Genomic DNA, 57,671 nt, shown 5'->3' on the forward strand with positions numbered 1-57,671 from the left:
ATCTTTTCGGTGTAATCTGACTCAGTGTTACGCCGATAATTAACATCCATCAGCTTAAGATTCTTGCGACCATGGACAACCTTGTCTGATGGAGTTGAAAATTGACTTCCTTTTTCTGGTGCTTTATGGGTTTTTAGCATACTATTCTCCTTAGGTAAAAATTACGTAATCTACGTAATCTATAAGTTAGATGGTCTCCAGTACCCTGCAGTATTGTTCATAGTAAACGTGGCAATTGGTAATGGGTAATGTATCAATAGTAATTACAATTACCAATTACCAATTACCAATTACCAATTACCAATTACCAAGCTTGACAATATCGATAATTAAAAATTCACAATTTAGGAAAGAGGAACTGGGCGATACTGACTGTAGTAATCTGGCATTTGGAGTCCTTGAATTTTTAAACTTTGTATTCGGTGTAAAAATGCAGCCCCATTCATGATGTGGTGAGCCACATCAACCACACTGCGATTGTTTGGAGCAGCGAGGTAAGACCCTTGTACCCAGTTATTAAAGCTGCCCATGGCAGGTCCGCACCAAATCTGATAATCGATTTCTCTGCCTTTCTCCCCTGACTTCGACCAACGAGATGACAATCCTAGGTACCAGCGAAAAATCAGAGCCATTTTTACCTTAGGATTATTGGCAGCTTGTTTTATTTTATCAGGATTTCGTTGGGATATATAAGCTATGGTATCCTCCCAGATAGCTTCTATTTTTCTCTTGAAAATTTGTTTTTCCAGTTTTTCTCTTTCCTCGATAGGAATAGCTTCAATCGAGTCATAGCTTCTATATAACTCAAAGAGTTTCTGGGCCCGTAGGGGGAAGAGGCTACCTTTTTTTAGGACTTGAAGTTTTACCCCCATTTCAAACATATCTGCTGCTGGAGCCATGGTGACATCAGTCATATCAGCTTTAGCCAACACTTCCTTGGTATGTTGAGAGGTTCCAGCTTCAAGGCAAGACTGATTAATAGAGCCAGTCATAACATAAGCCGCACCCATCATAAAAGCAGCTAAGGCTGATTGTGGCGTACCAATCCCACCAGCAGCTCCAACTCGAATCGGGTTTTCATAACCATATTTTTCCTGAATTTCATCCCTCAATTCCAAGATAGAAGGTAACAGACAAACCAAAGACCGATTATCTGTATGACCACCTGAATCAGCTTCTACGGTGATATCGTCTGCCATGGGAACTTTTTCTGCCAAAGTTGCCTGTAGATCACTGATTAATCCCTGCTCAACAAGTTTTTTAAGGATTTGTGTTGGAGCAGGCTGGAGAAATTTCGCAGCAACTTCTCTTCTGGATATTTTAGCAATAACTTTATTTTTGATTTCGATTTGATTAGCGGTATTGAGTCCTAATCCAGCAGCTCGATAATAAACAATATTGGGAGTTAAATCTAGAAATGCAGACGCTTCTACAGTTTGAACACCATAATTGAGAAATAGATCAACAGCATGGCGTTCAATCGCAGGTTCACTGGGACTATGAATTAAATTAAAGGCGTAGGGACCTTGGGGTAAGGCTTGTTGAATACGTTTAATAGCTGCTTCCAGGCGGGAAGGACTTAATCCGCCAGCACCAAATGAACTCAAAATTCTCTCTTTGCCGAGAGCAATGACCATCTCCTCAGATGCAATTCCACCAGCCATCGCTCCAGTAACATAGGCAGATTTTACCCCATGAAAGGATAAAAAACTGGGATCGCCTAACTGTTGAATTTGTATTGGTGGAACTGCCATCAGCAGTTCTACTTGAGAGCTCTTGCCATTTTCGGAAGGATACCAGTAGCCTTCTTGGGTTACGCCAATCTGTCCTTGGGATCTAACGATATAACAGGACTTTTCTAAATCTAGCAGTTTAGCCTTAATTCCTCGATCATCAAATGCTATCCCATCCAAATCCCCTTTCCAACCTTGATTTTGACCATAGAAACAATTAAAAAATCCAATTTTATTATCTTTTTGATTATTATTTTTGCTTAGAGGTTTATCTAAAGCAGTCATTGGTTTAGAACTAGTTTGAGTCATTATAATACAGCTGATTTGGTTAAATTAATAATTATAGTTTAGTAGATTGGCATGAAAATTACCTGTCCAAATTTTGGTAATATCAAGTCCGATAGCTTATTTTAATTGGGTTTTACTGCTACCAGACTTGATATCAAATCAGGCTAGTTAATTGATACAGAACCTTTATCCTATTAATGTTTTTCTCAGGTTATGAGAGATTATTGTAGGTGTCGATAGCAAATTGGGCACGCTCATCAGGAGATTCTATTTCAGCAAACTGCTCAATAAAGTTGTTCGCCTCATCAAAGCTCCACAGCGGATCACCACCTTCTCCGTTCTGGGCTATATAGTGTACGGCAGCCTTAAAGACAGCACGAGCAGCATTTTTGGTATACGGCACACCTGGATCACCACCACCAAACTCTAAATCCAGATGCCAGAGCAAGACATTGCACTCTGCAGGAAATGGTTTGTGCTCCCGCAGCTGCATAGTTTCCATGCAGCGTTCATGGGAATAGGAATCAGCAAGGGAATGGAGAAAAATCGCTAAAGCCGTGATAGAGCTTGCCGGTACAGTTTTGAATCTCCGACGATTCAAAGAGTATTTAGGCGTTACCAGTAGATCGTCAGAATTGCCGTAAAGAGCCCACTGGTCCATGGTATTTAACTCTGGGATTCCCCTTGGACAGGAGTCGGAACTGTCCGTGAAGTAGTTGCAAGTGTTGCATTCGCTGGCGTCAGTGGGATAGGACACACCGAATGAATCAGTGCAACCGCGTCGGGGAAAGTGCCAGTATAGACTATACGGGCCAAAGCGTCCCGTATTGGTGAGACGCACGTTGGTGCCGTTGTAACCTGTGAAATTAATTGAGTCCACAGCTTGATTGGTAACTGCAATCTGTTCTGCCAATTCTGGCGAGAAACCCGCTGCCCGCACTAGGGTGCGGGTAAATTCGTAATGAAAGGTACTGTGTTCTTTGAGTCCGTTGCGGTAGAACTCGTTGAAGGCATTTGTAGGTAACACCCAGCAGAGAATTAACACGATGGTAGATACCCAAGTCAAGAAAAATAGTGTTTTACGCTTCATGTTTGGTTGATACACAATTATGATTCAGAATCAAGCAACTGCTTTGAAAACGTTACTTGGTGCTGAATAATGTCGCCAATTTGCTTCAAGGATTCTTGTTGATTCCTTAAAAAAGCAGCATGGTTTTTGGTGATGCGAGATGTATTATAACTCAGTTTTTGATACTGATTTTTTTGTAATCCAATTAGGGTTATTTCCGGAACAAAATTGTGATTTTTTTGGGATAATTCTAGACTGCAACTATTATTATCCAGCGGCATTTTATTAGGGTGGCCACAGTCTAATTTTTCGGTGCTTGTAAGGCTGTAATTTAAAGCACACTTAGCACTATTTTCATGGTTTAGGACAGTACTTTGAATATTTGATGAAGTTACGGGTTCAGATGGTTCAAAATTGGGCAAAGTTTGTGGCTGTTCCCAAGTCTTATGAATTAAGACATTTGACGATAGAGTTTCAGCAATTTCCTGGTTAGTATTGCTCAAAATTCTGGACTTAATCCGGCTCCCACCCAAGGTTATGGTTTTAACCATTGAGCGCCGCTGACCAGCATTTTCTGGTTCCTGAGTATACAGCGGCGACAAATCTAGAGAGACTTGATGACTAACTAGCTTGGCCAAAGCTTTGACAATAGAGGTATGGTCGTTTGAACCTCTTTTATTGAGGGAAACTGTGACATGTTCCTTATCCTTGAGGTTTTCACGAATCCATCTAGAACAAGTACTCCCAGCGCCTACCTCCACAAAGATCTTGGCTCCATTGTCATAAACTTGGTTAATTAGCCGAGGAAAATCGAGGGGCTGACAAAGACCCTTGGCGATAGCGTGACCAATGGCATGGCTCTCAAGGGTAATGGGTTTGTAATCGGCTGCGGAATAAAAAACAGTCTCTGGTTGGCTGCCGATAGGTAAACTGGTCAGTCTAGCAAGTTCATGGTATTCAGAAGCCATGGCGTCACAATGAAGTACATCATCGGCAGGAGCACGGAAGGCATCGCATTTAAGAGTGTCAATCATCCTCCGACAAGCTTGAGGATCACCAGCAATTACCACTTCTTTTGGGGTATTGATATGAGTAAGGTAGACGCGATTCTCATGTTTGAGATATTCCACAACTTGGTATACCGGAGTCATCAGAACATAGGTACTCCAAATTTGTTTGTCCTGATCATCCTTGCCTTGGGGTAATCCCCAATACTCGCGAACTGCGTTTTTAGGACCAGACAGTCTTTTGCTAAATATAGGAGAGGAGCTTAAGCCATCGATAGCTTGATCATAGTTACTCCAGACGGACTGACCAATCATCATACTAAGTTCTCCTAGGCTGTAGCCAAAGGTAGATTGAGCTTGAACTTGGAAATAATCCCTCATGATTATGGTCAAGATTCCACCAAAGGCCATTCCAGATTTGAGCATGGTATGGGAATCGTCTAACAGTTGCTGTTCAAGGACTTCGAGTTGCCTTCTGGATAAGGAATTTAAGCTCCTCGGATAAAGAAGTCTTTCCCTGAGGATCGAACCTATATTGGCGACATGTTTATCTGCCTCCTCGTAGAGTTTGGGAAATAGCTGAAAAAGATTCTGACCTAGTCCAATATAGGAATTGAAAGCACCAGGATAAACAAACGCAACGGTACCCCGTTTAGCCAGTGGTTTAGCTGTAAAATAGCTTCCCATAGGCGTTTGCCAGTCTTTACCTTTCTCAAAAGCCTTGGGAATCCCCTTCATTGCACGCTGGATCTCTCGTTTTAATTCATCGTTGTTGTGTCCGAGAATTGCCAGGGTATAAGTTGCCTGAGAACGTTTTTGAAACCTGGTAAAGGTTTGGCGAGCAGCAGTAGATAGAGAAACACAATTTTCGATAGTTTCTTCTAAATTATGCAGCTGCTCAAGTAACTGTGATTGACCATCAGCAGCAATGGGAAAGAGATAAAATGGTGTTTGCTCCAAATAGTTCCTGTTGCGATCGTTCTGAGTCTGTTCCTCTGACAAAATTATATGGGCATGACTCCCCTCCAGTCCCATACCGTTAATTGCTGCTACTCGTTTGGTGCTCTCTGGTGCTAAAAACCAAGGTCTTGATGCAGTTGCCACATAAAATGGACTACCTTGCCAAACCTCCGGCATTTTAGGACCAGTCCATTGAGGTGTTGCTGGAATATATCGGTGATAGAGACAGAGTGCAGTTTTGATTAAGCTAGCAATTCCTGAAGCAACATAGGTATGACCAATATTTGCCTTGACACTACCTATGGCACAGTTTAAATCAGGCTTGGCAGTTTTATAGGCTTGGGTTAATCCACGAATCTCTGCCTCATCCTCCTGAGCTACTCCACTACCAAACACTTCTAAATAGCCAATATCCCCAGGTGTGATGTCTGCTTGAGTATGAGCCTGTTGACAGGCTTGTATTACAGCTTCAGCCAGAGGCGGTTGCGGGAAAGGATTGACCTGGTCTGATTTCCCACGGGCTTGTACCAAACTGATGGCATCAATCACTGCATAAATACGGTCTTGGTCTTGCTGGGCTGTATCAAGACGCTTTAAAACTACAGCGCCAGCCCCTTCACCAACCATCCAGCCATTAGTATTTTGGTCGTAACTCAGGGTATTGACTCCTGTGTTGACCTTTGCCAATTGGTTTCGCAACAAAACATTTTCCACGCCGCCAGCTAGGTCAACAGCACCCACAACAACCGCATCTACCTCCCCAGCAGCGAGTAATAGTTGTGCCGTTTCTAGAGCTTTGAAGGTGGAATTTTCCCCAACACCGAGGGTCAAGGAAGGCCCGTTGAAATCCCACAGAGCAGAAATACGACTGGCTGTGATCGCACCGATGTAACCGAGATAGTCACTGGTTTTTGCCTGGTTGTGAATGCTATCTTTAACAATGCTTTCTAGGCTATCGATAGCTTCGGAGAGTAAGGATTCATTCGTGTCAACAAAACTGTCTTTGAGTTGCCAAGACAGATGCCATCGCTGCTGAAGCTGGTGAGCAGCAAGTTGGGTTTCTGCAGCGATAATCACTGCCACATTTCCCCCCTCACTTAGTCCTGCGTCTTTCACCGCACCCTCGGCTACCTTAAGCATTAGCGGTTGTTCAGGGTTGAGTGTGTCTGCTTCATTGGGCGGTATCTTAAACCGTAATGTATCAATGTCAAAATCTTGGATGTAAGCGCCTAAGGGTGCTTTACCGTCTGTAAAGCCATAGTCCTTGAGCAATTGTTGTTCCTCGTCAATTCCCTTCCAGCGCTGCTTAGGAAGAGGGATAAAATGCTGGGCTCCATCATAAATACTGCGCTCAAACCGATCCAAGCCATCACAGGAGCCAAAAAAGCTGTCCATGCCCACAATCGCGATCTTAGTAGCTGGCACCGGTTTAGAGGCTTCCGGTTCAAAATCAGGGATTTGTTCGGCCTGAGTGGATTGCTCAAGAATCAAATGAGCATTATTTCCGCCAAAACCGAAGGTATTAATGGCTGCCCGTTTAAGCGGTTTATTGTTTGGCCAGGGAGTTGCAGCTCGAACCACTTGCTCCGCTGCAATCACATTATTAGGAGAGCTGAGGGGAGTCGCTATATTAATTGTCGGGGGTATTACACCCTTAGACATACTCAAAATGACTTTAATGATGCTAGCCATACCAGAAGCACTTAGCAGGTGACCCAGATTAGATTTGACAGAACCCACCAGCATAGATCCTTGATGCTGACCAAAGAAGGTATCTACAGAGCCAAGTTCAGTGGTATCACCAAGGAGAGTACCAGTAGCATGGCATTCTAAATAATCGATGCTCTTTGGACTAATGTTTGCCTCAGCATAGGCTCGTTTATAGGCTAAAATTTGGCCTCGGGGGTTCGGACTCAGCAGGTGCTTTCCCCGACCATCATTAGATAATCCGTTACCACAGATTGTGGCATAAATTTGATCACCATCTCGAATCGCCTCACTGTAGCGCTTGAGCACCACCATACCCATCCCATCCCCTGGGGTTAGACCTTTGGAAGATTGATCTAAGGGTCGGCTGAGATCATGTTCAGGGTAAGCCTGAATACCAGAAAATAGCATCCGAGCGAAAATTGGATCAGCATGACTCACGGCTCCCGCTAACATCAAATCAGCTTTGTGGGATAGTAGGTAATGACTTGCCAATTTCACAGCATACAGTGATGAAGAACAGGCAGAGTCTAGGGTATAGTTAATATCGGATAGAGAAAAAGCTTGGGCGACTAAGGCTGAAAGCGCGCCATAGTTCATCCCATTATAAAGAGATAATTTGTCAGATTTCGGTAATTTTGCCAACTGGAAGTTTTGATTCTGCAAAAGCTCCCTAAGTGCAGCTTCGATGGTGTCCTGATAAATCGATCCAAATAGTTGATTCGAGAGTTGAGTAATGCTTGAAACATTACCGAAAATTACACCACACTTTGAGAGCACCCTATCATTGTTCAAATAATTGCTGTGTTGCAATGCTTGTTTGGCAACATAGAGGCACCGTTGGAAGAGAGGATCTAACCCTTCAAGAAGTTCTGAAGGCAAGTTGTATCCAGTGACATCAAACTGAAAATCTCGGATATATCCTCCCCTTAAAGAGTAGCTTTTATCCGGTTGATTTTTTAATGGATTAAAAAAAAATGCCGGTTCAACTCCTATGTCATCCTCATTTAATTCGGAAGTAGAATCTTTTTTGCTAATCAGATTATGCCAGAATTCTTCTGGAGTTTTGGCATCAGGGAAGAGGCAAGACAATCCAATTATTGCTATTTTATCCATAAATTTTTGATCACAAAAGACAGCTTTTACAGCTTTTAATAATCAGCTTTAAAAAAATGTAGTTCCGGTATAATATTAATTGCTTTGATAAAAAAAACTTTTACCATAAAGGAAAAATAGTTCCTTTCCAGCCAAGCCAACGGGAATAAATTTGTCCTTCACGATTATGGGCTATCATATCAACAATGACATTTTTATTTACTTTAGATTTGAGCTCCGTAGATACATAAAACGTTTCTCCCGGTGGGATCATGGCAAATTGTTCAAATTTTTCCGATTGGGAAGGTAACAATTCCTCTTGATAAAACGCATAAATTAAAATTCCATTAGCGTGTGTCTGAAGATCAGCGATGTAGGGATTGAAAGTTTGAATTGTAAACTGCCCTTGTTGTCGGTCACTAATAGATGACCAACGACAGGCTGCTGTAATTTTTTTAGCAGTCAGATTCAAGACCCGTTTCACCCCCCAAAAGGAAGGGCCATGAAATAAGGTGCATTTTCCAGCTTGATATAATGGTGATTTAATCTGTTCAGGAATTTCAACATCTTCCTCAACGTTAACGCTCTCATAAGTGGGAGCACTCTTGATTTCTCTGACCAGCTTAATCTGAGCCCGATAATGCTCATGATAAGGAATTTTACTTTCTTCTTTTTTACTCCATATTTTTCCTTCAAATTCTATTGAACCGTCATTGGTCTTAGCAATTTCTTTGAGATCCAGAACATATTCACTTGCCAGATTATTATTGAAAATAATCCCTTTCAAGACCTTGAAATTTGTGTAACTGAAGAATTTGTAACCGGGATACAGTTGTTCACAGGCATTAATAATCCATGCTACGGCACAAGTAGCTGGCAATACTGGATAACCGCCAATGATGTGATCTTGTAAAAAGGGATTAGCGTCCAGTGTCAATTTGCGGCGAATACGATAGGTTCGTAACTCAGGGTTTAACTCCCCTAACACTGGTTCCAGTGGAGTGCCAATCACCACTTGCGCCGTTTCCTGATTGGCACTATCCAGTTCCTTAACTAGCATGTTTGTCCCCACTGGGATTGGAATAATTTCAATGTTGCGCTTAGCAAACGCCTTCTTTAGTTCCGAAGTCACCATACCACTGTCCCAAGGTCCCCAATTGATGGCAACCACATGGCAGGAGGGATGGTTTTGCTTGACCAGATGAGCTGATTTGTTGAGAATTTCATTTGCGATCGCATAGTCCGACTGACCGATATTTCCGTAAAAACCAGCTACAGACGAAAATAGAACTAAATAATCCAGTTGACCTGGGCTGACGCAACTCAGCAGATTTTCCAAACCCTTTACTTTGGTAGCATAAACGGTCTCAAAATCTTGTTCCGATTTCTTTTCAATTAATTTATCCGCTAAAACCCCTGCTCCGTGGATAATACCGGTAATTGGACCCATGCGCTCAACCACAGTCGCCAGCTTTTGCTGTAAGGCTAGAGCATCGGTTACATCAACATCAATATAGTCTACCTGACCGCCTGCCTGTTCAATTGCCAGGAGACTTTTGTGAATTTCTCGACTCGAAGCAATTGTCTTAAATACCCGTTGTACTTCCATGGGAGTAGGCTTCTGTCCTTGGGCACGGATATTTTCCATAATCCGTTTTTTCAATTCAGATTCATCAAAACAATCCTTTGCCCAATCTGGTTCATCTTTCATGATTGATGAACGACCCAGTAGAATAAATTTGGATGGTTGGTGCTGTGCCATCCGAATCACGCACTCAGCGGTAATGCCTTTTGCTCCGCCACTGACAAGAAACACTGATGATTGACTGATTTGAGCTGTTTGTATCATAAAGTTTCCCAATAATTGGATAATTAATTTATAAATAGTTACTCTTGTTTAACTTTTATTATCAGGGGTCTATAGCTAGCATTTGTGGCCCTACGTTAGGGGTCAAGCTACCTTGGTCAAGCAACCATCAATAAGACACGACAGGACATTATTTGCCATTTTTTCCATTGAGTTTTGACTAATTGATGGCTCAGAAAATATAAAATTTAATATCATTTTTTCCTCAAAGGTTGAAACAGCAACCGATAACGTACCCCCACCTGCTCCTTCGGCTGCAACAAAGCTGATTTCTTCTAGTTCAAAGGAACCGTAATGTTTAGGAATATTGACTTTACCAATATTGGTAACAGATACGGTTACCGACCCTTTATTAGGGTGCCTTATAAACCACTTAATCCCGGCTTTAATTATCAGACAAAATCTAAATAAATTGGCTTTTTTTAAACGAGATTCGAGCTGTTTTTTAACACTCCGAGCTAAATCCCAGAATGATAGATTGCTTTGTAAGGTGTGATATGAGGTAACACCTGAAATTAGCATCCCCATGACCTCATCACTGACCACTGGTTCCAAGCGTCTGCGCAAGTCAACATAGGATAGGCAACTTACACACAACCTTTTTTTCTTATTTGCTGTGATGCTTTTTGCGGCAGTCAACAGCATCGCTCCACACAGGGCACCATGTACTGTTGTCTTTTCCTTTTTGCAACGATTGATCAACTCTTGGGTTAACCCTTTGTCTAAGGATTTTTGCACCATACCACAACGGCGTAAATTAATGGGTACGCACTTCTCAAACCCGAGAGTTTTTGGTCGATACCAAACCTGATTAAAAATTATTCGTAATAATAGCAATGATCTATGCCAAATCCCTTGCAATCCCCTAGTTGATATCGGAATTAACCTATCTATGGGTGGGAGTATGGGTAAGGGAAGCACTGAAGTTATTGGTTCCCCACAGTGAATTTTCTCGCAGTAGGTCAAAATTGCTGAGTGCAGTCGGACACAAGATAAGCCGTCTGATATAGCGTGGTGGATTGATGTAATCAGATAGTTCGCACTGTTTTCACTCTCAGCACGAACTAGCACTGCCCGCATCAAACCTTTATCACTCTCAATTTCCTGATTCAGCTCTTCAAGAACAACCTCTTGCCAGTGTTCGTTGTAGAGATTGTCAACCACACGCAAAGGAATCTTGGACACCCCTTCAGTTTTAAAGCAAAGATTATCTAATGAGCCAACGATACGAGAGTTAAGACAAGGGTAACGGTATTGAATCAGGTCAAGAGCCTGTCTAAGGATTTCTTCACTCAGAGGTCCTTTGACGCGACTCATTGTTACTACATAACTGGATTTAGCAAGGCGATTTAAGATTTCCATCCCTTGCTCGACAGGAACTAGTTTTCTGTCTAGGGTTTCTCCTGGCGAGATTGGCGACATTGTTAACATCTTCAATGTTTTGGTTGATTGTTCCAGTTTGGTAAGGTGCACCCTGATTTTTGCCACTAGTCACACTGAGCACTCAGCACTCAAGCACTATATTTAGATGGATGGTTCAGTGCTGAGGGTTACTCGCCCCTGTGAACTATATCCAACTTCAGTAATATAATGGTTGGGATCGTGAAGTTCAGCCATGATGTACTGAGCCGAGCGCTCAGCATTCAGATCAGGACTCAGATCAATGCCCCGGCAAAATACTGATTTCCATTCAAGGTTTAGGGTTTTAGTCAATCCAAATAGACCCGCACCAATTGCACCAAAGTTCATGTTTTGTGCTAATCCAAACGCTCCATCAAGACGAGCAACAGTCATGAAACAACTCCGTCCCTGACGCGCCGCTTGATTCAGTGATGGTTTGAGATGTTTGGCCATCAAAAATACCTGCTTAAGAAGAGCTTTTTCTAGGTCAAGAAAGCGAATCCCATCATTGAGCCCGGTACCAATCGCAGGATTGAGATGAATGAATGCACCAACGAAACCATAGTTAGCAGTAATTGCTGCCAATTGTTGTTTCAAATGCTCCTCACTCAAATCGTTCAACACAATACGACTAACTCCTTTCGGTAAAGGTGGTTGTTCTGCAATCAGGGATTGGGGAAAACTTAAGACCACCACTTTCCAGTCACGCTCTGTTAGGGATTGAGCCAGTTTGGATGTAGTGAGTGAACCATCATCGGTTAACAAAACAATATGCTTGTCAGGTAACGTCAAATCCAAACTATCTGGCTCAGGCAAAGCTTTAAGTTTTACCAAACAGCGTGGAATATTATGATCTAGGTCAAGTTGCTCACTAGAAGGCTGCTGCTGGAACTCTTTTTTTTTAGTCGTCGCTGTCTGCTGTTGAAGATACTCAACAATTTGACCAAGAGTGCGCAGTTCTCCGAGTTCCTCTGGATTGGCTTGAGGCAAATCAGGGTACATCTCCTGTAGAGCGCCTAGGATTTCCACCCGTTTGATGGAGTCAATCCCTAAATCGGCTTCCATGTCCATATCCAGCTCTAACATGTCCGCTGGATAGCCGGTTTTTTCGCTAACCACATCTAGCAGAGTTTGACCGATGGCCTTAACATCTATAGCTGGTAATGGTGTTAATGGTGTGGGAGTTTCTAGCGGTAGACTTTCTTCAACTGGTTGAACCTCATTGCTTTCCACTGGCTCAGATTCGATTGTTTCCATCTCAGCTGAGCTGTTGGTTGTTGCTTCAGGTTGGACAGGGATAACCTTTGAAGCATTCGACTGTAAGTACTCTACGATTTGACCAAGGGTACGCAGTTCTCCAAGTTGCTCTGGATTGGCTTGAGGCAAATCAGGATACATCTCCTGTAGAGCGCCTAGGATTTCCACCCGTTTGATGGAGTCAATCCCTAAATCCGCTTCCATGTCCATATCCAGCTCTAACATGTCCGCTGGATAGCCGGTTTTCTCGCTCACCACATCTAGCAGAGTTTGACCGATGGCTTTAACATCTGTAGCTGGTAATGGTGTGGGCGTTTCTGCCCCTAGATTTTCTTCAACTGGTTGAACCTCATTGCTTTCCACTGGCTCAGATTCGATTGTTTCGATCTTAGCTGAGCTGTTGGTTGTTGCTTCAGGTTGGACAGGGAGAACCTTGGAACCATTCGACTGTAAGTACTCTACGATTTGACCAAGGGTGCGCAGTTCTCCGAGTTGCTCTGGATTGGCTTGAGGAAAATCAGGATACATCTCTTGCAAAGCACCTAGGATTTCCACCCGTTTGATGGAGTCAATCCCTAAATCCGCTTCCATGTCCATATCCAGCTCTAACATGTCCGCTGGATAGCCGGTTTTCTCGCTAACCACATCTAGCAGAGTTTGACCAATCCCATTAATATCCGTGGCTGCTGATGCTGAAGATGCTACTTTTGCTGTTGGCTCAACCTTAACTTCAGCTACTGGACTTTCCTGAACGGGTTTTGAGACATTGCTTAAAGCTGGCTCTGGCTCTGGCTTCGACTCCTTGAGCAAAGTAGCAGCAGGATTCGGTTTAAATGTTTCCTCTTGGTTGACAACTTCGGTATTCTCAGAAGTTTGGCTATCCTGTTTCTGTACTAACTTATTTTTTTGCTTGGTCTCTGTAGTCAGTTTAGTAGTGGATGGCAAATTATTGAGACTATCCTGAGCGCTAGTAACCGATGTTGTCACCGTTGTAGAAGTATCTTGTGTGGTTAACTCCTGATTCCCCAGCAATTGATTACCATTACCAGCTTCTAGCCCTGGTTGATCAACAACCTCACCTTTGAGAACCTCTTGATACTGCTGTTTTACCAGTTGGAAAAAGTTCTTGGTATACTCTAGCTGATGGTTTAAATATTGCTCATGGACGTTGAGAGTCTGACCTTGCTGCTGGTGAAACTGCATCATAGTGCGTTCTAAGCTCTGTATCACAAGTTGCTTCGTTTGCGCTTGTTGATCAGTTCCGTTGCTGTTGCCAAACAAGGAATGCTGCTGCTGCATCAGTTGGAAAAAGGTTTTGGCATATTCCAGCTGATTGTTCAGATATTGTCCGTGAACCTGTAACGTTTCACCTTGATGTTGACTAAACAACTTCAAGCTATACTCTAAGCTCTCTAAAATACGTTGGGAATTTACAGATAGAGTTGGTGTTGAGAGCATGTTCGATTCAAGAGCGGGTTGAGTAAGAGCTAGTGCTGGTTTGGCATCAGACCTGTCATTGGTGCTACTCCCAGAGGAGGTCACAAGATGCCCATTTGTCTTCTGGGTAGGTTGAGTGGGAATTGATGTTGGTTTGGTCTGAGAAGTCTCCATGGGACGTAACCGAGATGTGGGCTGGATGAATGGCGAGAGTGCAATCCTGTTTCCTGGGTTCTGGGCGATCGCCCCTTTGCCATTGCTCTGGCTAGACCCATTTCCATTACTCAAGGATTGTTTCGATTCAGTGACAAGCTTAGTTGAAGAACTCCCCTGATAATTGGGCTTTGCGGTGTGACCATTGCTCTGGCTAGACCCATTTCCATTACTCAAGGATTGTTTCGATTCAGTGACAAGCTTAGTTGAAGAACTCCCCTGATAATTGGCCTTTGCGGTGTGACCATTGCTCTGGCTAGACCGATTTCCATTACTCACCGATGGTGTCGATGGAGTGACAAGCTTAGTTGAAGAATTCTGCTGATGATTGGCCTGAGCTGTGTGACCATTGCTCTGGCTAGAGCGATGTCCATTACTCAAGGATTGTTTCGGTGGAGTGACAAGCTTAGTTGAAGAACTCCCCTGATGATTGGGCTTTGCGGTGTGACCATTGCTCTGGCTAGACCGATTTCCATTACTCAAGGATTGTTTCGATTCAGTGACAAGCTTAGTTGAAGAACTCCCCTGATAATTTGCCTTAGCTGTCTTACCATTGCTCTGGCTAGACCCATCTCCATTGGTGAGCATTTGTGTCAGTTGAGTTTCCACTGTGCTCACATGACTTGCCCCATTATCCTGACCAAGAGATGTCACTTGATGTCCATCCTGCAAAGCCTTTTCAAAAGCCTTTTTCGTCTTTTCTGACACATAATTAACGCAATTTAAGCGGACATTGAGCGGTTTTTTATTGTCAGTCTTGGGTGCTGGAGGCTCAATTTGGTAGGGGTCGAGGTTTTTCAAGGGCAAACCAGCAACGCGCAACTGGATAACCGCTTGACGCAATTGGCGATCGCTATCCTGTTGACGACTCGCATTTAAGGCTACGGCGACATGGGGTTTATCACCAAGAATATCCTTTATCAAGTGGGTCAGGATGCTCCGAGGTCCAAACTCAACAAAGCAATACCCCCCTGCATTGTAGATAGTTTCGATTTCCTGCTTGAACAGTACTGACTTGCTCAAGTTTACTCCCAAAATGTTTTTAATGTCTTCTGGTTCAGTGGGATAACGCTCCCCAGTCACATTGGTATAAACAGGAATTTTTGCTTTTTTGAACGTAACTGCTTCACTGGCTTGAGCAAAAGCTTTTTGGGCATGTCCAATCCGAGAAGTATGGAAGGCAGCGGAAACTGGCAGCAATATAGCAGAATACCCTTTTTCAGTCAACACTTCCTGTACCTTCGCAATTTCTGCTGTTGAACCGGCTAAGACCACTTGGCGATTCGAATTGAAATTGGCAATGGTAATTTTAGGAAAACTATCAATAACCGCTTTGACTCGATTAACTTCTTCGTTCACCGCCAACATGGCTCCCGGATCAAAATTTGGATCATCTGGGGTTGCCATTGCCTGGCCTCTAGCTTTAACTAGGAAAAAGTAATCCTCATCACTCAAAACTTCAGCAGCCCAGAGAGCAGTGAGTTCTCCAAAGCTGTGTCCAGCAATAAAATCAGGCTTAAATCCTGCCTGTTGCAGAATCTTGTAAAGACCAACACTGAAGGCTCCAATGGCTGGCTGAGCATAATCTGTACGTTGCAGTACTTCAGCCTGGATATGCCGTTGAGCTGTATCAAACACAGGCGCAGGAAAAACCGTTTCTGAAACGGGCTTCAAACTATCCTTGAGGAACAGACTATCGATATAACCATAGGTCTGGCGCAAACAAGGGAAATTCATCACCAGTTCCCGCCCCATTTCTAGATACTGGGAACCTTGGCCTGAAAATAGGGCAACGACTTTTCCTTCCAGCTTCATGCCACTTTCACGATAGTAGATCCCTTGGGGATGATTCCACGATTGTGCTTGTGGTCTGTTTTTCAGGCAGTTAATAGTGGTTTGTAAGCATCTGCAAGCTTGTATTAGAGAATCCGCCACAAACCCCACTCTAGCTTCAGTGACCGGAATTTCTTCAGCTTTACAGCTATCAATCAGTTCCTGGTAGTGCTGCTCTCCAGTTTTAAACTGCAACTTTTGTAAGGTATCTTCACAACGAGCTAACAATTGGTCTGGTGTGGGTGCAGACAGGAGAATCGACTGGGAAGTATCGTGTAAACGATAGACATGATTGTGTTCTTGTTCATATTCTTCGAGAACAACATGATAATTCGTGCCACCAAAGCCAAAGGAACTCACACCAGCACGCCTTGGACTATCTCCTTCAGCGCGAATCCAGGGTCGGGTTTCAGTATTCAAATAAAATGGTGAATTATCAATATCCAGTGATGGGTTGGGATTGGTGATGTTGATAGTAGGTGGCAAGATTTTGTGGTGTAGAGCCAAGGCAGTTTTGATGAGACTAGCTGCACCAGCCGCAGCTTTGGTATGCCCAATCTGGGATTTAACACTACCGAGAGCAACATACTGTTTTTTGGGGTTGTTTTCACTAAAAACGTCCTTTAGAGCCTTGAATTCACTGGGATCCCCAGCTCTAGTCCCCGTGCCGTGTGCTTCAATCAGGCTGACACTGGTAGGAGAGAAACCTGCATCTTCGTAAGCCCGCTTCAAGGCTTTCGCTTGTCCTTCTGGGCGAGGAGCGTAAATGCTTTTATATTTACCATCACTGGAGGTACCAATGCCTTTGATCACAGCATAGATTGTGTCATTATCTCGCTTCGCGTCCTCCAGACGTTTAAGTACCAGCATCCCGATGCCTTCACCCAGCATCATCCCATCCGACTCAGCATCGAAAGGCTTTATAGTTTGGCTTGGCGAGATGGCAGGGGTTTTGCTGAAACATATATAGGCCAACAGAGAGTTATCCGTGTCAACTCCTCCAGTCAGCATCATGTCAGCGCGATGCTCACTCAGCTCACTCATTGCCATTTTTAAAGCACCTAATGAGCTGGCACAGGCAGCATCCACTACACAGTTTGTTCCCCCCAAATCTAGACGGTTGGCAATGCGTCCAGCAATAACATTAGCTAGCATCCCGGGAAAGGCATTTTCGTTCCACTGCACATAGGCTAGCTTTATTTTTTCTACAATTTTTTTAGTATCCTGATCGGATAACCCACTACTTTTTAGGACTTTCTCCCAAATCGGATACTGCAATCTCACTGAAAGTGGTGTACTTAGTTGTTTTGCCAGTGCCGAGCCTAGGATTACCCCAGTACGCTCTCGATTAAACTCCCGGGATTTGCCATAGCCCGCATCTTCCATCGCCTCCTTTGCCACTACTAGACTTAACAACTGGGAAACATCTGTTACTTCCAGGATGTTCGGAGGGAGCCCAAACTCCATGGGGTTAAAATCGATATGTGGGATAAATCCGCCTCTTTTGCAGTAGGTTTTGTCCGGTGCCTTGGGGTTTGGATCGTAGTAGTCGTCTACATTCCAGTGGGAAGCAGGAACATCCGTAATACAGTCGATTTTTTCAAGAATATTCGTCCAGTATTCCTGCAAATTTCTGGCTTTCGGTAAAAGCGATGCCATGCCAACAATGGCGATAGGAGTTTGTGGCAGTTTTTGGTTAATATTGCTTGATTCTGTTAATTTATCCGACATCGTGTCTTTCCCTTGGATACGTTGGATCAGATTCTTTTCAAAGCTATCCAAGTCCTCTTGGAGCTGGGCCAATGCCATGTCAAGTTTAGAATTAGACATAGACTGATTCTTAACCACGGTAAACTAGTTAACTTAATTTAGATAACTTTTAATTTTATTAGTATAAAACTATTTTTATAAACTGATTATGTAAGTTTTTTAATTTATTTTTACGAATTTAGTTTTTTCAGCAAGTTTTGCAAATACTCAAATCGTAAATTAGTTTAGCTATTTTTTCGCTGACTGACATAATTACAAATTAATTTTATCATATAAAAAAACTATTGTCTTCAACCATTACTGCTATTTCAGCTATTGTAAATAGTATCGATTGGCCTAGGGTATGATTTGGATAATCTTTTCACAAATTTCATGTGCTGAATGTTTATTGTTGACTGTTTGTAAAGAGACATAAAAAACTCCCAAGAGAGGGACGTGGGGGCAGAGAGGGAAGTAGGGGAGGAGCAGGCTTGATTGTGTTTTAACCCTCACCACTCTTGGCGCTTATTCACAGGTTTATTTCGCATAAATTAGCCCCTGAATTTTCAGCAAACTACTCTATCTGCTTCAGTTATGATTAACAGGTTTTAATTACGGCTTAATTTCACCCTATATCCCACAACCGGTCACCCCACAACCAGTCCAGCTTTCAAGCTGCTTGTCATCCCCTGAGGTATTCAGCCATCAGCTAACGCCCTACGTGCTTACTGTACTTGCCAGCTATCAGCTATTGATGATTCCTGCAACAGAACCGAGTAAGGAGCAACCCATCACGAAGCGCGTCGCTCACGAAAACAAGCTTATGGGGGAACTCTCTTTATTGATCAGACGTTGGATTAGATTAGCTGTTTGTACAGCATGCCCGTAGCGGGTTAGCTCAGGAGTTGATAGGTGAATGCTTACCCTAAAATAGCAAACTTTTTTCTCCAGACCAAGTCTATCTATCTAGACCGATAGCAGCAATATAGTTGGTGTAAATGACAACATTGACCACATTGATGGTATAAAAATTATCTGAATTTAACCTAGCCAATCTCTAGGGCTTGACACCTTGAACCAGATAAAAATTAAATAAATAAAATAAGTTTTATTAAACGAGTAGCACAGGACTCTCGCCTGTCACCGTTTTGTTCTGTTGAGCTATAGCGTTTCTAGGACTCATGAGGTACACATTATTTTTTACCTCTTCCCTCTTCCCTTCCCCTCCTGGGAGGGGTTAGGGGTGGGTTCCTCTTCCCTGCTCCCTGCTCCCTGCTCCCTGCTCCCGTCTTGATGCAGTCGCTCATGGGGGAAACCCCCAAGACCGCGCTGCATCGCTGCTCCCTAAAAACCAGAAATTTGTACCTCACAAGTCGTAGAATTGCTATAAACTATGGTTAGCATCATTAAATTAGTTTGAATGAGCCATGTAGTTTTACAAATAAATCTAGAGTTACAGGTTTAATGATAACTTAAATACAATAATCATACCATTTGACAAATATCAGATATATATTTGATTAATTTTGTATAAATTCTTGATTAAGATCATGGCGATTATAGCGTTAGGTAGAGCTTTGAATCGTCAACCACTAGGACTCTGTCAATTGACTTTTGAGGGTTAGGGCAAGGTTAATGGTGTTAGGTGTTAGGTGTTAGGCTTTGAGATCCCTCACGGGAAGAAAGATCAGCTCCTAGGCATGCGATCACATCCCCTGTACCCACTTCACGCCAAATCACCTCAGCCCGTTTACGGACAATGACTTCTTCGAGATCAGATAGAATTAATCGGCTGCCAGCCTTTAATAACTGTCGGGTTAACTCCTGTCCAAAAGCACCAGCTGCACCGGTAATGAGTACAACTGCCTCTCGTAGATGAGTCATATTCCTGATTCGTAATTGATTTATACAGAACTTCTATTCAATCATTCAAAAACTGTGAATGAAATTCCGAAAAATCAAGATAAAGTAATGGTAAAAAATTGGTAAAGACCTAAAATTTACCCGCACAGGCCGATATCGTGCCTATAACGTTAAAAAGTACCTAAAAATAAAAAAGTCTCTTTTACTCAAGCTTATTAATAAATTTACTACGTATTTTAATAGACGAAAAATATATATTTTATACAGAGTGATTTTCTCCAAAGACAATTTTTTCTTTTAATTTATCTAGAGTTAATACCAGAGCCAATTCATTGACAGTTTCAGGTAATAATTAGTATGATTGAGCATTCACTATGTTGTTTCAATAAAGATCTCCAAAATCTGTGGTTGGATAGGCTCGGGGTATGCAACAATTAGTTGAGAAGCTAGCGGCTGCTTAGGTAACTTGAGTTAATTATCTCAGGATAAATATTTGTCTTGGTTGTAACTAATGCCTTGACCACTACCTTACCGTTAACTCTAATAGGGATGACAGACTGTAGCCTCAATCACCCTATATGACTTCAGAAACGGTCATGGTTTTGACCAAAGCCGCCTGGGAGCATAATTTTTCTACCAAGTACAAGGAAGAATAGGGAGTTTTAATTTTGGTGAAAGCCTCCATTTTTGCTACCGCTAATATTTTATTAGCTACTTTAGGAATTTTGGGAGTTGAGGTCAAACCTGCTACATCTCAGTCCTTAAATTTTTCTGATCAGGAAGAATCTGAAATCAGGAATTTTTTGAGCAGCCTATCGTCAAACAATCGAAGGATTTCCAATAATAATTCATTCTTGAAAAGACTATTGCCTTTGCCCATAGTCAACAGCAGAACATCAGGTAGTAGTCAAACCTCAGATAATATATTATCCGAATTTATTACTGTCCTGAAAGTAGGCACCCCCGGTCTCGATGCTTTTGTAGGGGATTCAGGGACTAATATCATTTTCACTCGTACTGGCAATGATATTTTACTGGGTGTCGATCCTGGTACTCCTATACCTGGTCAAGGAGAAATTGATATCTTAATTGGTGGTCCTGATAGTACTAGTGACGGATCGAGCGCCAATGCCCCTACCAGAGACCGATTTTTGTTGGGGGATGAAAATAATCCCTACTACGCTGGCGGTACCGGATTCCGAGGGAAGAAGGACTATGCTTTAATTGGAGACTTCGATCCCAACCAAGATACTATTCGGCTTCACGGCGACTCAAGTAATTATACTCTGAAACCGATCGGACCGAAAAAAAATGGCACAGCCATATATCTGAATAATCCTAGACCTGATCTGATCGCCATTTTGCCAGGAGCTTCTGGTCTGAGTGTAGATGGTGACTACTTTGAATACGATAATACTCCCCCATCCCAACAAGCAGCTTTCGATAATGCTCAGCAGTTGGGAAGTGCCAGTGTTGATATCGCGTTTAACGTTGGTACTGATAGCGTTGGTAATGTATACGTTACAGGATGGACTCAAGGGGACTTGGGCCAATCCAATGCTGGATCTCAAGATGCCTACGTAGCTAAATACAATAGCCAGGGTCAACAACAGTGGGTTAAACAGTTGGGGACTTCTGGTGAGGACCGCTCTTTTGATATTAGCTTTGACAGCGCTGACAATGTTTACATTGCAGGCACCACCACGGGTAACTTAGGAGGGTCGGTCGTTGGAGGAGATGATGCCTATTTTATTAAGTTAGACAGTAATGGCAACACGCTGTTGAGTCAACAGTATGGAACTGAGCAATTCGACACTGCCTTTGCAATTGACGTTGATAATGACGGTAATATCTACACTGGGGGATATACTACAGGTGACTTAGGGGGAGTAAATGCTGGATCAGATCAGCCCATTCCCCTGTTTGATGATCCCTATGTGGCCAAGTTTGATAGCAATGGTAACCAGTTGTGGGCTAAACAGTTTGGTACTGTTGAGTTTGACGAACTTTACGGTGTCGCCGCCGACAACAATGGTAATGTCTTTGCTACAGGATTTACTACTGGTAAATTAGGCGAAGAGCATGCTGGCTTGTATGATGGCTGGTTGACGAAGTTTGATAGTAACGGTGAGCAGTTGTGGATTGAGCAGTTTGGTACTTCTAATTATGATTTTGCCTGGGATCTTGCTCTTGATAGCTCTGGTAATGTCTACAGCACAGGATTTACCTTGGGCTCTTTAGGGGGACCGAATGCTGGGTATTATGATGCTTTCTTGGTTAAGTATGACACGGATGGCAACCAGCTATGGAGTCAACAGATTGGGACTTCTGGTTCTGATAGCGCCTTTGCTATTGACATCGACAGTGACGGCTTTATTTATATTTCAGGAATCACTGATGGTGATTTAGGAGGAACCAATGCCGGACTCAATGATGTCTTTATTGCCAAGTTCGACAGTGACGGTAACCTGTTGATGACTGAGCAGTTTGGAACCCCCGAAGATGACTTTGCCTTATTTGGTATTGATGCCCAGCAGGCTGCTCAGGTTTACTTAGCCGGATTTACTGATGGGTCTTTGGGAGGAGCTAATGCCGGATCCTTTGATGCCTGGGTAGCTAGTTCCAGCCTTTCTGCTGGATCTGTGCCTTCAGCTCCTGAACCCACCACCATTTTGGGTTCCTTAGCCACACTGATTTTTGGTGCTGGGTTCAAGAAAAGACTTGGTAAGAAGTTCCACACCACTGTCTCCAAAAAAAGTACTTAACACGTTTAATCTAAAACCATTAAGCTAACACCAGCAAAACCTTATCATGTAAGTATTCAGCTATCAGCTATCAGCGTGTCGCGTATCAGCGATTTTGGGCAAGCTACTTGGGGTGCCAAAGGCCAACAACTGAACACTGACCACGGGTGCATCTCACTTTTGCAAAAATACGACCATTGAAAGCTAAAAAACTTCTACAGTTCCCTGAGTGATAGATTTACAACTTTGAGATGCACCCCTGACCACTGACGGCTGACCGCTGACGCCTGAATGCTTACCTTATGATTTCCTAAGTTAGTGATCTACTGAGAGTAGCTAAAACCCAATAGCTAAAACCTGAGCGGTCTTGCTTGAGGGTGTCTTCTACCACTTGATCAGACTTAGTACTTAGGCTCGAAGCTTATTGATTTAGACTGGTAGTGGGCTATAGGATGTGGAGTGTAGTGAGCAAAATTGGAACATTGATTGTTGGGTTTACTGCTTAACTGCTAAGACTTTTCTTAAAGCGATGGAGCAAGGGAACAGGGGAGCCAGTGCGTTCAAAGGAGGCCACCCCACTCGCTATTGCATCAAGACAGTTACAAATTTTTTATATAAAATTTTTAACTATTACGTTGAACAAAAATTATTCAAAAAAATAATTATCAACTTATCATTCACTTCAATTAAGGGTCCTGGATATGCGGGGTTTTTAAAAATTAAAAAATATTTCAAAAATTCCCTTGCCATAACTTGGAGATCATGACAGAATATTTCAAGGTATAGAAATAGGTTAATTGTCAAATCAATCAAGTTTAATTTAGGGTAATAACCGTTTTTTTGAAAATAGGTTCAGTGGTGTACGGGCAACATTCATAAATAATTTGATTTTTACCAACTTGCCAAACTTTGTAAACACTAGTGCCATCTAGTGATGGTCAAGATCCTATAGGGTTTCTCGTACTTATGAGGTAAAGTCAATTTTATTCTCGCTACTCCCTACTCCCTTCCTCCCTTACTCAGGGTGGTTAGGGGGGATTCCTGCTCCCATTAACCCAGGACAAAAGTATCTCACCGAATGAATAAATGCTATATATCTATGATTTTGTTTTATTGCTGAATCAATAGCAAATTTAGCCACTTAAAACCATCCATGTTTCCTGCCTCATGTTCTTAGATGAGGTTAATGTACAACAGAATTTATTATACAGTGAACCCAGTGGCATTGCGATGCACTTCTCCACTACTATTGCCAACTAAGGATTATCGTGCATAAGGAAAGTCAATCATTTACAAACCCTGTAAGTCAGTGGTATCTGATTTTCTCAGCAGCTATGGCTTTAGCTACTGGGGGGATTTATTTCTATGGCTTGCCCCAATTTGAATCGAAACGTCAAGCTTCTATATCAAATTCCCCAGAAAATAATACCATTGTCATGGTTGGGGTCACTGCTCTTGGAAGTCTAGAGCCTCAAGGAGGAGTGACTCGTTTGTCTGCCCCTAATTCTGTAGGAGGTACTCGAGTTGACCAACTCTTAGTGAAAGAAGGAGACAAGATTAAGGCAGGGCAAATCATCGCTCTGCTAGACAGTTATGCTCTTCGTTTTGCTACTTTAGAACAAGCTAAACAAAACGTTAAAATTTCCCAAGCTCGTCTGGACAAAGTCAAAGCTGGGGCTCAGACAGGAGAAATTTCGGCACAAGAGGCAACGATCGCTCGCTTACAAGCTCAGTTACGAGGGGAAGTGGCGACACAGGAAGCAACTATGGCTCGCTTACAAGCTCAGTTACGAGGGGAAGTGGCGACACAGGAAGCAACCGTGGCTCGTTTACAAGCCCAATTGCGTAATGCTCAAGCCGAGTATAAACGTAATCAACAACTCTATAAAGAAGGTGCAATTTCTGCCTCTGTTTTTGACAGTAAACGTCTACAAGTGGAAACGATTCAAGAGCAAATTAATGAAGCAAAAGCTGCTCTGAAACGAACTGTGGAAACGATTCAAGAGCAAATTAATGAAGCAAAAGCGACTCGGCGACGGACTATGGACACCGGTCAAGAACAGATCAGTCAAGCAAAAGCGAATCTAGACCGTATTACTGAGGTTCGTCCAGTAGATGTACAAATAGCTCAGGGAGAGATTGAGAGTGCGATCGCTGCTGTCAAGCTTGCTCAAGCTGAACTAGATTTAACCTACATCCGTTCTCCTATCGATGGACAAGTCCTGAAAGTTCACACGAAATCTGGAGAAATTATTGGCAGTAACGGGCTTGTTGAGCTAGGTCAAACCGACCAGATGTATGTAATCGCAGAAGTCCATGAAACGGATATTAGCAAAGTCTATATGGGTCAAAAAGCTACTATTAGTAGCCCTGCTTTTGAGGGTAAAATACAGGGAACAGTTGCTGAGATTGGTTTACAAATTGACAGACAACAGGTTTTTGATGTTAATCCTGGATCAGATACAGATCGTAAAGTGGTGGACGTTAAAATCCGCATTGATGATTCCGTAGACAGTCAACGAGTTGCAGCATTTACCAACTTACAAGTAGAGGTAAGGATTCACCTGTAACTCGGTTAAGCAGATTTAGAAGTGTTGAATTCACCAATAAAGGTTTACCAAAATAGTTGATGTCTGTCTATCGTTTTTGTCAAGCGATGCAGCGCCGCATTCTTACTACCTACTCCTATTAACCCAGCACGAAAGTCCCTCACCACATTGATAATTTATATATTAAATTACCCAGACATCTCATTTACTAAAATGCTTGAAGAATGATTCTCCAACTTCCTATTGCCTGGTTACAACTAGCGAGACAAAGAGTTCGTTTGATCGTTGCTCTCGCTGGTATTGCGTTTATCGTTGTTCTTATTTTTATGCAAATTGGGTTTAATGATTCTCTCTATACTAGTGCTACCAAGGTGCATCAAATTATCAACGGTGATTTATTTTTAATCAGTTCTCAATATAAATCTCTGACCGCTAAGCAAAGCTTCCCTCGAGAGCGTTTATATCAAGCTCTAGGATTTAATGGAGTAGAAGCAGTTAGTCCGTTATATCTACGATTTGCGAAATTCAAAAATCCTATTACTGATCAAAAGTACTCAATCTATATTATTGGCTTTGATCCAGGAAAGCCTGTGCTTAATTCCCCGGAAGTTAATCAAAATCTGGATATACTCAAACTTCCTAATGTAGTTTTATTTGATCGGAAGTCTAGACCTGAGTTTGGTCCAATTGCTGAGAACTTTGAGCAGGGAAACACGGAACAAACTATCGAAATATTTGGTTTTGCAGCTAGAAAAGGATATCGAGTTAAGGTTGGAGGCTTGTTTAGTCTAGGACCTTCTTTTGGGGTGGACGGTAATTTAGTAGTTGGCGACTCAACATTGTTCCGGATATTCGATCTCAATTCAGGAATGGTTGATGTAGGAGTCATTACCCTCAAACCTGATGCTGATCCTGAAATAGTTTTACAAAATTTGAAAAACCACTTATCTGAAGATGTTTTAGTTTTTTCTTATCAAGAATTTGTTGACTTTGAAAAAGACTATTGGCAGACCAGAACTCCTGTTGGCTTTATCCTTGCTCTGATGCTATTTATGGGCTCAGTTGTTGGTATAGTTATTGTCTATCAAATTCTTCATAGCAATATTTCTAATAACATAGTTGCCTATGCCACTCTAAAAGCAATTGGCTATCCAAATCAATACTTATTATCTGTAGTATTCCAACAGTCTGTTATATTAGCTATTTTAGGTTATATTCCAGGATTTGCTATCTCTTTAGGTCTGTATAATGTGGCAAAAAATGCTACTGGATTACCAATGGAGATGAGACTTAATCAAGCCTCTCTAGTTTTAATAGTAACAATTTTAATGTGTTTTGCTTCTGGCATATTGGCTGTTAATAAAATGCGGTCTGCTGATCCAGCTGATATTTTCTAGTTTTCTTTTTAAAAAATTGATAATTACTAGATTATAAACTTTATAATTACTAGATTATAATCCAATAAACCGATGTCCCAAGAAATTTTGATTGATATAAAAAAACTGAATCATTACTTGGGTCAACGGTCATTACGGAGCCAAATTTTATTTGACATTAATCTGGAAATAAAATCTGGAGAAATTGTCATTATGACGGGGCCATCGGGGTCAGGTAAAACAACGTTGTTGACGTTAATTGGAGGATTGCGTTCTGTACAAGAGGGAAGTCTAAAAATTCTAGACCGAGAATTGTATGGCGCTAGTCCTGAACAATTAGTGTCAGTGCGTAGCCACATTGGTTATATTTTTCAAGCTCACAACTTACTAGAGTTCTTGACAGCCCGGGAAAATGTTCAAATGGCGATTGAACTGCATCGAGGCATCTCTCACCGGGAAGCTCGCACTAGAGCTGAAGCTATGCTCCAACTGGTTAAGCTGGGGGATCGAGTTAATCACTACCCTCAAAACCTTTCTGGGGGGCAAAAACAACGGGTAGCCATTGCCCGTGCTTTAGTCAATAATCCCAAATTGGTCTTAGCAGATGAACCAACTGCTGCCTTAGATAGTAAGACAGGTCGAGATGTGGTCGATCTTATGCAACGACTAGCTCATGAGCAAGGATGCGCTATTTTGATGGTGACTCACGATAACAGAATTTTGGATGTTGCTGATCGCATCCTTCGTATGGAAGACGGGTATCTACTCACACCACAGTCACCAGCTAATGACGAAATCCAAAAGGAAAAAGTCGAAAAACAAATTGAAAATTGAAAATTGCAATTAATTAAAATAAATTGACGGCAATTAGCAATTATAAATTGGCAATTTGCTTTTGAATAATGGCAAATTAAAACTAACTAAAAAAGTAAACACAATGCTTGAAACTATCGCTGATAAAATCGATCAAGAATGTCATACTGAAGAAGCTATTCAAGCCTGGTTAGTTTCCCATCTCGCCCAACGACTGGAGGTTGATCCTGAAGAGATAGATATCCAGGAACCATTTGAAAGCTACAACTTAGAATCAGCAGATGCTTTGATTCTTTTAGGTAGATTGGAAAACTATCTTGGCCGTGAGATATCTCCCACCCTGTTGTGGAACTATCCTAACATTGAAGCCCTAGCAGAACGTTTAGCTGAAGATGCGAATGACTAAACATCAAGCAGCCAGTAGTGGTAATCATGACCAAAGTTCAGATTAAGGTTAAGAAATGGAAGCGATCGCAATTATTGGTCTAGGTTGTCGTTTTCCTGGTGCCAGAAACCCGGAGGAGTATTGGCGGCTCCTATGTAACGGGGTAGATGCCATTACAGAGATACCAGCTGATCGGTGGGATATCGATGAGTTCTACGATCCTAAACCTGGTACTCCAGGAAAAATGAGTACTCGGTGGGGTGGCTTTTTAGAACAAGTAGATCAATTTGACCCCCAATTTTTTGGAATTACTCCGAGAGAGACAGTTTATATCGACCCCCAGCAGCGACTTTTGCTAGAGGTCGCTTGGGAAGCCCTGGACAATGCTGGGCAGGTGCTAGAAAAACTAGCCCACAGTAACACAGGTGTTTTTGTTGGTATTTCTGCCAGCGATTACCACCAGCGTTTTCAGCAAGGGGGGTATAGTGTCATCAATGCCTACATGGGGACTGGCAATGCTTTAAGTATTGCTGCTAACCGCCTCTCCTATCTATTTAATTTTCGAGGACCGAGTATGGCAATTGACACAGCCTGTTCCTCCTCATTGGTGGCTGTGCATCTTGCTTGTCAAAGTCTGCAGAGTGGAGAGTCTAATTTAGCCTTGGCAGGTGGAGTTAATCTGCTACTGTCTCCGGAGTTGACCATCATTTTCTCTCAGGCACAAATGATGGCTAAGGATGGGCGTTGTAAGACCTTTGATGCCAGAGCCAACGGTTATGTCCGGGGAGAAGGCTGCGGTATTGTAATACTCAAACGTCTAGAGGATGCGATTAGAGACAATGACAATATCATTGCTGTGATCAAGGGTTCAGCACTTAACCAAGATGGCCGTAGCAACGGACTTACCGCTCCCAATGGTCCGTCTCAAGAAGCAGTTATCCGCCAAGCTTTGGCAAATGCTGGAGTCGCACCAGCTCAAATTAACTATGTCGAAGCTCACGGTACAGGCACTCCCCTAGGAGACCCAATTGAGGCCGAAGCTCTAGGGGCTGTGTTGAGTCAAGACCGTTCCCCGAACAACCCCTGCATTATCGGTTCCGCTAAAACCAATATCGGTCATCTAGAATCTGCCGCTGGCATTGCTGGTTTAATTAAGGTAGCGCTATCGTTACATCATGGCAAGATACCAGCGAGCCTGCATTTCCAAACACCGAATCCCTATATTCCCTTCGACAAACTTCTGCTTCAGGTACAGCAAACCTTGACCCCTTGGCCGGAAACCGATGGTCTAGCTTTGGCTGGATTGAGTTCTTTTGGTTTTGGCGGAACTAACGCCCATATAATTCTAGGGCAAGCTCTCCAAGGGGATGAGAAGTTTAAGAAAAAGAAGTCTGTCTATCCTGGGATCTCCTCGTCACCTTATCTACTTCCTCTATCTGCTCGCAGTTCAGAAGCTCTCAGAGCTATAGCTCAGGAGTATCAGGAATTCCTAGCACCAGCAGCGTCTGGTAGCACTGCCTCATTATCAGACATTTGTTATACAGCTAGTGTGCGACGTTCTGATCATGACCACCGTTTGTCTCTGGTATTTCAAAACTGTGAGGAACTAACGGAAGGCCTTGAAGCATTTTGCTCTGGAGAAACTTACTCCGGTCTGTCTTGGGGTCGTAAGCAACGGAACCGCCGTCCTAAGCTAGTTTTTGTCTTTTCTGGTCAAGGACCGCAATGGTGGGGGATGGGGCGTGAATTATTATCTACTGAACCGGTCTTTTTCTCCACTATAGAGAAGTGCGATCAGCTGCTACGTTCTTATGCCAACTGGTCACTGCTGGAAGAACTGACTGCTAATGAGTCAACATCCCGCTTGGCAGAAACTGAGATTGCTCAGCCAGCTATTTTTGCCTTGCAAGTTGCTTTAGCTGCTTTGTGGCGGTCTTGGGGAATAGAACCCAAGGCCATTATCGGCCATAGCGTGGGAGAAGTAGCAGCAGCTCATGTTGCTGGAGCTCTCAGCTTGGAGGATGCAGTCCAAGTTGTTTTCCACCGCGCTCGCTTCATGCAGCAGGGAACAGGTCTTGGAAAAATGGCAGCTGTGGAGTTGTCCGTAGCTGAGGCAGAGGAACTCTTAGCTAAGTATGCCGGTCGTCTGTCTATTGCTGCCATCAATAGTCCTACCTCACTGGTTCTATCAGGTGAAGCAGCAGCCCTGGAAGAAGTGCTTGAGTCCCTTGAGCAGCGACAAATTTTCTGTAAGATGATGCGGGTGAATTATGCTTTCCACAGTCCCCAGATGGAGCCGTATCAAGATCAATTAGTGCGATCGCTTCAAGGAATTACACCTCAAACTGCATCTATTCCAATCATCTCAACCGTTACAGGTTTAGCTCATGAGGGTGAAAATTTTGATGCTGCCTACTGGGGACGCAATATCAGAGAGCCAGTGCGTTTTGCCGCTGCCATTGATCAACTTATCAAGAGCAAGCATAATCTATTTGTAGAGATTAGCCCCCACCCAGTCCTAGGGATAAATATCTCCCAGTGTCTCAAGAACTCGGACAAGAACGGAACAGTATTGCCTTCTCTACGCCGACAGCAACCGGAACGAGCAGTGATGTTGGGTTCTTTGGGTACTCTCTACAGCCAGGGCTACCCAGTAGACTGGAGCCGACGCTATCCATCTGGGGGTCAGTGTGTTGCGTTGCCCTCTTATCCTTGGCAGCGATCGCGTTACTGGTTGGACGTAGTTCCTAACTCAACTGAACAGGAGAGTTCAGGGGTAACCGTAACCCTGAGCATGCCATCAGAAGTTAATGGGAAATCCACCCCTAATCATGGTGTCGCACCGGAAGCCAAGCCAAGTCTAACCCGCGCTAAATTGCTGGCTGCAGAACCAGAAGAACGCCAGGGACTGTTGGAGTCTTACTTGACAGAATTATTAGCGAGGGTTATGGGAATTGGTGTCAGCCAACTGGACTTACAGCAGCCCCTTCATAGCTTAGGACTTGACTCCATAGTCGGTGTTGAGCTTAGGAATCAAATTGAGACTGATCTGGAGGTGGTTGTTCCTCTTGAATACTTCATTAGTTTAAGCATTGAGGATTTTATCACCCAAGTTTTCCTGCTGGTTGTTAATGAAGGAACTCAAGAGAAACCTAGAACTACAGACTCGATGGATTCAACTAATGAGTCTTCAGGGACAATGACCTCTTCAGAGAAGGTACTACCTCAAGCCAATCTTTGGGTCACCCGTCCAAAGCCGAATCCCCAAGCAAAACTACGTCTATTCTGCTTCCCCTATGCGGGAGCTGGTGCTTCTATCTTCCGCTCTTGGTTAGAATTGCTACCACCAGAGATTGAGGTTTGTTCAATTCAATTGCCTGGGCGAGAAAACCGACTCGAAGAAGAGCGATTTACTCGCCTCTCACCTCTGATTCAGGCCCTAACACCTGTTTTGCATCCTTACTTAGACATTCCTTTTGCCTTTTTCGGTCACAGTTTAGGAGCGTTAATTAGCTTTGAGCTTGCCCGTGAGTTACGCAAACAGAACTTACCTAGCCCAGTCCACCTATTTGTTTCTGCAAGCCCTGCTCCTCAGCTACCGGATCTGAATCTACCTATCCATCGACTACCTGATGATGAATTTATCCAGTCACTAGGTCGTTTAAATGGAACACCACAGGAAACATTAGAAAATCCTGAGCTGATGGAGTTATTCCTCCCAGTGTTGCGAGCAGACTTTGCGATTTTGGAAACTTACTTCTACTCCAGCGCAGATCCCCTCGATTGCCCAATCACAGTGTTTGGTGGCAAATCCGACCCCAAAGTCAGTGATTCGGAACTTGAGGCTTGGCGCAAGCAGACCCAGAAAGACTTCACCCTGCAAATGTTTCCTGGCGACCACTTCTTCCTCAAGAGCCATGACCAGCTTTTATTGGATGCGATCGCTAGCCAACTTAGCCAACCTGTCGGGGTGATGGGGTGATGGGGTGATGTCAAATCCCACTCCCGGATCGAGAGTGGGATACCACCCAGATACTATTGCTCACAACAAAGCATAACAATCTTCCTAATCTAACTGCTAACCACTAACTACTAACTAATAATTACTAACCACTATTTTCACAAAGCAGCAAAATCTTTCAACCTTGGCCAAAAGGCCACGGTACTCGAAAAACCGACTAACTTTCAACCAACTAACTTTCAACCGACTAACTTTCAAGCTATTTAAGAATAAAATTACCATGCCTGTTATTGCTGCTACTGCCTTCACGTTTCCCGAGCACTACTATCCTCAAGAAGTGCTAGCCACAGCGGTCAAAAAGTTTTGCATCACGATGAATCTAGATTTTGATCTAGATACCATCGACCGCTTTTTCACCAATGTCAATGTCAAAGGCCGTTATTTCACCCACTCCCTAGATTCCTTGTTTGACCCACCGACTCCCGGAGTCACTGCTGAGCGGTCTATAAACCTTGCTCTCGATAACTTTGAAAAAACTGTGGGGTCATTGTTCAGTTCAACCGGCATCGAGCCCGAGGAGATCGCATTAATCGCTTCCTCTACACTAACCATTTCGGTTCCCTCCCTGGAAGCTCGGTTAATGAATCGCATCCCTTTTTCACGGTACATCAAACGACTACCAATGTTTGGCTATGGCTGCATGGGTGGAGCAGCAGGTATAGCGCGAGTGACAGAGTACCTAGAGGGACACCCCAAGGATGCTGCAATTTTCTTTGCTGGTGAACTGTCCTCTGCTCTGTGGCAGGGTTCCTTGCAAATGGAATTGCAAACAATGATTTCTAAACTACCAGACGACCCCTCTCTCTACAGCGAAATCATTTGCTCTATCGTTACTGCTGCATTGTTTGCTGATGGGATGGGAGCAGTTTTAATGGTAGGTCGCGAGCATGCCTTAGCCAAGCCAGGTCAAGCTCGGGTAATTGATATTGGATCAATCTTGCTTCCCAATACCACTCACTTGATGGGAATGGATATTGCCGATACCGGCTTCAGGAATATTCTTAGACCTGAAGTGTCTGACCATCTCAAAGGAGGACTGCGAGAGGTGATTGACCGACTCCTGAACAAGCATAACTTATCAACAGATGATATCTCTTGCTGGATTGTGCATCCAGGTGGACCGAAGGTAATTAAAACTATACAAGAGGAATTTGGACTGACTCAGGAAGCAGTACAGCTTAGCTGGGACACCTTAGAAAAAGTTGGCAATATGTCTTCATCCACTGTGCTCTATATGCTTAATGAAGTCTTATCTCAAGAGCAGCCGAGTCCAGGTAGTTATGGCTTGATGGTCGCAATGGGACCAGGTTTCTCCCAAGAAATTCTGCTATTGCAATGGTAGGAAGCGCTCCATGATTACTAAGGTTATCTTCACGCTTGTTGTAGTTGCGGTGATTTTACAGCGACTGATTGAACTTCGTATCAGCAAACAGAATGCAACATACTTGCTTACTAATGGAGGACGAGAATATGGCTCAAATTCTCTTTGGATAGTGAAAGTATTGCAGGTGAGCTGGTTTGCAGCGATGATTAACGAGGTTTGGTGGCTCAACCGCCCTTTTATGCCAGGATTGGCAGCAATAGCACTGATGCTTACTGTAGCTGGTCAAGGCTTGCGGTATTTATCAATGCGATCGCTAAAAAAGCGTTGGACTCTTCCGATCATCACCTTCCCAGGCAAGCCTGTAGTTAACTCAGGAATTTACCTTTACCTAAAGCATCCCAATTGGCTAGGAGTAATTCTGGAAATCGCCGCTTTACCCCTGATCCATACTGCTTATTTCACCACTATCGTTTTCAGCATCGCCAATGCTCTATTAATGAGTCGGCGTATTCAAACTGAAGAACAAGCCTTAAGCGAAGACACCAACTATGGTGATGTCTTTGCCAATCGACCCCGTTTTATTCCAGTCATTGGATTTATTAAAGGAGCTAATAGTTCTAGATGAGAGTTGGTATTAATCCTGAAAACTTGCTCGAAAAGAGTGCCCTTGCCTTGGGGCAAGTACCCCAACCTGCGATCGAAACTCAAGCCTGCCTGATTCTAGCCCGATCTCTTATAGCAGCAACACAGCTAGGTGTGTTTGAAGCCCTAGGGTCAAGTTCACTTTCAGCCGAAGAGATTGCTGGGCGGTGTAATCTCAACAAGCATGCCTTAACCCAGCTTTTAGATGCTCTTGTTGCTACAGATTACCTTGCCAAGCAGAAGGAGTGCTATACCTTGGCTCCAGTTGCCCGTAAATGGCTACTAAGTGAGAATGAGTCGTCACTTTACGATTACACCATTAGCCGAGTTTTGGCGTGGGAATGGCTCACCCACTTAGAAGAGTTCATCCGCACTGGAGAGCCTTTGAAATCTCACGATAAAATGTCCCCCCATCACTGGCAACTTTATCATCGGGGTATGCGCTCAATCGCTAGCGTAGCTGCTTCTGAAGTAGTCCAATGCACACCTGTACCAACTGGTGCTCAGAAAATGCTAGATGTTGGTGGCTCTCACGGCTATTTGTCAGTAGCCCTCTGCCGCCGCTACCCTGACCTTAAAGCCGTCATCCTCGATTTACCTGAGGGCATTGAATATGCAGCACCGCTCCTGGCCGAGGAAGGCATGGGCGATCGCGTGGTTTATAAAGCTGGCAATGTTCTTACAGACGATCTAGGCACCAATGCTTATGACTTAATCTTTATGGCTAACCTAATACACCACTTTGATGAAAAAACCAATATTGAGCTATTTCAGCGTTTGGCTGAAGCTCTGCGACCTGGAGGCCATCTCGTCGTTCAGAAAACTATATTTCCTTCCAAACACGATGGACAACTGGGTACATTGGGGAATTTGTTTTTCTCTTTGACCAGTGCTGGTAGTAACTGGTCTTTCTCTGAGATAGCTCAATGGCAACAAAAGGCAGGTTTAGTTCCCCGCAAACCCATTGAGTTCCGACGAACACCAGCCACTGGTCAACAGGTGGCAGTAAAGCCCTAAGTCTGTTGGACGGACACACATATTAGTCATTATAGCAGTTCTCAAATTGAGAACTGCTATATATGTCTCTAATTACTAAAAAGTATTTATCATCAATAACTGGTATCTAAAACATGTTAAAGGTTTATTACCGAATTATTATTTCATGTTGGAAAACCTTTGGGATAAGCCACTGGTTTTTTTTATGGTTATTTCTGCCACCCTTAGCTTTTATTTTGGTTAGACTAACCCTGGCTTTAGATGAGATTTTCTTTTATAAGTATCGTGACATTAAAGTGGTGAAACCGATATTTATCATTGGACACCCTCGGAGTGGGACTACTTTCCTCCATCATTTATTAACCCAAACAGAAGAATTTACTACATTCAAAGCTTGGCATATTTTTGTTCCATCACTCACAGCTCGTATTTTAGCTAAGCCTCTGGTTGACTATTTAGTCAAACACAATCTAAACTCCCTGATACCTGATGATATTGGACATGGAATTTCTATTGATAGAGTAGAAGAAGAAGAACTATTATTCCTTCACCAAGCCGATACTCAGTTTGTCCTTTTAACCACACCCTTAGCCTTTGATGATCAGGAGCATCCAGAGCTTCGCTTCCATGATCAGCAACCAGCATCTCGTCGTCGAAGTTCAGTAAAATTTTTTGAAAGTTGTTTAAAGCGGCATATCTATTACACAGGGAAAAAACAAGTAATTGCGCAAATTCATTTTTCTACTCACCGCATTAACACATTGCTAGAAATATTTCCAGATGCCAAATTTATCTATTTAGTTCGTCCACCTCACGAAACAATTCCTTCTCATCTTTCCCTGGATCGAAATTTTCTGGATAACCAATGGGGTCTAAAAAATATACCACCCGATAAAATTAAACGATATGAGGAAAGGCGATATCGCTATAATGTAGAACTTTATCGCTATTTTTATCAGCTTCAAAAAAATCAAGAAATTCCAGAAAGTAACGTCATGATTATGCCCTATAATTTATTACGCTATGATTTAAAAAAAGCTTTTGATAAGATAGTAATGTTTACCGGAATTACTCCCAGCGATAAATTACAACACTCTATAAAAAAACAAGCGCAACAACAGACAAAATATAAACGCAAACATCGTGTCAAAAATATTGAAGAATTTAACTTAACAAGAGAGCAGATTATGAAAGACCTTTCATTTGTTTATGAGGAGTACAATTTTGACAAGATCACCAATAGACTATAAATAACAATCAACAAATAACAATAAACGGAAACACTCAGCTGTCAGTTAACACGCTACTTGAAACGCTTACCTTACCAGATATCAGCAATTGATATAGCGATTGCCCCGCTATCTTAGGTAAATCTCGATCAGGGCTACTACAAGGAGAGTGGCAAGAGGGGGAGGAAGGGGAAGAAATTTGCTGTGTACCTGATCCAACTGAAAACCGGTATATTGACCTAGAGAACATCCAGACAAGACTGGACAACTTGGAAAATTTGCAAAAAAGCTCAAGTAGAGACGTTATTATAACGTCTCTACTTGCTTTATTGACCAATCTTGCAGAACATTAGCTGTTTACATGGTCTTGATGCAATAGCGAGTGGCGCATGGGTCTGTGTGGGGAACTTCCTTCCGCACCTGTCTTGATGATGCAGTCGCTCATGGGGGAGACCCCTCCATGAAGGCACTGCCTCCCCAAGACTCCGCTGCATTGCTTCCGAAGCATGGGCGTTCTTCCGACGGCTGAATTGTGATCACCTACTGGAAACAATTTTTACTGCTCACAGCTGCAAGGATAATTCAGACTAAGACATTAACCAGCATCTTTACATGCCCAGGCTTCTTAGGAGAGTTTGCCACCTCAGCTTCTAGAAGGTCTGATTGCTTTTGCTCAAAACCCATGTTCAAAAGAAAAGTCTTTACTTGCTCATTCCGTGGACCTGAATGGAAAGGAGCAAGAATCCTCTTCAAATCCTTCTGAGTAGCAAAATCAAACATTGTGTATAAAAATGCTTCTTCTACTCCACGTCCTAGAGCACGACAACTCATTAGAAAAGTATCTAGAAGCAAAGATCCGTTTTCCGGTTTGAGAATCCCTACACCAACCAAACCATAATCACCAAAGCGGTCTTTAAGACTCAGTACCAAAATAGATGAAGATTTTTGAATCTCTTGAATTTCGGGCAAAGAACGGCGAATTAAAGACAAGTTAAACTGATTGGTTTTCTGGGTCAGTTGTGCTACCCGTGGCAAATCTCTTTCCTCCGCCAAGCGAATTTCGGCAACCAATTCTAAGGATTCTAGATAATTCTCAAGGTTGCTTACGCTTTGCTGAAAGTCTCGACGCTGTTGCTCCTGAACCATCAATTGTGTTCGGATCGTATCTTCGGCAGTAAGACTACGGGCATCAAAACACCAGAGCTTTGATAGAGTTTCAGCATAATATGCCGGATCCTTTGGCATGGGAACAACGGTTACCTCTGGAGTATTAGTCTCCACCTCAAGACGCTCGACCGGTGAATCATCCATAAACACAAAAGAATCCAAGCCTAAGTTTAATTCTTTAGCTAGTTCCTGCAAATTAGCTGATTTCTTCTGCCAGTTAATTCGATGACCAGCAATATCTCCTCGGCGAAGTATCATTTCAGGATGGTTTTCAAATACATTCCAGACATCCGCTTCCTCATTTTTGCTCACCAGCACTAGCAAAACACCGCCTTTTTTCAAATCTAGAACCATTTCCTGAAAAAGACGAAAACTACGACCCGGATAGTCGTTGCTCAATGCTAAACCATCAATGCCATCTTCGCCGACTACACCTCCCCATAAGGTATTATCGCAGTCAAGTGCTAGAACTTTTTTCGCCGGAAGGAATATGCTACGAACCAAACGTGTAATTGCAATTCCGAGTTTCTGATACACAGTCTGTGAATAGGGAGCGCGAGCTATCACCTCCAATGAGGCATCACTGGCATTCTGTCGTCCAACTTCCTCAACAACGCTCTTGAAGTCTAAGATATGGATACCTTCTATTTTTTCTAGTTGCTCCTGCCACCAAAGGCGCAGTTTCTCCACCTGCAGGTCTTTTCCTTGAAAAAATGGCGAAACTACTGGGGGTAAATTTGAAACAATCAGACCTTTTTTCCTTGAGGCATAACTAATGATTGCTTCCAGTAGTTGACCAGCTCTAATCATTCCATCAGGATCTCCGTCAGAGATCAAATCCTCTGGACGAGTAAGCACCACATTTAACCCGTTTTGGTTATTAATAAAATCGCTATTGGGAGAAAGAAGAGTTTGCTCCAATTGGTTGAATTCAGCGAATTCTACAGAAAATGGCATTTGGAAAGCTCGGCACCAAAGTTCCAAAGTCGAACCTAAAGGTTGTACAGTAAAAGTCGCCGCGACAACAATGGTTTTTTTGGCTTGCGCTTGCACTACTTCCTCTTGAGAAAGACGGGCAAGAGCCTGAGTTACTGTTTCTGGAGGATAAAGGGGAAGAAGTTCTGGGTTGGCAGGTATTGCGTTGGTATTTCCATCAGGGGGTGATTCAGCCACCGAACTATCTGGAAGGTCATTATTGGTATGGGCGAAAATTAGCTCCTCAATGGATTTTCGGGAATCCAGTTTGAAGATTTCCCTGGGGGGAACGCGAATTGCAAAACGATCGTACAATGAAGCAGCAATTGCCATTTTGGCTAGGGAGTCCCATGCCATACAGTTATAGCTATCTAGCTCATCCGTGATTTCTTCTGGGGGCAAATGAATAGCATTAGCAATTATGGCATTTAATTCAGATTGATTTATCTGCTGAACTGAAGACTGTACTTCTGGACTATCCGAATATTCATGTCGTTTTCGGATCAAAACTGCCGGATTGCCACCCCAGACTTCCCCACGTCCAATGCGCGTGTATGGCAGCACATTGCTTCCTGCTTCTACAATACCTCCCTCGTCAATTTTGACCCCTATTCCAATTCGGCTATTTCCACCGATGGTACTGTAGTTTCCAATAACAATCGGCTCTGATGTATATTTCAGTTGTCCGTTAGATATGTTAAGAGCATGAGCGACGATACTGCATTCACTACCAATCACGACCTGATCACCTATGTATGTCAAATCTGGATCCTCTAACCATGGCACGACTATGCTTTTTTCGCCGATATGTATCTTAGGAGCATAAGAGCGCATCACCAGATTTCTTATCCATAACAACGTGATTGGGGGAAGCTTGACATAATTTATAAATGGTAATGTATCGATTAATAACTTTCGCCTATAAGCGATCATTGTCGGTAAGTATTTTATCAGTAAAATAAGCTCTTTAATAGTAGTAATTTTATGATTTAATTGTATGGTTTTAGGTTTTTCAAAAAACGAAAATAGTAGAGCTATATCTAGGGAACTTATACTAATAAATAGAAACAACCAGACAACGTAAAGGAACGGGAATGTTGCTACCAAAATCGGAAGTGTTATATCTGGAAACAGGCTAAAGATTAGCCAAGCTTCCAAAACTCCGGCTACAATAGGTAGCATCAGTGAATAAAGCCAACTTATGGTAAGAATAACTAGGGTACAGAATAGTGTTATCAGTTTCATAGTATGAGTTTTCGGATTTAGTTTTCGCAGCGGTAGTTATAAACAGCTGAAATTTAGTTGAGCAGGTCAAAGGCGATCATGCTTTGGCCATAAAATTATTATCCTGACAAACTGACCAATACCTCAAAATCATTAGGTGCAGGTAGATCAAGTAAAACAAGTAAAAATAGTTATGGATATAAAACCCATGTCCAGTAAGCCATGGCGCTAAAACCCATGTCCAGTAAGTCTTTGACTGTATGATGCCCCCAACTCTTGTTGAGTTTAATAACCTGCACCTACTTCATAACTTTTACAAATTAGCAATAATCACCAGTGTCGTTTGCTCACTATAGGAGATTACTAGCGCTGATTGTTAATTGTTAACGGTAGCTAGCATCGAGATAAGTTTATTCCTAACGTTATTCCTAGAGTGGGGGACAATTACTCCTAGGATAGACTGCAGCAGTAACCTCTTGTCTAAGCTAACTATTTTTTGGCGTCTCCCTGTAGAGCGGGAAACGTCTTGACCAAATCACCCTGTTGATGGAAAGCAAGTCTTTGCTGGCAATCACACAAAGTAATTACTATATTAGTATACTAATATATATCTTGCACTAGCCTCCCAAACCCGTGCATAGTAGGATTATATAGGGGCTATATAAACGTAGACGCTTTCTTCGACTTGCCGTAGGCAAGTCCGACTTCAGTTTTCAAATTAAGTGTGTAACACTTTATTCGAGCTCCATCGATTATAACTTTAAAATAATGCTATTGACAAGTGCAATTTTGGTTATATTAACTAACTTGTCGTTAATTTCATTAGCCAAATCGTCAAGGCATTTTAGCTAAGCTTCTTATTGATTACGGTAGTACTGCCGACTATCAGGATAAATTACGAGACTTTTACCATGACCTATTGTTTGGTAATATTCTCTACCAGCCACTAAATAATCACTCAGTAATTACACTAACTTCATCCATTGTAAAAACTATTTATGTAAGCTTTACACAGATGATACACAATCTTGTTATGATAATTGACAACGAGTGAATTTTTGGTTAATCTAGTATTGGGAAAGTTTTTCTGTCCCTAGAGGGTGTATGCAAGCTGACTATAGTTACCCTTCACTCTTGGATGTCATGGTGCAATGCAAATGAGAATCCACCCCTCATTTTTTTTCAAATAACTTAAAACCGTTTAATTTTTGAATCTCAGCTCCCATTCATTTCTGAGATATCAAATTCAGGGAAGCAGCTACTACCTAAGTTGATTAGGTAATCTTTACTAGTCACATAACCTATTGTACAGTTTTAGTTAGGGTATGGCTGTTATTTGTTTGGAAAATCGATTTTTAGTTAAAAAAATAATTTCACTTCAATAAAACTTTACGGAATCTACCCTAGCTAGGATGTAGCTAACTATTACGCCAAGGAAATCAATCATTAGTATTGATTTTTTTCATCAATTGATTTACAGCGGATTAGATAAAAATGAACTCCACCTACATCAATAGCTACAGGCATGATAAAAAACTAAACCCCCTTTCCTTATTGGCTCAATTATCCAGTCGTCATGCCAATGGATGTTTACAAGTATCTAGTGGTTCAGTTTCTTGGTCAATCTATCTAGAAAATGGTAAATTAATCTATGCCTCAAACTCCATCAACCCCTTTGATCGCCTAGACCATTACTTATCTCGTCTAAGTCGTAGAATTACTACCCTTGTTAGTGCCGTTCGGGTTCAGGTTCGTCTGCTCTTTGAAGCCAACTTAAACAGTACTTCAAGTTATCCTTCAGATTACCAAGCAATTTGTTGGTTGGTCAATCAACATTATCTGAATTCCGTTCAGGCAGCAAGTCTAATCGAAGAATTGGCTGAAGAGGTAATAGGTTCTCTGCTGTCAGAGAAAGAAGGAACCTACCAATTACTTGAGACTAACCCATCTGAGGATTTGCCTAAATTTTGTAGGCTTGACCTTCGCACAATTGTTGAACACTGTTACGAACAGTTACAAAATCAGGCCTCTTCTCAATCAAAGCCAGTGAATAATCCCTATAGCTCTCATTCTGTAGTCCCAATCGGAAATTCTACACCATTGAACTCAATTCACGAATCCTCTCTAAATAACTCGGCTCCATTAGAGCAGAGATTTCAGCATCATACCTCGGTTAATCAACAACCAACGTCTACCAGTAAAACTTACAAGATTGCTTGCATTGATGATAGTACAAGTGTTTTAAATGCCATTAACTCCTTCTTGGAAGATAAAAGTTTCTCTGTTGTCATGATTAATGACCCAGTTAGGGCATTAATGCAAGTTATCCGCATTAAGCCTGACCTAATTTTACTCGATGTTGCCATGCCAAACTTAGATGGTTATGAGCTATGTTCTCTGTTACGAAAGCATTCACTTTTTAAACATACCCCAATTATTATGGTAACTGGCAATACTGGTTTCCTAGACCGAGCTAAGGCTAAACTTGTTGGAGCATCTGGTTACTTGACTAAACCGTTTAACCAATCCGATCTCCTTAAGATAGTGTTTAAACATCTCAAATAATCATTGGGGAGCTATATCCCTTATATCTATGAAGGATAAAAAGCTGAATTCGGTGTTAATTTATTAAGACATTTAGGGTTGTATTATAAATACATATCCCTCTATAGGTTATTATTATAGATTATTTTATTGGTTATAGTTTACCTAAGCAATACTTTTATACACTCACCAATTATAAACTCAGCAATTATTGGTTTCCTCACATCGGTTAACTTGTGAATTAATGAACACGTCAGCACTAGCCAATATCCCCCAGACCTGGTCTCAGTTAGCTAGTATAACCAAAGCATCTGAACAACACAATAATATCGGGGATGCTTATCTTAAATTTTTGTTAAATGAACAAACCCCTGCGGTTATATCTATGAATCAAGCCCAGGAAGTTCTAGTCTTGCCCCAAGAGCGTCTGACCCCCATGCCAAATATGCCTCTGTACGTACAGGGGTTGATGAATCGGCGTTCTCGTGTGTTGTGGGTAATTGATCTAGCTCAAATGCTAGGTTTACCGACCGTAGAAACCAATGTTCAACAGTACAACATAGTGACGCTCCGTAATCAGTCAGCGTCTTTAGGGGTTGCAGTCCAAAGCATTGAAGGGGTGTTGCGACTAACACCCGATTGTATTCAATCTCCACTGGGACAAGTGTCATCGGGTTTGGTTCCCTACTTACGGGGATGCGCTTTGCAAGAGCAAGAAATTTTGTTAGTACTAGATGGTTTGGCAATTATGGCTTCATCCCTTTTACACAACACCTAATTTAACGGTAATTAACTTAAACTCAAGGGCAGCTGGTAATTATTGATTGTTAATTTAATACTATCCTTAAACGATACTGTTTTTTTAGATAATAGATTTATAAATGCTTTTATAAAAACTAAGTTAGTAGCCAGGTAATGGTGCTTTTTTATGGTGAAAGAATTTGATAAATCAATATATAATGAAATTAATAAGGATTTAACTACTCAGGGTGTAACCAAAGATAGGTATCGTCACCATGCTGAATTGGACTCAGTTAGAAATTTGACTAGCACAGAACCAAGCCAAAACTCGGCTCAGGATGGGGCTGAGCCTATAGGCTCCTCTGAACCACCTAGCAGTTCCAAACGCTCTGGGGGTCTTAAACTCAGCTTAAAAACTAAAGTAACATCATTATTCATCACCCTAGGCACTATTCCTGTGCTGCTGATTGGCTCTATTGCCTATAACTTAGCTAAGCAATCTATTACCCAAGAAATTTCCCAAAATAACATTGCTAGGGTAGTTAGCCTAGAAGACAACCTCAAGGGCTTCATACAAGACCGCTATGCCGATATTCGAGTTCTAGCTACGCTCCCAGTTTTTACTAATTCCAGTCAACAGCAGACCAGCTCCCTTTCGGAAAGACAATCCCTATTATTAAACCGCTACGAAGACATTTACCAAGTCTACGACAGTATAGCTGTTTTCGACTTAACAGGCAAAGTGATTGCCAAATCTAATCAGACTCCGGTAGATAATCCCAGCTCCCGGTCTTATTTTGAGCAGGTGATCAAGACCAAACAACCGGCGATTAGTCAACCGATACACTCGGATGCGTCTGGTCAGTTATCCCTTTACTTAGCTGCACCGGTACTTGACGAAAATACACAAAAGCTGGTCGCAGTTATCCAATCCCGGATGCCCATCCAATACCTTCAAGATTCGATCAACCTGATGGGCAGCGATCGCGAAGAACTTTACTTAATCAATACCACCAACGGTAAAATTTTTCTCTCCAACCAAAGCAAGATCGTTAATCAGCCCCTAACCAAGGTATTCCCGGACGCCAAAGAACTGCTAACTGCTGATAAACCAAATACTCTAGTCACATCTGATCAGGTCAAAAAGCATCAGGATCTGCTAGCCTATACCCCCTTTCGTAAAATCAACGACTTACCTGACCTGCCCTGGGTAGCAGTCATGGCCACCCCAGATGCGATCGCATTTCTGCCCCAACGGCAATTACTCCTGACCCTGACCCTCGGAACCTCCCTGACCACCTTATTAGTTGCTGCAGTAGCTGTCTATCTCGCTAACCGTTTGACCAGTCCCCTGTTAGCAGCTACCAACGCAGTGAAAGCCCTCGGCGAAGGGGAACTGGATACCCGTTTGGAGCTAGTGGGAACTGATGAGCTAGGGGTACTTGGGTCAAATATCAACCGCATGGCATCTCAGCTACAGACCCTAGTTGCTAACCAACAAGCTTCCCTAAACAAGGCCCAGTTATTTGCTGATGTTGTCACCCATGCTGCCAAACCTGATGAAAAAGCCCATGCCTTTGATTTAGTGGTTAATGCTGCTAAGGAAAAGTTAGCTGCTGAGCGGGTGGTGATCTATTATTTTGACCCAGGCTATCGGGGAACCATTGTGGCTGAAGCGGTAGACTCCCCTTGGCCAAAAGCGATCGCCAACGAAATCACCGATGCTTGTATTCCCAGAAAATTGCTGGAAGCCTACCGCAAGGGCAGGGTTGTGCCCACCAGTGATGTCCAAGCAGAGAAATATTCCTCGGGCCATATGCAGTTGTTGAACCGACTGCAAGTGAAGGCAAATCTGGTTGTCCCGATTGTGGGGGTCGATAATCTAATTGGCTTATTGGTAGCTCATCAGTGTTCTAGGACTCGGGTATGGCGCACCGATGAGATTGACTTTCTACAGGAATTAGCCACCCACTTAGGACTAGCTTTAAGCGGTGCCACTCTCGCCACAGTGAAAACCGCTGAAGCCGATCGAGCTGGGCAAGTCATTGAGATTACCTCCCGTATCCGGCAATCCTTCACAGTCGAGGAAATCTACCAGTCAGCCACCAGTGGCATCCGAGAAGCTCTGAAAACCGACCGAGTTCTAGTCTATCTGTTTGACGAAATAGCCCAAGGAACCATTGTCGCCGAATCCGTGGGTCATGGCTGGCCGAAATCCCTAGGAGCAGAAATTGCTGACCCCTGCTTTGCCCACCAATATGTGGAAAAGTATCAGCATGGTAGAGTTAGTGCCTTGGATAACATTTACCAGGCCGGCTTGAGTGATTGTTATTTGGGTCAACTTGAACCGTTTAAAGTCAAAGCTCACCTAGTCGCCCCCATCTTAGCAGAGGACAAATTACTGGGACTGTTGGTCGCCCATCAGTGTTCCGGTACCCGGCATTGGGAAGAATCAGACATCAACTTTTTCAGGCAGATGGCCATTCAATTGGGCTTTGCCCTTGAGCAAGCCAAGCTAGTAGAGCAGCTCAAACAAGCCCGCATTGCTGCGGAAGTAGTTTCCCAGGAGCAACAGCAACAACGGGAAGCCCTACAGTTGCAACTGTTAGAACTGGTCAATAAAGTGGAAGGAGCTGCCCAAGGTGACCTCACGGTAAGGGCTGAGATCCTCAGTGGGGAAATTGGCACTGTGGCTGACTTCTTCAATGCCGTCATCGAAAGTCTACGAAGGATTGTTACCCAAGTCAAAACTGCTGCCACTGAGGTAAACCAGTCCGTTGGGGACAATGCTGGAGCTATTCATCAACTGTCTGAAGCCGCTCTCCAACAAACCCAGGAAATCACCAACACCCTAGATTCTGTGGCTCAAATGAGTCGTTCTATTCAAGAGGTAGCTTCTAACGCCCGCCAAGCCGCTGCCGTGGCTCATACCGCTGCCAACACCGCCCAAAGCGGCACCCACGCTATTGAGCGCTCTGTTGCCAGTATTCTAATTTTGAGAGACACAATAGCAGAAACTGCCAAAAAAGTCAAGCGCCTTGGGGAATCCTCCCAGCAAATTTCCCAAGTGGTGGCATTTATTAACCAAATTGCCCTGCAAACTAACCTATTATCGATCAACGCTGGCATAGAAGCCGCACGGGCTGGGGAAGAGGGGCAAGGATTTGCAGTGGTTGCCGAAGAAGTTGGGGAACTCGCTGCTCGCGCTGCCACGGCCACTAAAGAAATTGAACAAATTGTAGACAACATCCAACAAGGCACCTCCGAAGTGGTAGAAGCCATGGAACTGGGAACTACCCAAGTGGTCGAAGGCACCTATCTAGTTCAAGAAGCCAAAGACAGTTTTGGTCAAATCCTCAACGTCTCCACCCAAATCGACCAATTCATTCAATCCATATCCCAAGCCACCGTTTCCCAAGCGGAAACCTCAAGCGCTGTGACAAACTTAATGAAAGACATTGCCCAAATCTCAGAACGCACCTACCAGTCAACAGAACATATCTCCCACTCCCTCCAAGACACTGTAAGTATTGCTGAAGAATTACAAACATCGGTTGGCAAGTTTAAAGTTGATCACAATCATGACTAATGACCACTAAGCACTAACTACTAACCCTAACCACTAACCACTACACATGTCACAGGACAAAGAACTGGAAATTCAGCTACAGTTTCTCGAAGAGGCAAAGGAATACTTAGATACCATTGAATCGGTGCTGCTGGGTTTAGCCAGCGCTGCCATTGATAATCAGAAAATGGATGGGATTCTGCGAGCGGTTCATTCTGTCAAAGGGGGAGCTGGGATGATGGGATATGGCACCTTGAGTCACCTAACTCACCGCTTAGAGGATTCATTTAAAGTTCTCAAGGCTAAGAAAAATGCGATCGCAATTGAAAACCAACTCGAAAGTCTACTCCTACAGGGGGTAGACTGTCTGCGCCAGGTACTCGAGATCAACCGCCAGGGCAATCGGGTAGACTCCCAGTGGCTAGAAACCATAGCTAACCCAGTATTTGATCAACTGCACGAGATTCTAGGGGATCCGGTCGCAGATGATGCAACTACTATGTTAGGAGCAGAGGATGGCACTAATGTGACTGCCATGCTGTTTGAAACAGAAGTGGAAGGGTGTCTAGCTCGCCTAGAAGGGGTATTAGCAGACCCCGAAAGACCCTGCTTGCTTGAAGAAGTGTCCATCATGGCTCAAGAATTAGGCGGGTTAGGAGAAATGCTGCAGCTTGAGGCTTTTAGCCAGTTGTGCGAAGACATCAATCACCAGCTAGAAGCTGCCCCAGACCAAGTGGAAGCGATCGCCCAACAAGCTCTAATGGTGTGGCGGCAATCCCAGGCGTTGGTACTGGTTGGTCAACTGACTCATTTACCCTGCCGCCTCGAAGCTAGGGAGTTTCAGGAGAATCAAGGAGGAGCTACAGACCCAGGGGTGGCAGAGGAAGCTATATTAGTTGGGGAATTGGAAACCGATCAGCCAGAACTAGTCGGACAAGGGGATGAGGCATACCAGCAAGACCAGCAAGACCAGCAAGACCAGCAAAACCAGCAAGACCAGCAAGACCAGCAAGACCAGCAAGACCAGCAAGACCAGCAAGACCAAGGGGAAGTAAAGGTATTTCAATGGGTGGATAGCAATCTCAACATCTCTTCCCCCTCTGCCTTCTCTTCCCCCTCTGCCTTGTCTTCTCCCCCTCCCTTGTCTTCCCCCCCTTCCCCTGAACCGATCTTCCTGAGAGAGAAAAATCAGGAAGACTCCTCAAAAGACCCACACCAGGAAAATACTGTGCGCATTCCTGTGCGAAAGTTGGATCGACTCAATGACTTGTTTGGAGAACTGACTATCGAGCGCAATGGTCTTTCGCTGCAACTGGGACGACTGCGCACCCTAGTAGACAACCTTAGCCGCCGGGTCAAGATTCTCGAAGCTTCCAATCACAAGCTCCGCACATCTTATGACCAGATTGCCACCCCAAGAGGCATGGCAGCAAGACAGGGGGATGGGGAAACCAGCAAATCCGAGGGACTTGTCCTGCCATCTTCCGTATCTTCTCCCGCCGCTTCTGACGCTTCCTCTGCTTCCCCTGCTTCCCTAGCTATTACTGTTCAAGGCTTTGATGCCTTAGAGATGGATTCCTACAGCGACTTGCACCTGCTATCAAGGGAGGTGATGGAAACCATTGTTCAAATCGAAGAAGTCACCAGCGACTTGGAATTGACCCTAGACGATACTGATAGCATTGCCCATGAATTAAACAAAACTGCCAAGCAGCTGCAAACCAATCTGACTCAGGTTCGGATGCGTCCGTTATCTGATTTAGTGGGGCGATTTTCCCGAGCTTTGCGGGACTTGTCTGTCGAGCATGGTAAACAAGTAGAACTGAAGGTAGTGGGGAAAGGTACCCTGATTGACCGCACCATCCTGGAAACCCTGAGTGACCCCCTAATGCATTTATTGCGCAATGCCTTCGACCATGGCATTGAAGACCCTAGCACCCGTCAGGCTATGGGGAAACCGCCAAAGGGAACTATTGAAATCAAAGCCACCCACAGGGGGAACCAGACCCAGCTTACCCTCCGTGATGATGGCAAAGGCATTAATTTAACTAAAATCCGAGCCAGAGCAGAGGAAATGGGATTAGACCAGGAGCTGCTCGCCAGCGCCAGTGACCAGGAATTGCTGTCCCTGATTTTTGAACCCGGATTTAGTACAGCTGATCAAGTTACCGACCTATCTGGTCGTGGTGTAGGGATGGATGTAGTGCGCAACAACCTCAAGCAAATCCGGGGGGATATCCGAGTCGATACCCAACCCGGCTGGGGAACGACTTTTACCCTCACCGTCCCCTTTACCCTATCGGTAGCACGCATCCTGCTAGTGGAAAGTAACGGCATGCTTTTGGCATTTCCCATCGATGTGATTCAAGAAATGCTGATGCTGAAATCCCAGCAAATATTAACTACCCTAGCCAACGAAGTTATCAACTGGCAAGGGAAAATGGTGTCCCTGATTCGCCTGAAAAAGTGGCTGAAATTTTACTGTCGCCGTCGGGTCACCACCCTAGAAGAAACCCCGAACATTAATGAACCTACTATTCTAATTATCAATCAAGCCGAGCAATTAATCGGCCTGTGTGTAGACCGCTCCTGGGGAGAGCGAGAAGTTACCGTGCGTCAAGTAGAAGGAACCCTAGGGTTACCTGATGGATTTAGCGGCTGTACCATTCTCGGCAACGGTCGAGTGGTTCCCCTGGTAGACGCCAATGCCATGGTACGCTGGATAATCAGTTGTCAGCGCACCAGTAACCTAGAGAGTTTATCCCCACAATATGGCTCCACCTCAAAGGGATTTGTGGAGCAACAACCTCCCTCGATCGGGATACAACCAAGTACTAAAGACACCATCTTAATCATTGACGACTCGATTAACGTGCGCCGGATGTTGGCATTGGGGTTAGAAAAAGCTGGGTATATTGTAGAACACGCCAAAGATGGTCAGGATGGGATAGAAAAACTGCTTCGGGGATTAGAGGTTAAAGCCATTATTTGTGACATCGAAATGCCCAGGCTGGATGGCTACGGCTTTTTAACTCGGGTCAAAGGAGAGCCAAGCTTAAAGACCTTACCCATTATTATGCTCACCTCCCGGAGTGGTTCTAAGCATCGCAAACTAGCTATGACTTTAGGTGCATCTGCTTATTTTTCTAAGCCTTACAATGAGCGGGAGTTATTGAAAACGTTAAATGAAATTATGGTAGAAGACGTATTGATTTAATATTGTTGGTAATATAATGTCCGGTTGACTACTTATCATTTTTAGTTGTTCGTCAATTAACGATTAATAATTAACGATTTACCTAAAGACGAAGTGATTAACCGGACTCGTTCGCGTAGCGTAGCCCTTCGGGCTAATCGCTTTTAGCGGAAGCTTAGCTTCATCGCGAAGCGTGGCCTTAGGCCAATCTCTTGGTGCGCGTTCACGCTTAGCTCCCACGAAAACGCTGGGTCGCACCGGATCATGGGTTATTTCGTCAAAGTTTCAGCGTTAACGAGGGTGCTATTGAGATCAGACTTAAAAAATAACTCTTCCTAGCTCAACTCCCCCAAACTCGACGATATTGCTTGAGCTTCTCCGAACCAGGGCAGTCTGCACATAGTAGTAGTAATTGAAATGGTCAAAGGTATGACCTGATTCACTACTGGTTGAACTTCCCTCGAAGGTATAAGCAGTTTCGCTTCTGGTATCCGAATTAAAAACTAATCCAGAGACAGTATTAACAGCACCATCACGCTTTCTAATGCGTCGTAGTGCTGCTGTGACACGAGCATTCGTACTTCTTCCCGTCGAATCACGGTAGGAAACACTAATGTTGTTGGCATTTTTAACATTAACAGACACTGGACAAATGACAGTAATTGAACCGGTTTTTTCTGGTTTGAACTTAATCCGTCCCGCCGTGATCAGATAAAGGTCTTGTTGTATAGCAGAATCAATGGGAACACATCCTGCTCCATCCATCACCCAATCAGGAACCTGAGCCAGGGCTTTACTAGCACCAAATGTTGTAGTCTGGGCCAATAACGCTCCGATTAATAGTGCTTTTTTCATGTTTATTTCCTCATCACAACTTGCTCAAGTCAATCTGGGATGCACCTATATAGTTATCACCCAAGTCTTTCCTTTTTACGCAAGAGGATAAATTTCACCTAGAGCAGGGGTGGAGGAATCAGAAAACTCACCCCCCATCCTCTCATCCCTGATTAGATATACAGATATATACAGAGTATGCGATTGACCAAAGGTCAATCGCATTCGCTAGTTTTGCGTTGTTTGTTTTGCGTTGTTTTTGAATGAGTACACACGGCTTTTGAGATATCCTGTATCGATCCCTTTCCCTAAAAAAAATAAGAGAGCCGTCTTCAAGCTCTCTTGATCATCAGGGTGCATCTACAATAATCACAATATAGCAGTTTTAATGAGGGGTGTCACCCCTCAGCTTAATTTTGCCAAATGGCTGTGCCTTCCACTTCCAGTTAACCCTTGGCACTACCTAGGACAGGTGATGAGAAAGTTTAATCAAATTTGGACAGATTTTCCCTTAGAGCGTTGGTCAACTAATACAAGCTAACAAAATGCTGAACATATGAATCAAACGAAAATCTAGATCATCCCATGCCCCAATTTATCCATTTACCCCTATACCCATGATCAAATTCGATTCCGGAAGAGTTACTGAGGGTGGAATATTCTCGAATCAATGATTAGTACAGGACTTAGACACCAAGACCCTTAAAACCCGGTTTCTCTTATCAGTCAAAGGCTGAAATCGGTGTAATTACCCTCAATAACCGGGTTTGCGCCGTAAATCCTATAGGATTTGTCGAACGTTACGAATTCATAGGCTTTTTAAACAAAGTTTAAGTTAAGCAAATTTCTCTGAACAGAGTCTACCAAAAGTTCAGCCAAGTTGATACATTAATCATAGGCACACAAACCAATCGGAATTCAGGACTGTGCCTCCTGTCCTGAAGAACTTACAGCCCTAGAAACTTAGTCATAGAGATTAACAAGACATGTAGGGTAAGGTAGGCGTTAAATAACCATCAATGGGAGTAATTCAGTTTAATTCCCACCTACCCTAGACAACTAAAACCATGTCTAGCCCTAATTAATCGATGTTTTAACTAGCTAGTGGTCATGATCTGAAGCATCTTTGTTCAGCGTCTTTGGCTAACCAAACTGTTAAAACATCAAAAGCCAAACCACTCAGGAAAGTAAGTAATGGAGGAATATACTTTTTTGTTGAGCTTCGGCTGTAAGAATCTGTAAACCCTAGCTAGATATTTTGTTGAATAAGTATAACCATGAACCAGGTACCGTTACCTGGTTCATGTTAGTTTTAGCCACTATCAAAAGAAGCTCTACGCTATACCGCCTCAACTAGCTCACTGATTGAACCACAGCAAAAACAAATCTCCCCCCAGCCACAACCGATAGAACGCAACAGATAGAACTATTCAAGCAAGAGCTGTCTGCCTGTGAAATTGCGATCGCTATTCCTGCATCCCGGCATACAACAAACGTGCAAATAGCCGTACCCCATCATCCTGCTTCAGCTCTTCATAGGAGGGGGGCTGCCGCAAGCCCACCACCCGCAGATCTGCCAGCAATTCGGGATGAAACTGACAGGTAAACGATCGCCGAACGGTTTTACTTTCAAAATCTATGTAATTGATGCAAGTCCCAGAACACTCTGTCAAAACCTGATCATCATCATCCGCCGTCGAGCACAAAATTTCAACAGCATCAGGGAGCTGGATAAGCCAAGACAAAGCACTATTCGCTACAATGTGACGGCTGGGAATGAGAGCATCATGAATTAACCGATACGCCCAGTTTGCAAATAAGATTGCCTCTTCGTTGACCTCGTCCGAATGAAACATGGCAATGTTGAGTTCATGCTCATAGGCAATCGACGTATCAATCACCCCTTCGTGCTCATCAGCAGTAATCTCATGGGCAACAATCACTGCCTCAGGAACACCGGAGGTCTCATGGTCAGGGGATTCATACTGGCGCAGCTGGCGATCACCAATCTCTTTTGCTTCGTTGTGAGCCACCGCAAACTCCTGATGCTCCCAATTGTCTGCCACCACACGGCCATCCCGCTTCTTGACGACCAGGGACTGCCCTACTGCCTGGATTTCTTGACAGACAAGTTGTAAAGCCCTTAAAGCCTTGCCATTGCCATCCCCCTCCAAAACATCTAGAGCCAACACTTCCCTGACTGCCCGACGAATCAGGCTGATGTGAGCCTGAGCCGCAAGCTGGTGCCCTAAACAAATAAATATGGCAGGTGCGCTTGCAGGAGTCCGAGAGAGGAGAATCTGCTCAGATAGACGGAGAAGATCCTGATGGGAGCAACTTGCCCCTGCAAAGGTAGATGGATTCCGGACAGATGGATCCCCCCCCTCTACCACAATTGCCAATCCTGAGCTGATGACGGGGATCAGTCGCTCCAAATCTAACGGACCTGAGGCCCAATAGGGAAAGAGAATTGAATCACAGTCAGCAACTTTTTGCGCCAAATAAGCCACATTAACCGAGGCACGGACCTCCTCACCTAGGGGGTTACAGCCCACATGTTTCCAGGGTTCAATAATTGCGATCGCATGTCGAAACAACTGAGGATTTGCTATCAACGCCGCAAAAGCTTCTGGAGAGTCGATCACTTTTTCGAATGGCTGCCCCTTGCCCCATTCACAGCTGGGATTGTCGGACAGTAAAGAGCCAGTCGATAGAGGATTAGAGGAATGGCGATCGGCCAAAAACCGTCCCAAAAGAATGTGAACGGACTCAAACTGAGAGCCACTATAGCTCAGATAACCTGGCTTGAGTCGCCAGTTACTTGGTGGTGACTGAGTAATCATCAGAATAATTTCACATTGTCTTCAGTATCTTTGTCTTCTCGACCCCGACAAGAATCGGTTCCTAAGAAACCAAGTCTTAGGCCATTGAAGATAGCGGTGCGACACCGACTACCAGGTAAAAACAAATTACAACACCCCTCAGAGGTTATGCTGGGGTAAATGGTGTGGGATTTGCTGGCTTTAAATCAGTATCGATAAGCACTCAATGAAAGTATCACACTTAGGGACAAGTGGCAAAGTTTCGCGCCTTAAAAACTGAATAACCGTGACGGTGGTTGTTTGTGTGTTTGGCCTTCCCCCCAGGGCAGGGTAAACGCATCTTATTTGGTATAAATGGTAACATACAAAAAATTGATTAACTCAATTTTTTGTGAAATTCGAATAAATCCCATCCTAAAGCAGTTTTTTTTGTTCAAAGTCAACAAATTTTCCGCTGACTTTGAACAAAAATCAAAGTCGGATTTGCGTACGAAACCAGAATGTAGAGTACTCTCAAATCGACCAAGGATAACACGGCCAATAATTGATAATAAGTTGCGCTTATTGAGAATCAACAGGGTAATTCTAGATTTTTGATACTATTGTTTATTTTTTCACTGTAAATTTTAATACAAATTTAGATGCGTTTACCCTGCCCCCCAGGGCAAACACATCTAAATAAATTAGATTTACAAATCTCCGCCCAGCAGCAACAGATAGAACGCAACAGATAGAACTATTCAAGCAACAGCTCCACCAGCTCAAAAACCGTTCCGCCAAAAACAGGGATGGGGAGAGACTTTATCCCATCACAGGCTGGTGGTAGTCTGCCTGGATTACAGAAAAGGTTCAAGTTGGGATTGGGCAACCACTGGGATTGGGCAACTACAACAACAGCAATTGCAACACCTACTGAATTAAACTCCTTGAGACTATAACTATCTTATCGGTCTGGGAAAGGATGATGCTCCACAAGAGTTGCTACATCTCATTGACAGAGTTTATAGTTAGATAAATCTAACCAAAAAGCTACTCTGGCAAATAGTTAAAACTTGAACATTCCAGATCATGATTGGTAAAAATTGTAATCAACTTAGTTTTCCCATAACCATTTTTTTTTATCGATATTGTAATCACTTACAGCTTGAAGCCAGGGATTTATGTTTATGTAATTATCATTGTAATACTTATATTCAAGACGAGTTGTTTATAGAAATATATAATCCAGAATGTAAACTGGCTTTATTAAAGCTAATTCAATGTCCTTATCAAAAAAATAGCCAGCTTTGGTAAAACTTATGATTGATCATCTGCCGTCATCAATTAAAATAGGTATTTAGGAATCTTGGCTGGAGCAATAATTTAATTTTTATCTAGTTTAATTATTCAATTCGTTATAATTTAAAGTTAAATTTAAACAATAAATCAAATTACCTAAAATGTAATTAATATTCTATTGAATATAGACTGTACTGTGTATAAAACAAATTTTCAAAACTAAGAGCTTCGTGTCTTTGATTTCCTTCCTAGCACCCCTTGAAACAACTCTGCTTTTTTAAGGGGGATGGAAGGGGGTTAATCAGGCAGAGGGAGTAAGCATTCAGCGGTCAGCGCTCAGCGGTCAGCTTATTTTATTCAAAAGGTGCGACCCGTGGCGAATTTAATAATTAGATGCGGAAAGCGCACCTAAGCATCTCAAGTAGCGTGGCCACAGGCCTTTAGCTGATACGCGACACGCTGATACGCGACACGCTGATAGCTTACCAGAGGGATTTAGGGGAATCAGAATTTTTTGACCAACAATCTCTTAGCAACCGCCCCAATACTTCTGTAACTGCTACAGGACATGGTTGATTGCTCTTATTCACAAGGATCCTTCTTTATACTATGTTGTATTCACCAAAAGCTATAGTAAAAGAACTGGCTTCAACGCCTACTACACTATGCTAGAATCTGGGAAAGTCCTCCAAAATCGCTATTACCTCCAGCAGCAGCTGAATGACAATCCAGTGCGCCAGACTTGGCTAGCACTGGATTCCGAGTCTGACACGCAAGTCGTAGTCAAGCTTTTGGCTTTAGGTGGTCCCGTACAATGGGACGATTTGAAACTATTTGAGCGGGAAGCGCAAGTTCTCAAACAACTGGATCATCCTCGGATTCCCAAGTATCGGGATTATTTTTCCCTCGATGAGAGTATCCTATGGTTTGGACTGGTTCAGGAGTATATCCCCGGTCTATCCCTGAAACAGCAACAGTCTCAAGGGTTTAGATTCTCTCAGCAGCAGGTAAATACTATCGCAGCTGATATTTTAGAAATTCTTCAGTACTTACATCAGCTCAACCCCCCAGTCTTACACCGAGATATCAAGCCAAGCAATCTAATTTGGGGTGAGGACGAGCAGGTATATTTAATCGATTTTGGAGCAGTGCAGGCTCAACCAACTACTGCGGGTGCCACATTTACAGTGGTGGGAACCTATGGTTATACACCCATGGAACAGTTTGGGGGTCAAGCTGTGCCTGCTTCTGATTTGTATGCCTTAGGGGTGACCTTGATTGAACTGCTGACTGGAGTGGCACCTGCTGAGTTACCTCAGGAAAATTTGCGGATTCAATTTCGTCAACTACTCGGTTCTACTGTTGAGCCTGGCTTGGTGACGTGGCTAGAGAAAATTACAGAACCAGCTGTGGAGCGTCGCTTCAGTGATGCTAAACAAGCTACTGAAGCGCTATACACTAACCCAGTGGTTCCATCAAACAACACCTCCCCAACTGGTCTGCCAGACACTGTTGTCCGTATTCATAAATCAGCAGAACAACTAATCATTGATATCCCCTCCCACTGGGAAATGATAGTGATGAAACCCTTCAAACATGCCCTAAAACAAGCTAGAGGGGTGGTAAAGGGGGTATTTTCTTACTCACTACAGCGATTCAAGACCTTAGAAAAGTCTAGGCAACACCGGATATTAGTTGGTGTTGGGTTGGGAGTAGTTGTAGCAATTTTACTGGATTTATTTAAGCACCTTATTCTTCAAATATTAGTAATATTATTAGCAATTCCAGTCTCATTACTGCCTTTAGCAATACCAATTTTTTTAGTGATGTGGATAACATCATTAAACTCAGAAAAAGACTTTTCTGAGGCAGTTCGTATTTGTTTTGATAACAAAAAATTTGAAATTATTAAGGCATCCTTGAGCCGCAAAAAATGGGATCGAGGAGAAAACTCACAAATTAAAGAAGTTTATATTACTGCCTATCGGGATGCACAAGGCAGATACCATCGGGGGATTGCGATCACTACTCAGGTAGAACGACCATCACCCTTTGGTCAAAAATCCCAAACTTACATCTTTGGCGAACAATTACCAGAAGCTGAATTGAATTGGTTAGTTGAAGAAATCCGAGCTTGGTTGGATGTCAAATCTAGTGATTCATCACCAAGTCCAGAAGTTTGAAGGTTTAAAGTTGAAGGTTTAAGGTTGAAGGTTTAAGGTTGAAGGCAAAATAAAAAACCAATCAATACCGAAATTCAGCAACTAAGGCTAGATAGAGACGATGATTTTGCCAGCCTCATATTTGGTGCTCAACTTAACCAGATTTTTACTTACCAGATTTTTGCTTACTTGTCAATTTAATTTTAGATGCGTTTGCCCTGGTCCCTACCCCAGATGCGCCCCATTTTTTGGAGTTGCCCTCATAACACTCATAACAGTTAGTCTTCTTAAGTGTTCTGGATTACCACCACCTGAATTTATAACTTCCAAAGTTCCCTCTAGAAACTTAATCCGACAAGCTTGACGCATTATCTTGCCACTTGAAGTTTTAGGAATGCTACCTGGTTGGATCAATGCTATTGCATAAACCTGTAGTTCGTGTTGCTCCATCAACGCCTGACGAATATCTCCATTTACTTCATCGAAATCCAGTTTTCGCAGCCAACTTCGCTCCACCTCCTGAACAACGACTAATTTCTCTTCGCCATCTACCTCAACCCCAAATGCTGCCTCAGAATTTTTACGCAGTGCTGGGTGGCTCTGTTCAACCGTAAATTCAATATCCTGAGGATAATGATTTTGACCTCGAATGATGATTACATCCTTCAAGCGCCCAGTGACAAACAGCTGACCATTCTTGATGAACCCCAAGTCACCAGTACGTAGAAATGGACCTTCACCAGTATCTGCTAGATATGCCTCAAATGTATGCTTTGTTTCTTCTGGTCTATTCCAATAACCTTGAGCAACACTTAAATCTGATACCCAAATTTCGCCAACTTCATCTGACGCACACCTAATTAAAGTATTGAGATTGACGATAATTACTTTTATTCCACAAATCGGGAAACCACAACTAACCACATATCGACTTCCCTTTTGATTTCCATCGCACTCAACAATCTGATTTTTCTCTAGTGCTGATGCAGCAATTGAGGCAATTTCAGGCACATCATTGTGAGACTTGGTAGCAACTAACAAAGTTGCTTCTGCAAGACCATAAGCTGGAAAAAAAGCTGTGGCACGGAACCCACAAGGTTCAAATGTTTTAATAAATTTTTCTATAGTGTCTTTACGAATTGGCTCTGCTCCATTACTAGCTGTTTTCCAACTCCTAAGATCTAAATTAGTTATTTGTTCTGATGTAACTTGACGAACACAGTAGTCATAGCCAAAGTTTGGACTTTGGCTATGGGTTACCTTATACTTAGAAATAACCTCTAGCCAGCAGGTCGGTCTTCTAACAAATGTCAATGGTGACATTACGTAACAAGTAATACCAGAATAAATAGGCTGTATAAGTCCATCAATCAAACCATAATCATGGAAGTAAGGCATCCAAGTAGCAGCAATACTATCTGAAGTGTAGTTCCATGCTTGCTTGATATAGGCAGAATGGTGCATTACATTGTTATGGGTCACTATGACTCCTTTCGGTGTAGATGTAGACCCAGAAGTATATTGTAAATAAGCTATGGCATCTAGATTAATTTTTAATTCTTGCCATTGGTTTGCTAGTTGCTCTGATATCTCCTCAGTAAA

At 43.1% G+C, this 57,671-nt stretch carries 29 protein-coding genes and 1 pseudogene (2 of these 30 only partly in view); 17 read left to right on the forward strand and 13 right to left on the reverse strand.

Translation table 11 applies throughout. The features are described from left to right. The 9 genes and pseudogenes from BJP37_RS09405 to BJP37_RS09455 form a co-directional block, all read right to left on the reverse strand. Positions 1-140, reverse strand: the beginning of a protein-coding gene (locus tag BJP37_RS09405) for a hypothetical protein (protein ID WP_075898264.1). It extends 1,087 nt beyond the left edge of the window; 140 of the gene's 1,227 nt are visible here — the first part of the coding sequence; its start codon is at positions 138-140; its stop codon lies off the left edge, out of view. A 204-nt stretch (positions 141-344) separates the two neighbouring features. Next, positions 345-2,018, reverse strand: a complete 1,674-nt coding sequence (locus BJP37_RS09410; RefSeq protein WP_075905931.1) for a PfaD family polyunsaturated fatty acid/polyketide biosynthesis protein — start codon at positions 2,016-2,018, stop codon at positions 345-347. Positions 2,019-2,232: 214 nt separating this feature from the next. After that, the gene (locus BJP37_RS09415) at positions 2,233-3,111 is read right to left on the reverse strand and encodes a hypothetical protein (protein ID WP_143727540.1); all 879 of its coding nucleotides are present in this window, start codon (positions 3,109-3,111) and stop codon (positions 2,233-2,235) included. 17 nt (positions 3,112-3,128) lie between these two features. After that, positions 3,129-7,880 carry a PfaB family protein gene (locus BJP37_RS09420; RefSeq protein WP_075898268.1) on the reverse strand — a complete coding sequence of 1,584 codons (4,752 nt, stop codon included), beginning with the start codon at positions 7,878-7,880 and terminating at the stop codon, positions 3,129-3,131. Positions 7,881-7,980: 100 nt separating this feature from the next. Further along, positions 7,981-9,708: pseudogene (locus BJP37_RS09425) on the reverse strand (SDR family NAD(P)-dependent oxidoreductase); the annotation flags it as partial. A 102-nt stretch (positions 9,709-9,810) separates the two neighbouring features. After that, positions 9,811-11,148 carry a phthiocerol/phthiodiolone dimycocerosyl transferase family protein gene (locus tag BJP37_RS09430; RefSeq protein WP_075905933.1) on the reverse strand — a complete coding sequence of 446 codons (1,338 nt, stop codon included), beginning with the start codon at positions 11,146-11,148 and terminating at the stop codon, positions 9,811-9,813. A 102-nt stretch (positions 11,149-11,250) separates the two neighbouring features. After that, entirely contained in the window at positions 11,251-17,697 is a 6,447-nt protein-coding gene (locus tag BJP37_RS34300) for a type I polyketide synthase (RefSeq protein WP_081431121.1), read from the reverse strand. Between the two features lie 1,119 nt (positions 17,698-18,816). Then, positions 18,817-18,951: a hypothetical protein gene (locus BJP37_RS43415; protein WP_269086975.1), complete on the reverse strand. Its 135-nt coding sequence runs from the start codon at positions 18,949-18,951 to the stop codon at positions 18,817-18,819. Positions 18,952-19,257: 306 nt separating this feature from the next. Continuing rightward, complete coding sequence (locus BJP37_RS09455) at positions 19,258-19,500, reverse strand: polysaccharide biosynthesis protein (RefSeq protein ID WP_143727542.1); 243 nt, start codon at positions 19,498-19,500, stop codon at positions 19,258-19,260. Positions 19,501-20,150: 650 nt separating this feature from the next. Here BJP37_RS09455 and BJP37_RS09460 point away from each other — a divergent pair. From BJP37_RS09460 to BJP37_RS38825, 11 genes are all read left to right on the forward strand, one after another. Then, positions 20,151-22,244 carry a PEP-CTERM sorting domain-containing protein gene (locus tag BJP37_RS09460; protein ID WP_075898272.1) on the forward strand — a complete coding sequence of 698 codons (2,094 nt, stop codon included), beginning with the start codon at positions 20,151-20,153 and terminating at the stop codon, positions 22,242-22,244. Between the two features lie 1,244 nt (positions 22,245-23,488). After that, the gene (locus BJP37_RS09470) at positions 23,489-24,793 is read left to right on the forward strand and encodes an ABC exporter membrane fusion protein (RefSeq protein WP_075898276.1); all 1,305 of its coding nucleotides are present in this window, start codon (positions 23,489-23,491) and stop codon (positions 24,791-24,793) included. A 203-nt stretch (positions 24,794-24,996) separates the two neighbouring features. Next, positions 24,997-26,169, forward strand: coding sequence for an ABC transporter permease DevC (gene devC, locus BJP37_RS09475; protein WP_075898278.1), 1,173 nt, complete (start codon positions 24,997-24,999; stop codon positions 26,167-26,169). 72 nt (positions 26,170-26,241) lie between these two features. Next, the gene (locus tag BJP37_RS09480) at positions 26,242-26,982 is read left to right on the forward strand and encodes a DevA family ABC transporter ATP-binding protein (protein WP_075898280.1); all 741 of its coding nucleotides are present in this window, start codon (positions 26,242-26,244) and stop codon (positions 26,980-26,982) included. Positions 26,983-27,085: 103 nt separating this feature from the next. Beyond that, positions 27,086-27,367, forward strand: a complete 282-nt coding sequence (locus tag BJP37_RS09485; protein ID WP_070392160.1) for an acyl carrier protein — start codon at positions 27,086-27,088, stop codon at positions 27,365-27,367. Positions 27,368-27,422: 55 nt separating this feature from the next. Beyond that, positions 27,423-31,328, forward strand: coding sequence for a type I polyketide synthase (locus BJP37_RS09490; RefSeq protein WP_075898282.1), 3,906 nt, complete (start codon positions 27,423-27,425; stop codon positions 31,326-31,328). A gap of 163 nt (positions 31,329-31,491) precedes the next feature. Next, positions 31,492-32,709 carry a type III polyketide synthase gene (locus BJP37_RS09495; protein WP_214607750.1) on the forward strand — a complete coding sequence of 406 codons (1,218 nt, stop codon included), beginning with the start codon at positions 31,492-31,494 and terminating at the stop codon, positions 32,707-32,709. Positions 32,710-32,719: 10 nt separating this feature from the next. Next, positions 32,720-33,316 (forward strand): isoprenylcysteine carboxyl methyltransferase family protein, encoded by a 597-nt coding sequence (locus tag BJP37_RS09500; protein WP_075898286.1) that lies wholly within the window; start codon positions 32,720-32,722, stop codon positions 33,314-33,316. Continuing rightward, entirely contained in the window at positions 33,313-34,350 is a 1,038-nt protein-coding gene (locus tag BJP37_RS09505) for a class I SAM-dependent methyltransferase (protein WP_075898288.1), read from the forward strand. Before BJP37_RS09500 ends, BJP37_RS09505 begins: the two co-directional genes overlap by 4 nt. A 113-nt stretch (positions 34,351-34,463) precedes the next feature. Further along, positions 34,464-35,579, forward strand: a complete 1,116-nt coding sequence (locus tag BJP37_RS09510) for a sulfotransferase (protein ID WP_075898290.1) — start codon at positions 34,464-34,466, stop codon at positions 35,577-35,579. Positions 35,580-35,940: 361 nt separating this feature from the next. After that, positions 35,941-36,087 carry a hypothetical protein gene (locus BJP37_RS38825; RefSeq protein ID WP_158069499.1) on the forward strand — a complete coding sequence of 49 codons (147 nt, stop codon included), beginning with the start codon at positions 35,941-35,943 and terminating at the stop codon, positions 36,085-36,087. Positions 36,088-36,140: 53 nt separating this feature from the next. On the opposite strand, the gene BJP37_RS09515 is transcribed toward BJP37_RS38825, so the two are convergent. Beyond that, positions 36,141-38,534: an HAD-IIIC family phosphatase gene (locus BJP37_RS09515; protein WP_229415561.1), complete on the reverse strand. Its 2,394-nt coding sequence runs from the start codon at positions 38,532-38,534 to the stop codon at positions 36,141-36,143. Between the two features lie 1,884 nt (positions 38,535-40,418). On the opposite strand from BJP37_RS09515, the gene BJP37_RS09520 reads away from it, so the two are divergent. From BJP37_RS09520 to BJP37_RS09535, 4 genes are all read left to right on the forward strand, one after another. Next, complete coding sequence (locus tag BJP37_RS09520; RefSeq protein WP_075898294.1) at positions 40,419-41,489, forward strand: response regulator; 1,071 nt, start codon at positions 40,419-40,421, stop codon at positions 41,487-41,489. 223 nt (positions 41,490-41,712) lie between these two features. After that, on the forward strand, positions 41,713-42,246 hold the full coding sequence (locus tag BJP37_RS09525) for a chemotaxis protein CheW (RefSeq protein ID WP_075898296.1): 534 nt from the start codon (positions 41,713-41,715) through the stop codon (positions 42,244-42,246). Positions 42,247-42,396: 150 nt separating this feature from the next. Further along, complete coding sequence (locus BJP37_RS09530) at positions 42,397-45,798, forward strand: GAF domain-containing protein (RefSeq protein WP_075898298.1); 3,402 nt, start codon at positions 42,397-42,399, stop codon at positions 45,796-45,798. A gap of 46 nt (positions 45,799-45,844) precedes the next feature. Further along, a complete protein-coding gene (locus BJP37_RS09535) occupies positions 45,845-48,994 on the forward strand; it encodes a hybrid sensor histidine kinase/response regulator (protein WP_075898300.1) in 3,150 nt (1,049 codons plus the stop codon). A gap of 297 nt (positions 48,995-49,291) precedes the next feature. Here BJP37_RS09535 and BJP37_RS09540 read toward each other — a convergent pair whose 3' ends face one another. Together BJP37_RS09540 and BJP37_RS09545 are read right to left on the reverse strand one after the other, a co-directional pair. Beyond that, positions 49,292-49,828 (reverse strand): hypothetical protein, encoded by a 537-nt coding sequence (locus BJP37_RS09540; protein WP_075898302.1) that lies wholly within the window; start codon positions 49,826-49,828, stop codon positions 49,292-49,294. Between the two features lie 1,445 nt (positions 49,829-51,273). Then, positions 51,274-52,650: a hypothetical protein gene (locus tag BJP37_RS09545; RefSeq protein WP_075898304.1), complete on the reverse strand. Its 1,377-nt coding sequence runs from the start codon at positions 52,648-52,650 to the stop codon at positions 51,274-51,276. 767 nt (positions 52,651-53,417) lie between these two features. Here BJP37_RS09545 and BJP37_RS38830 point away from each other — a divergent pair. Next, positions 53,418-53,567, forward strand: a complete 150-nt coding sequence (locus BJP37_RS38830; protein ID WP_158069500.1) for a hypothetical protein — start codon at positions 53,418-53,420, stop codon at positions 53,565-53,567. 1,005 nt (positions 53,568-54,572) lie between these two features. Next, on the forward strand, positions 54,573-56,090 hold the full coding sequence (locus BJP37_RS09555) for a serine/threonine protein kinase (RefSeq protein ID WP_075898308.1): 1,518 nt from the start codon (positions 54,573-54,575) through the stop codon (positions 56,088-56,090). Between the two features lie 204 nt (positions 56,091-56,294). On the opposite strand, the gene BJP37_RS09560 is transcribed toward BJP37_RS09555, so the two are convergent. Beyond that, positions 56,295-57,671 carry the 3' portion of a fatty acyl-AMP ligase gene (locus BJP37_RS09560; protein WP_075898310.1) on the reverse strand. Its footprint extends 444 nt past the window's final position, so only the last 1,377 of its 1,821 coding nucleotides appear in the window; its start codon lies beyond the right edge, outside the window; it ends in the stop codon at positions 56,295-56,297.

This window comes from Moorena bouillonii PNG, from assembly GCF_001942495.1.
Classification (GTDB): domain Bacteria; phylum Cyanobacteriota; class Cyanobacteriia; order Cyanobacteriales; family Coleofasciculaceae; genus Moorena; species Moorena bouillonii.

Coding starts and splice junctions, on each gene's coding strand:
- BJP37_RS09410 (WP_075905931.1), bottom strand. CDS start 2,018: ATGACTGCTTTAGATAAACCTCTAAGCAAAAATAATAATCAAAAAGAT.
- BJP37_RS09415 (WP_143727540.1), bottom strand. CDS start 3,111: ATGAAGCGTAAAACACTATTTTTCTTGACTTGGGTATCTACCATCGTG.
- BJP37_RS09420 (WP_075898268.1), bottom strand. CDS start 7,880: ATGGATAAAATAGCAATAATTGGATTGTCTTGCCTCTTCCCTGATGCC.
- BJP37_RS09430 (WP_075905933.1), bottom strand. CDS start 11,148: ATGTCGCCAATCTCGCCAGGAGAAACCCTAGACAGAAAACTAGTTCCT.
- BJP37_RS34300 (WP_081431121.1), bottom strand. CDS start 17,697: ATGTCTAATTCTAAACTTGACATGGCATTGGCCCAGCTCCAAGAGGAC.
- BJP37_RS43415 (WP_269086975.1), bottom strand. CDS start 18,951: ATGCAGCGCGGTCTTGGGGGTTTCCCCCATGAGCGACTGCATCAAGAC.
- BJP37_RS09455 (WP_143727542.1), bottom strand. CDS start 19,500: ATGACTCATCTACGAGAGGCAGTTGTACTCATTACCGGTGCAGCTGGT.
- devC (WP_075898278.1), top strand. CDS start 24,997: ATGATTCTCCAACTTCCTATTGCCTGGTTACAACTAGCGAGACAAAGA.
- BJP37_RS09480 (WP_075898280.1), top strand. CDS start 26,242: ATGTCCCAAGAAATTTTGATTGATATAAAAAAACTGAATCATTACTTG.
- BJP37_RS09485 (WP_070392160.1), top strand. CDS start 27,086: ATGCTTGAAACTATCGCTGATAAAATCGATCAAGAATGTCATACTGAA.
- BJP37_RS09490 (WP_075898282.1), top strand. CDS start 27,423: ATGGAAGCGATCGCAATTATTGGTCTAGGTTGTCGTTTTCCTGGTGCC.
- BJP37_RS09500 (WP_075898286.1), top strand. CDS start 32,720: ATGATTACTAAGGTTATCTTCACGCTTGTTGTAGTTGCGGTGATTTTA.
- BJP37_RS09505 (WP_075898288.1), top strand. CDS start 33,313: ATGAGAGTTGGTATTAATCCTGAAAACTTGCTCGAAAAGAGTGCCCTT.
- BJP37_RS09510 (WP_075898290.1), top strand. CDS start 34,464: ATGTTAAAGGTTTATTACCGAATTATTATTTCATGTTGGAAAACCTTT.
- BJP37_RS09515 (WP_229415561.1), bottom strand. CDS start 38,534: ATGCGCTCTTATGCTCCTAAGATACATATCGGCGAAAAAAGCATAGTC.
- BJP37_RS09520 (WP_075898294.1), top strand. CDS start 40,419: ATGAACTCCACCTACATCAATAGCTACAGGCATGATAAAAAACTAAAC.
- BJP37_RS09525 (WP_075898296.1), top strand. CDS start 41,713: ATGAACACGTCAGCACTAGCCAATATCCCCCAGACCTGGTCTCAGTTA.
- BJP37_RS09530 (WP_075898298.1), top strand. CDS start 42,397: ATGGTGAAAGAATTTGATAAATCAATATATAATGAAATTAATAAGGAT.
- BJP37_RS09535 (WP_075898300.1), top strand. CDS start 45,845: ATGTCACAGGACAAAGAACTGGAAATTCAGCTACAGTTTCTCGAAGAG.
- BJP37_RS09540 (WP_075898302.1), bottom strand. CDS start 49,828: ATGAAAAAAGCACTATTAATCGGAGCGTTATTGGCCCAGACTACAACA.
- BJP37_RS09545 (WP_075898304.1), bottom strand. CDS start 52,650: ATGATTACTCAGTCACCACCAAGTAACTGGCGACTCAAGCCAGGTTAT.
- BJP37_RS38830 (WP_158069500.1), top strand. CDS start 53,418: ATGGGGAGAGACTTTATCCCATCACAGGCTGGTGGTAGTCTGCCTGGA.
- BJP37_RS09555 (WP_075898308.1), top strand. CDS start 54,573: ATGCTAGAATCTGGGAAAGTCCTCCAAAATCGCTATTACCTCCAGCAG.